Raw genomic sequence first — 56,416 nt, forward strand, 5'->3', positions numbered from 1 at the left:
CTGGCCAACGAGCTGGAACACGCCGGCGCGCTCTGCGACCGGCTGGAGATGCTGGTCACCCAGCTCGTCCGGTTCAGCCGCGGCGAGACCCTGGAGATCGCCCTGCACGAGGCTCAGACTGTCGACGTGCTGACCCAACACCTGGCAGCCCTGGCCACCTTCACCCGCAGGCTCTCAAACCAGGCCCAGACTGGAGGCGCATACGACCTGTCGGACGCCATCTCCGGCGTGACCCTGGGGGACCTCGCCATGCGCCTGGCCCAGGTGACGCGCGACACAGAAGCCCTGACCTCCGCCGAATCCGGCGACCTAGACCTCTTCTAAGCGAAGCGAAACCCCCGACCCCCATGGCCCTAGACCCCAACATTCGGATCAACCTCGACCGCTCGGTCGTGCTGCTTGTGGATGACAATCCCCAAGCGCTCGAGGCCCTGAGCGCGATGGTCCGTGGGTTCGGCGTGCGCAAGCAGTTCAAGTGCGGCTCGGGCGCTGAGGCCATGCACTACGTGAAGAATCAGGAACTCGACCTGGTCATCACCGACGCCCAGATGCCCGACATGGACGGCTACGACTTCGTCCGCTGGCTGCGCCGGGATGCGCCGCCGGAGCTGATCTTCACCCCTGTCATCATGCTCACCGGTCACGCCCCGCGCAGCATGGTCGAGAAGAGCCGCGACTCCGGCGCCAACTTCATCCTTACCCGGCCGTTCACGCCTGAGATCCTGCTGCAGCGGATTTTCTGGGTCGCCCGGGACGAACGTCAGATGGTCAAGGCCGAGAACTATGTTGGTCCTGACCGGCGCTTCAAGAACCTCGGCCCACCCCTCGGGATCAAGGGTCGCCGCAAGGACGATCTGTCCACCCACGTCGGCGCCGCCACCGATCCCAACATGGATCAGAACGAAGTCGATATGCTTATGAAGCCTGCACGGGTGCAAATTTGAGCAAGACCGAGTTCATCAAGGTCCAGAACCGCCTGTCGCAGCAGCTGGCCAAGCCCGGCGGCATGACCGCCGACATCGCCACCCAGCGCGCGCGCCGCGAGCTCGCGGCCCAGGCCGGTGACGCCAAGAAGTCGCTGGGCGTCACCATCGGCCGCATGGAGATCATGTGCTCCGAGAAGACCGCCTCGGCCGACGACATCTATGTGGAAAGCGCCGTCGTCCTCGACATCGCCGGCATGTTCGACATGCGTACGCTGTGCGATGCCTCTTACAGCCTGTGCGAACTGACCGACCGCTTGAGGACCAAAAGCCGCCAGGACTGGGGCTCGATCGGCGTCCACGTGAACGCCCTTCGCCTGATCTGGAGCAAGGACGACAAGGACGCCGACCAGCTGAAGTCCGTGGTCGACGGCCTGTGGGCCATCACCGATCGCCTCGACGCCAGCTAGGACGCCGCGCGCGCGCACGGGACACGCTATTTCGTCACATCGTGACGGCTTAGGAACCTTTGGCCCTTGGCCACCGTCGGCTATACTGGCTGAAGGGGACCAGGCGGAGGGTGCCGGCCATGATTTCGCTCTTGCTCGCCCTTGCGGCCGCTCCACCCGTCGAGGGGGAACACGCGACGCTGCAAGCCTGCGAGATGACCGGCGGCGGTTGGGTCTGCCACTACACCATTCCGGCGGTCACCCTGGTAGGTGCGGCCAATGCGCCGCCACCGCGGATCACCCTGGCTCCAGCGCCGGCATCGGCGTCACCACAAGTCCCACAGCCCCGCGCCGAGGACGCGGCAGAGGCCGCCCGGCAGGTCAAGCTGATCGCCGATTGCGCAGACGCGGGCTGGATGTCGCTATGCCTGCCGAAGGACCGTCGCGAAGCCCGCCGACTGCGGGATGCGGCCACGGCGCGAAAGGCCCTGCGCACCCAGGTCACCCAGCTGCTGAGCGAGAACAAGTGCTCCGAGGCGGTGAAGTCCGCCCTTAAGGCCGGCGACCTGACCCTCGCGCGGGAGGCCCAGGCGTTCTGCGCGCCCTAGAGCGGGATGACTCCTCTGGAAGACTGAATTCGGCACTGAACATCTGTGACTACAGCACAAGTCAGCGTTCAGTCGGTTCCACCTGATCGCATCGCCCCTAGGTCGGGCGACAACCGGTTCGCCGTCTTTCGGGGCCAGGCGGCTCCGACCCGATGATCCATGCATGAAGGCAGGCCCGACGTGGGCCGGCCTGGTCCATTTCGAGGTGACTGGAGTAGGGCTGCGGGTCAGAAGGAATCATCCGACCCGCAGCTTTAGACTCAAGGCAAACGCGCGCATCCTGGAGGACAGCCGGCTTCGGCTAACCCTTGGACGGCCCTAGTGACCGCCGCTCGGAGGCGGGCAGGTCGCGCCGTCCTCGCAACCCGAATAGTGGATTTGCGGCGGCTCGACCGTCACATCCGACGGGCGGACATAGACCTGGGGCCGATGCAGATAGATCTGCGGCGCGGCGATGCGCACCGGCGGCGCGTCCACATAGACCGGCGGACCCTGGATATCGATCCGGCCCGAGGCGACATAGACCGGACGGCCATGAACGCGGACGCCAGGGCTTTGAACGCGGATGTTGGCCCACGGCGCGGTCGGCCGGTAGAAGACCGCTTCCTTGTCGCAGAGACACCCATCCTCAGGACGGTGATAGGACTCGTTCGGACAGTCCCGCACCATCTGCGGCCGGTCGTAGCCATAGCGATCCTGGGCGCCGGCGCCGCCAGCGGACATCAGGAGCGCCGCTCCAGCGATAAGTATGTATTTCATGCAACCCCCACATCGAAACGTGCCGCGCCTCGGCTCTGGATGAAAACCCAGGCCGACGGAGGGCAGAGCTTCACCCTAACGGTCCCGTTAACCATCTGGCAAGGTAATGCAGCCCTGGGCGCCTTGTTCCATCCAGCCTGCACACCAGGGTAGACGCGCCTCCCGCGCGCGGCCGACGGGACCCGATAATAGTCGCAGGCCGAACCGACTCCCCGTGGCGAGCGCAGAGCGCCGCAGCGCTGCGCGATCGTCAGAGACCGGAAGCTCCTAGCCGCTGAGGCCGCGGCGACGGCGCTCTTGCCGTCCATTGAATATAATGACACGATCCATGCCAATAACTGTTGCCGCCTGGAGGAAGACTATGAGGAAGCGCATCTGGCTCGGCGCTACAGCCCTCGTCCTGGCGGCGGGTGTTGGCGTGGCCGCAATGAACAAGCCGGCCATCCTTGGCATGATCGCCCATGCCCGCCTGCCCCATGTCGAAGCCAATCAACCGGTGACCTGGTCCCAGGGGCCCGCGGCGCCGGCCCCTGGCGAGCGGCCGCCGAACGTAGTCTTCATCCTGGCCGACGACCTGGGGTTCAACGACATCACCTTCAACGGCGGCGGCGTCGCCGGCGGCGTGGTCCCGACGCCGAACATCGATTCCATCGGTCGTGACGGCGTCGACTTCGTGAACGGCTATGCGGGCAACGCCACCTGCGCCCCGTCGCGGGCCGCCATCTTGACCGGGCGCTACCCCACGCGCTTCGGCTTCGAATTCACTCCCGCCCCCGTCGCCTTCGCCAAGCTGGTGGGCACCGAGGCGGAGCCGGACTCCATCGTAGAACCGAAGTTCTTCCCGGACCGGGTCAAGGACATGCCGGCCGGCAGCACCTCGCCGACACCCACCGCGATGAACACATTGAGCGTGCCGGCCAGCGAGCTCACCATCGCAGAAGTGCTGAAGACCAGAGGTTACCAGACGATCCACCTGGGCAAATGGCACCTGGGCGGCGCTGACGGCTCCCGGCCGGAGGCCCAGGGCTTCGACGAGAGCCTGGGCTTCATCGCCGGCGGTTCGATGTACCTGCCGGAAAAAGCGCCCGACGTCGTCAACGCCAAGCAACCCTGGGACCCTATCGACCGCTTCCTGTGGCCCAACCTGCCCTACCAGGTGCAGCATAACGGCTCGAAGATGTTCGCGCCAAAGGGCTACATGACCGACTACCTCACCGATGAGGCAGTCAGTGCGATCAAGGCCAACAAGAACCGGCCATTCTTCATGTACTACGCGCCCAACGCCATCCACACGCCGCTGCAGGCCACCAAGGCCGACTACGACGCCCTGCCGCAGATCAAGGATCATCGCCTGCGGGTCTACGCCGCCATGGTGCGCAATCTGGATCGCAATGTCGGGCGCGTGCTGCAGGCGCTGAAGGATGAGGGCCTGGACGACAACACCCTGGTGATCTTCACCAGCGACAACGGCGGCGCGGGCTATGTCGGCCTGCCCGAGGTCAACCGCCCTTATCGCGGCTTCAAGTCCACCTTCTTCGAGGGCGGCATCCACGCGCCGTTCTTCATGCGCTGGCCGGGCCAGATCACGCCCGGGTCACGCTATGCCAACCCCGTCAGCCACATCGACATCTTCGCCACCGCCGCGGGCGCGGCCGGGGCGGCGGTTCCCAAGGACCGGGTGATCGACGGTGTCGACCTGATGCCCTACCTGCAGGGCAAGGCCACGGGCCGCCCACACCAGACCCTGTTCTGGCGCTCGGGCCAGTACAGCACCGTACTGGACGGCGACTGGAAGCTGCAGGTCAACGGCGCGCGCGAGAAGGTCTGGCTCTACGACCTGGCTACCGACCCCACCGAACAGCACGATCTCTCCAAGGCGAAGCCTGACAAGGTCATCGCCCTTAAGGCCCTGCTCCGCGACCAGGACACCCAGACGGCCAAGCCCATGTGGCCCTCCCTGCTCCAAGGCCCGGTCTTCATCGACCACCCGAGCGGCCAGCCGCAGAAGGCCGGCGAGGAATACATCCTCTGGGACAACTGACGGATCGCCAGACCCGTCATCCCGAACGCAGATCGGCGCTCCGGGATCCCGGTGCGAAAGCCTAGCCCCGCGCCTTGGTCTTGAGGTTGAGCTGACCGGCCAAGCCCGCCTTGCGGTGGTGTTCGATGGCGGCCATCTCCGGAGACATCGCCATGTCGCGGAAGGCGGCAAGAGATGGATACTCGACCAGCGCCACCACGTCCCAGAGGTCCTCCACCTCGCCGATCATCAGTCCGGTGACCTCGCCGCTGTAGCGCATGGCGCCACCCTGGGCCTCCACCAGTTTCGTCACGCCTTCGCCATAGCGGGCATAGGCTTCGCGGCCCGTCAGATGAGCGTCCGAGCCGTCGGCGTACTCGGCCGTAGACCTGAACTTAAGCAGGTTGACCATCACGAAGGGCCCGTCTTCCGGCGCGCCGAAGAACTCCATCGCCTGGGCCATCGGCGGCAGGACGGCGTTTTCAACCTTCATGGTTCAGCTCCGGGCGCGGATCATGGTGTCGAGGATGGCGGCGAGATCGTCGGGGCAGTCCTCCTGCAGGAAGTGGCCGCCCTTTGTCGTGACGTGGGGCTGCCCCTTGGCGCCCGGGATGCGAGTCTGGAAGGTGACGTCCCCGCCGCGGCTGACGGCGTCGCCATCGCTGAAGGCGGTGATCACCGGCCTGTCGAACCGTTCCAGCACCTCCCAGGCGACCTTGTTCTCCGCCACCTGCCCATGCTCGGGCGTCACCGGAACCAAGGTCGGAAACTGACGCGCGCCCTCCTTGTAGGTTTCGTCCGGGAAGGGCGCGTCATAGGCGGCGACTTCCTCTGGCGAGAGGTCGCGGCCGGTCCCCATGTTGACGATCATGCCGATCGGCATTTCCGGAACCGACTGACTGAACTCCAGCCAGGCCTTGAATCCGTCGGTCATGCCTGAACCTGTCGGCAGGCCGGTGTTGGCGATCACCAGGCCCGCGAACCTGTCGGGGAAGGCCGCCACGAGGCGCAGGCCGATCAGCCCGCCCCAGTCCTGGCAAAACAAGGTGACCCGGTTCAACGCCATCGCCGCGAACCACTGGCTCATCCAGTCGACGTGGCGGGCGTAGGTGTAGTCGGTGCGCAGGGTCGGTTTGTCCGACCGTCCAAAACCGATCAGGTCAGGGGCGACCACCCGATGGCCCTTGGCCACAAGGGCGGCGATGATCCTGCGGTAGAGATAGGCCCAGGATGGCTCCCCGTGCATCAGCACCACGACAGCCCCGTCGCGGGGGCCTTCATCCACGTAGGCCAGACGCATGACCGTGCCGTCGGCGTCCGTGACCTGGGCGTAGTGGGGGCCGAAGGGCCACTCGGCAAGGCCGGCGAAGCGTTCGTCCGGGGTTCTCAGAACCTGCATGCCATCCCTCTCGCCAGTTCTCTCTGGCTCTTCATCGAAACTAGTGGCAATATGAATGTCAATATATTGCCGGGTCAAGCCGGAGCGGGGGCAAGACATGTCGAAGTGGCGGACAGCGGTCCTGATTCTGATCAGTGTGGCGACTGTGGTTCTTGCGGGCGCCTGGCTGATGCGAGGCAGGCTGGCGACCGCGGCGATGGAGAAGGTCTATCTCCAGGCCATGGCCCGCGATCCCTATGCCGGCCTGCCGGACGGTCTGCACGTTGGCCTGTGTGGCTCGGGCTCGCCGATGCCCGATCCCACCCGCGCCGGCCCATGCACCGTAGTCCTGGCCGGCAAGAAGTTGTTCGTCGTCGACGCCGGCGCCGGCGGCACGAAGAACCTTTCCCTGATGAACCTGCCGCCGGCGCGGGTGGACGCGGTCTTCCTGACCCATTTCCACTCAGACCATATCGACGGCCTGGGCGAGCTGATGCTGCAGCGCTGGGCCAGCGGCGCCAATACCAGCCCCCTGCCCGTCTACGGACCCACCGGGGTCGAGCAGGTGGTGGCCGGGTTCCAGTCGGCCTACGTGCTCGACAGCGGCTACCGGGTCGCCCATCACGGCGCGGCCGTGGCGCCGCCCTCGGGTTTCGGCGGCGCGGCCCATTCGTTCGAGGCCCGACCCAGCCTGCCTGACGTGACGCTGATCGACGAGCCTGACCTGAAAGTCATCGCCTTCCCCGTGCCTCACAATCCGGTGGAACCGGCCGTGGGCTACCTCTTCGTCTACAAGGGCCGCCGGGTGGTGATCAGCGGCGACACCGCGGCCTCTCCGCGTCTGGAGGCGGCCGCCAAGGGCGCCGACCTCCTGGTGCACGAGGGACTGTCGCCGGAGTTGGTGGGCCTGCAGCGGAAGTCGGCGCTGACGGACGGTCGCGCCAATCTGGCGGCCATCTTCCATGACATCCTCAGCTACCACACGACCCCGGAGCAAGCCGCTGGTATCGCCCAGCGGGCCGGCGTGAAATCCCTGCTCTTTACCCACATCATCCCGCCTCTGCCGAGCCGGGCTCTGGAGGGGCCGTTCCTCGGCAAGTCGCGGGACATCTTCAAGGGACCGATCCGGGTGGGCCACGACGGCGACCTGGTAAGCTTGCCCGCCGGTTCGGCGAAGATCACCCATTCCAACCGGCTCATGACCTTCCGCTGAGGAGACCCCGGCATGACGGATCCTATCGCCCTCTCCGGCGCGCCTGGCTCGCCCTATACCCGCAAGATGCTGGCGGTTCTGCGCTACCGGCGCATCCCCTACCGCTTCCTGCCGCCCAGCGGCCCGGCCCTGTCGGGCCTGCCCCAGCCCAAGGTCGCCCTGCTGCCCACCTTCTACCTGCCCGATGAGGCGGGAGACCTTCAGGCGGTCACCGACTCCACCCCGATCATCCGGCGGCTGGAGCGGGAGCATGAGGGCCGCAGCTTGGTCCCGTCGGACCCGGCGCTCGCCTTCCTGAACGAGTTGATCGAGGATTATGCGGACGAGTGGCTGACCAAGGCCATGTTCCACTACCGCTGGGCCTACGAGGCCGACATCGCCAAGGCCGCCGCCATCCTGCCCTGCTGGCGCGGATTCTGCGTCCCGGACGACGTACTGGAGGCCCGCGGCGCGATGTTCGCGGAGCGGCAGATCGGACGCCTACGCTATGTCGGCTCCAACCCCACCACCGGCCCGGTGATCGAGGCGGCCTATGTACGTTTCCTGAAGGCCTTCGACGCCCATCTGACCGGGCAGCCCTATGTGCTGGGGCAGCGGCCTTCCTCCGCCGACTTCGCGATCTTCGGCCAGATGACCCAACTGGCCGAGTTCGACCCGACCCCCATGGCGCTGACCCTGAAGATCGCGCCGCGCGTCACCGCCTGGGTCGGCATGATGGAGGATCAGTCCGGGGTCGAGCCCACGCAGGACGGCTGGAACGACATCGACGCCTTGCCGCAGACGCTCATCGCCCTGCTCACCGAGATCGGCCGGGTCTATCCGCCGGTCATGCTGGCCAATGCGCGAGCCGTGATGGAGCGCGCGCCGGATGTCGCTGCGGTGGTGGACGGCCAGGCCTGGAGCCAGCAGCCCTTCCCCTATCAGGCCAAGTGCCTGCAATGGCTGCGATCGTCGCGGGCGGAGCTGGACGCCGGCGCCCTCGCGCGGGTCGATTCCGTCCTTGCGGCAACCGGATGCATGGCGCTCTTCGTCTGAGTACTGGCGCGAGCGCCCGAGCGGCCTTAATCACCGGTTGTAGGCTGGATGAGTGAGATCGCGTGGCGGACCTTGCGGACGTGAAGACTGTCGAGCCTGGGGGCTCGTCCGACGGCCGGCGCAAGCGGGGCGAGGACAATCGCGCCCGTATCGTCGCGGCCATGTTGCAGATCGTGCAGTCGGGCGAGATCGCCCCCAGCGCGGAACAGGTGGCGGCCCGCGCAGATGTCGGCCTGCGCACCGTCTTCCGGCATTTCAGCGACATGGACAGCCTCTACCGCGAGATGTCCGAGGCCATCGAGGCCGAGGTTCAGGCTGTGGCCGACCAGCCCTTCAAGGCCTCCGACTGGCGCGGCCGGGTGGTGGAGCTGGTGGGCCGGCGTGGCGTGGCCTTCGAGAAGATCGGGCCCTTCCGCAAGGCTTCCGACGCCTTCCGCCACCGCTCGCGGTTCCTGGGCGACGACGCCAACCGCCTGTCCCAAAGACTACGGGAGATCCTCGAACGCGTGGTGGGGGACGCGGTCGATCCCCAGACCCTTGAAGTCCTCGACCTGCTGCTGAGCTTCGAGGCCTGGTCACGGCTGCGGGAGGAACAGGGCCTTTCCGTGGATCAGACGCAGGACGTGCTCGAGGCCGCCGCCCGGCGCCTCATCCCCTAGCGACGGGTCGCCAGGCGCCGATTTCCCGTGGGGCGGCGTTGCCGTGGCCCGGACCAGACCCTAGCGTCGCGGCATGCACATGCTCCTGCGCGCCCTCGCCCTCGTCGCCCTGTTCGCCTTCGCCGCCCCGGCCGCCGCTGCGACCGCGACCGACAGCGCCCGGTGGGAGAAACTGGCGGCCGGAATCAGCATCGTCCGCGACGACTGGGGCATCGCCCACGTGCGCGGCAAGACCGACGCCGATGCGGTGTTCGGCATGGTCTATGCCCAGGCCGAGGACGACTTCAACCGTGTGGAGACCAACTACATCAACGCCATGGGCCGGCTGGCCGAGGCTGAGGGCGAGAAGGCTGTCTGGCAGGACCTGCGGATGAAGATGTTCATCGATCCCGCCGACCTGAAGGCCGACTACGCCAAGAGCCCGGCCTGGCTGCAGACCCTGATGACCGCCTGGGCCGACGGCCTGAACTACTACCTCGCCACCCATCCCAAGGTGACGCCCCGGGTGATCAAGCGCTTCGAGCCTTGGATGGCGCTCTCCTTCACCGAGGGCAGTATCGGCGGCGATATCGAGAGCATCTCCCTCGCCCAACTCGAAGCCTTCTACGGCGGCCGCCAGACCTCGATGGGCGAGGAACAGGTCGCCCTGGCCCGGTTCAAGGAGCCCTCGGGCTCCAACGGTTTCGCCATCGCGCCGGACGCCACCGCCGCCGGTCACGCCCTATTGTTGATCAACCCGCACACCAGCTTCTTCTTCCGCTCCGAACAGCAGGTGACCAGCGACGAGGGGCTGAACGTCTACGGCGCGGCGACCTGGGGGCAGTTCTTCATCTACCAGGGCTTCAACGCCAAGGCCGGCTGGATGCACACCACCAGCGGCCTGGATTCCATCGACGAGTTCGCCGAGACGATCAGCGGCGACAAGTTGACCTATCGCTACGGGCGCGAGAACCGGCCGGTCATCACCAGGCTCATCTCCGTACCCTACCGCGCCACCGACGGGTCGATGAAGGCCAAGACCTTCACCGTCTACCGCACCCACCACGGCCCCATCGTCCGTGAGGCCGGCGGCAAGTGGATCGCCGTGGCCCTGATGCACAAGCCCATCGCCACGCTCAGCCAGTCGTTCCTGCGCACCAAGGCGACCGACTACGCCAGCTACATGAAGGTCATGGCCCTGCAGGCGAACTCGTCGAACAATACTCTGTTCGCCGACTCAAAGGGCGCGGTCGCCTATCTGCACCCGCAGTTCATTCCCAGGCGCGACGACCGGTTCGACTACACCAGGCCTGTGGATGGCGCCGACCCGGCCACGGACTGGAAGGGGCTGCATGCGCTGGATGAGGCGCCTCACCTGCTGAACCCGTCCAACGGCTGGATCGCCAACACCAACAACTGGCCCTATTCGGCGGCCGGCGCGGAAAGCCCACGGAAGGCCGACTACCCTCGCTACATGGATTCCGCCGGCGAGAACCCTCGCGGCATCCACGCGGCCCTGGTGCTGAAAAACCGCAAGGATTTCACCCTGCCGACCCTGATCGCGGCGGCGTATGACCCGCGCCTCACCGCCTTCGACCCACTGATCCCGCCACTGATCGCCGCCTATGACGAGACCCCCGGGACGAAGCCGCTCAAGGTGAAGCTGGCCGACCAGATCGCCGTGCTGCGGGGCTGGGACCGCCGATCCTCGGCGGAGTCGCAGGCCACCTCCCTGGCGGTGTTCTGGGGCGAGCAGCTATGGAGCGAGGTGGCCGTCGCCGCCCGCGCCGAGCGGCGCTCGGTCTATGAGGACATGGTCAGCCGCACCACGGCCGAGCAGAAGCTGACAGCCCTTGCCGTGGCCTCGGACCGGTTGGCGGCGGACTTCGGGACCTGGCGCACGCCCTGGGGCCAGATCAATCGCTTCCAGCGCCTGACCGGCGACCTCGTGCAGCCCTTCAGTGACGCTGGCCCCAGCATCCCCGTACCCTTCGCCTCGGCCCAATGGGGCTCGCTCGCCTCCTTCGGCGCCGGGCGCAAGCCCGGGACCAAGAAGTACTATGGGACCAGCGGCAATAGCTTCGTCGCCGTGGTGGAGTTCGGCGAGAGGGTCCGCGCGCGGGCGGTGACGGCCGGCGGCGAGAGCGGCGATCCGGCCTCAAAGCACTTCAACGACCAGGCGGACCGCTACGCGGCGGGCGACCTGCGGGAGGTCTACTTCTACCCGGAGCAACTGATGGGCCACACGGAACAGAGCTATCGGCCGGGTCCTTAGGTATTGTCGCCAAGTGAAGTGGCTTTGGTGGGTTGCGAGCCCGTTGACACCGGTGTCATAAGTCAAGTCCCGGTCTGCTGAGATGCTTGATACCGAGACCCTCGCCATCTTCGGAAGGTCGTCCATGCCCCATTCCCTGCCCGTTCAGCTCCGCGCCACGGTGCGTTTCCTGGGTCGCATTCTCGGGGACGTCATCCGTTCGGAAGACGGATTGGCCGTCTATGACGAGATCGAACAGATCCGCCAGGCCTCCGTCGCCCTGCACAGACATGGCCCCGGCGTGGACGACCGAGCCGTCGAAACTCGGCTGCGTGAGCTTTCCCTGCCGGATGCGGTGCGTTTCGCCCATTCGTTCGCCTGTTTCCTGCAGATCACAAACATCGCCGAGGACCAGATCCAGCGGCGGCGTGGCCGCGAGAACGAGGGCCGCCCCGACACCCTGGCCGGCGCCATGCGCAGCCTCGCTGACGCGGGAGTCGGACCCGACAAGGTGGCGGCGCTGCTGGCCAACGCGGTGATCGCCCCGGTGATCACCGCCCACCCCAGCGAGGTGCGCCGCAAGAGCCTGCTGGACCGCGCCGGCGCCATCATCCGCGCTCTGGACGCCCACGATACACCTGACGAGGACGCCCGCACGGGTCACGAGCGGGACCTGGTCCGGCAGATCTCCATCATCTGGCGCACGCGGTTGCTGCGCGGCGTTAAGCTGGGGGTCACCGACGAGATCGAGAACGCCGTCTCGTATTTCGAACGCAGCTTCCTCACCGAACTGCCCAAGCTCTATGCCCACTGGGAACACCTGACGCCGGACACCACCCTGCCCAGCTTCCTGAAGGTGGGATCGTGGGTCGGGGGTGACCGCGACGGCAACCCCTTTGTCACCGCCGACATCATGCGGCACACCTTCGCCCGGCAGTCGCGGGCGGCCCTGGACAGCCACCTGGCGCGGATCAACGCCCTGGGCGCCGAACTCTCCATCTCATCAAGCCTGGCCCAGACCACGCCGGAACTGCGGGCCCTGGCCGACCGATCGCCCGACACCTCGCTGAACCGGGCCGACGAGCCCTATCGCCGGGCGCTCACCGGCATCTACGCGCGGCTGGCGGCGGCCTACCCCGGGCTGACCGGCGGCTGGGCGCGCCCGACGCCCCTCCGCAGCCCGCCCTATACGAGCCCCGGCGAACTGCAGGCGGACCTTCAGGTTCTCCAGGACTGCCTGATCGCCCAGCACGGCGAAGTGTTCTCCGAGGGCGCCCTGCCCGATCTGATCCGCGCCGTGGACTGTTTCGGCTTCCATCTGGCGACCCTGGACATGCGCCAGAACTCGGCGGTCCACGCCCGGGTGGCCGCCGAACTGCTGAAGGTCGCCGGGGTCTGCCCCGACTACGAGGGCCTATCCGAAGCCGAGCGTTGCGACCTGCTGGTCAAGGAGCTTTCGCACGGCCGTCTCCTGCACTCGCCCTACGCCGCCTACAGCGAGGAGACGGTCAAGGAGCATGGTGTGCTGCAGGCCGCCGCCGAGGCTGTCCGGCTCTACGGTCCCGAGGCGATCAAGGCCTACATCGTCTCCAACACCACCTCGGTCTCCGACCTGCTGGAGGTCTATCTGCTGCTCAAGGAGGTGGGCCTGTACATGCCGGGCGACCCCGCCGGCACGCGGATCTTCGCCGAGCCGCTATTTGAGACCATCGCCGACCTGCGCGACGCGCCGGTCACCATGAGCCGCTACCTCGCCATCCCCTTGGTGCGCCGGCTGCTGGCCGGCAAGCGCCGGCAGGAGGTGATGATCGGCTATTCGGACAGCAACAAGGACGGCAGCTACCTCACCTCCACCTGGACCCTGCACCAGACCTCGACCGCCCTGGTGGCGGCCACGAAAGCCGCCGGCCTTTCCCTCCAGCTGTTCCACGGTCGCGGCGGCACCGTGGGGCGTGGCGGCGGATCGAGCTTCGACGCCATCCTGGCCCAGCCGGCCGGCACCGTGAACGGTCATATCCGCATCACCGAGCAGGGCGAGGTGGTGGCCAACAAGTACGCCGATCCGCAACTGGCGCGCCAAAGCCTGGAAACCCTGACCGCGGGGGTCGTGCTGGCGTCCCTGCGCAAGCGCGACGTGTCCACGCGAGAGGCCTATGGCACTATCATGGGGCGGCTGTCGGACGAGAGTTTCGGCGCCTATCGAGCTCTGGTCTACGAGACCAAGGGGTTCGCTGACTACTTCTTCGCCGCCACGCCGATCGCCGAGATCGCCGACCTGAACATCGGCAGCCGTCCGACCTCGCGCCAGGCCACCCGCACCATCGAGGGCCTGCGCGCCATTCCCTGGGTGTTCTCCTGGTCCCAGGCTCGGGTGATGCTGCCGGGCTGGTACGGCTTCGGCTCGGCGGTGGAGGCGGCGGGCCTACCGCCCGAGCAGCTTCAGGAGTTGCACCACAACTGGCCGTTCTTCTCCACGACCTTGGCCAACATGGAGATGGTGCTGGCGAAGGCCGACATCGCCATCGCCCGGCGCTATTCGAGCCTGGTGGAGGACCGCGCCCTGGCCGACGCCATCTTCGGCCCGATCAGCGCCGAGTGGGAGCGCACCACCAACGCCCTGCTCTCCATCACCGGCCAGTCGGTGCTGCTGGAGAACAATCCCGACCTGTCGGCGATCATTCGCTCGCGCCTGCCATATATCGACCCGCTCAACCATCTGCAGATCGAGCTGATCCGCCGCCGGCGCTCCGGCGACGACACCGCCGAGGTGCGCGAAGGCATCCACCTGACCATCAACGGCGTGGCGGCGGGACTACGAAACAGTGGGTAAGGGAGGTCCGCCATGGAGGATAGCTGGCGCTCGGCGCAGACCACGTCAGCGGTCGTTACAGACAGACCGCGTCAATCTCGTCTGGCCGGCCAAGGACACGGCGCAAGCTCTCGATCTGGATGGGGTGCGCCGACCAGGCCAGGTCGCCGGCGCTCTGATCCCGCTCTGAGACGGCATCGTCCAGAATCCACGACTTGATCCCCCAGTCGCGCTTCAAGGTCTGGGCCAGCTCCACCGCGCCTCGGCGGCCAGTGGGCGGGTTGGCGATGATCGCCAGGGTGGGCTGGGTGTGGGTCGCGATCGCCAGCGCCATTCGCGCATCCGCGACAGGACCAACAGCATTCACGCCCTCCCGGAACAAGCATTGAAGCAACTCATCAGCAACTGCCGGGTCACTACAAACTACAAGTACAGTTTCTCTTTGAATATCATGCATACGACCCCCAAATCCAATTGATGCTCAGCCCAATTATATCAGATTGGGGTCGCATTTGTCGCCCCGCACAACCTTAACAATGGCGTGATGGAGACAAGATGTTGAAAATTCAGCCGCTTAGTGTGCTCAGAACGGGAAGAACAACGGAATGGTCGCCGCCCCGACCGCCCAGGTCAGAAGGTTGAGCGGCACGCCGATCCGCACGAAGTCCATGTAGGAATAGCGGCCCAGCTGGAAGACCAGAACGTTGGTCTGGTAGCCGAAGGGCGTGGCGAAAGCCGCGCTGGCCGCCATCATGATTCCAATCAGGAAGGGACGCGGACTGACCCCCAGGCTCTCGGCGAGCGCCACGGCGACGGGGGTGAGCAGCACGGCGACCGCGGCGTTGGAGAGGATTTCGGTCAGGAACAAGGTCGCGCCGTAGAGCAGGACAAGGGCCAGACCTGGGCCCAGCACCTTGACCCATCCCACCAGAGCGTTTGTGGCCAGCGAGGCCAGGCCGGTGACCTCCAGCGAGAGGCCCACCACCACCATGCCGGCGATCAGCAGCAGAATGTCCGGGCGGAGCCCCTTGTAGGCGTCATCAACACTGATCACCCGCAGAAGCACCAGCAAGACCGCCCCAGCGAAGGCCGAGGCGGCGATCGGTGCGAGTCCGAAGGCCGCGGCCGCCACCACGCCGACAAAAACCGTGAGGGAGACGATGGCCTCGTAAGGTCGGAAGTCACGGTTCACCGGCACCAGATTCGGATCGTCCCCGGTCGCCTGAGCAGCCTTGGCCGGCAGCGGCTCGGGCGGGTCTTCCTCCTCGGCTCCGCTCAGCAGGCGACCGCCGAACAGGAAGAGGTAGACGCCCCCAGCCAGGGCGACAATCAGCGCAACCGGCGTGATTTCGAACAGGCCGAACCCAGGTTGCCCGGCATTCCGGGCCATGTCGTTGACCAGCAGGTTGGTGGAGGTGCCGATGAGGGTGCAGGCGCCCCCGAGGATGGATGCGTAGGACAGCGGAATCAGGAAACGCTTGGGTGGCAGATTCATGGACTGCGCCACGTCGCGAACCACGGGCGCCGACAACACCACGATGGGCGTATTGTTCAGGAAGGCGGAGGCCGCGCCGCAGGCGGTGATGACAAGCCAGATTCCCAGAACACCCATGCGTGAGCAGAGGCGGATCGCATGTCGGATGATCAGGCCAAGAAGGCCCGACAACTCCATGGCGTAGGCGATGACGAAAAGGCTGGCCAGGGCGATGATCGCGGGGCTCGCAAAGGCGCCCTGGACCTCGACCGGACGGATCGTGCGGGTGGCGAGCAGGACCGCCGCGCCCGCCAGGGCGACGACGTCCGAGCGCAAACGACCCCAAATCAGGGCCACGATCACGGCGATCAGAACCGCCAGCGCGATCAGCTGATGGGCGGTCATTGCGCCGCCAGGACGCCGACTCGCTGCGGCGCCCGCCCCTCATTCCCGGGCCTGCCGCCCAGAAAGCTCTGAGGAACTGTCAAAATGTCGTCGCCATCTGCTAAGGTTGGTGAATGTCCGATCATAGGCCGGTGGCGACCCGCCGCAATCTCTCACTGATAGCTCCCTTGATCATCGGCGGCGTCCTGGCAGCCATTCTGCTGTTCGCGGTCCTGCGTCGTCCCGACACTCCGCCACCTGAGCCCTTGCCGCCGCCGGCGGTGAACCGGACCGAGCTGGTCGAGGCCGCCAATCTGGCCGCTGCGGCCTTCGCCACGGGCGGCAAGCCGGCGACCGAAAAATCGCCGCTGGTGGGTCGGACCTTCAGCCTCGAGATACCCTTCGGTTGCAATGGCCCTCGCACCGGGGCCGACGGCGCCCAGGCCTTCGCCGAATACGACCTCGACAAAGGCGCGTTGCGTCTGGTGGCGCGACCGGTTGATCTGTCCACCTTGCCCCTGGTGAAAGGCCTCAGCGAGGCCGCCAAGGTGGAAGCGGTCGAAGGCTTCTGGGTGCCTCGCCCGTGGGTCAAGTCCGAAGCCTGCCCGCCAAAGCGCAAGACCGAGTTACCGGCCACGCCGACCCCGCCGGCCGCCCAGACCCTGGCCCTCGCCCAGGTGTTCGACTCGACCAGTTCCCGGCTGGCCCAAAGGGGGGGGCGGCCCTACGAGTTCGTGCGGAAGGTCGCCAAGACCGACACCTCCGTGCTGTCCCACACCTACCGACTTCGACTGGAAGGTCGCCTCGTAGGCTTCCAGAACGGACAGGCCAGCCAATGCTGGAGCGAGTCGCCGGACCACCGGCCGATCTGCCTCTATGCGGTGACCTATGACCGCGTCGCCTTCCTTGACGGCGACACGGGCGAGACCTTGAGCGAGTGGCGAGACTAGGCTCTAGGCACCCCGTTTCTGATTTTACCCGGAGCATCCTCAATGCCCGATGTTCTCGCCTGCATCGATCGCTCCGCCTATTCCAATAGCGTGTGCGATCACGCCGCTTGGTTCGCGGGGCGGCTGGGGGCGACGATTCGGGCGATCCATGTCAATGAGGGCCAGGCCTCGGTCGCGCCGGCCGACGGTTCTCCCCGGGCCGAAGCGCGCCTGCAGCATGCCCTCGACCGACTGCACGGGGAAGGCGCCCTTGAGGCCACGGCCGAAGAGGCGCGAGGGCAGTTCATCGACTATGTCTCGGGCCAGGCCACCAATCTCATCGTGATGGGCAAGCGCGGCGAGCTCAGCCACGGTCAGCGCACGACCCTCGGCGCCAGCGTGGAGAAGGTCATTCGCGCCACCGCCACGCCCGTCTGCCTGACCTCCAAGATATTCCTGCCGATCACCCGCGCTCTGGTGTTGTTGGACGCAGACATGGACCATCGCCGATCGGTGGAATTCCTTGCCAGCCACCCCGGCCTCGCGGACCTGGATATGGACCTTGTCGTGGTGCAGGGGCCCGACCAGGACGCATCCGAGAAGCTGAGCTGGGCGCGGGCCAGTCTGCTGTCCAAGGAGGCGGAGGCCTTCGTCCTCGAGGCCACGGATCTCGACGACGCGACGGCCCGTTATATCGAGCGCGCCGCCGTCGACCTGGTGATTGTCTCGCGCGCGGTCCTGCTGTCGGATGTCCAGACCCAGCTTCAGCGCATCGAGGCGCGCGGGGTCTGGGGCATCCGCACCCCGGTCCTCGTCTGCTGAGCGGCTATTTGTAGACGAAGGCCTTGTCGTCGAGGTCGATCAGCGGGAACTCGTCCTTCTCCGTCAGATAGTCCTGGCTGTGGCGCCATTCGGCCTTGTCGCCACTCTTGGGCAGCAGGTGCATGCCGCGCATCAGGTAGCCGGGGTTGAAGTTCTCCGGGTCGATCCAGGGCAGGATGGCCATGTCCTTGTCCTGATCGCGCAGGGCGACCTCCACCTTCTTGGCGCCCTTCTCGTCCATGTGCTCCAACAGGCGCAGGACGAACTCCGCCACCATGTCGGCCCGCAAGGTCCAGGAGGCGCGGAAGTAGCCGAACACCCAGGCCATGTTGGGCACGCCGGTGAACATCATGCCGCGGTAGGTGACGGTCTCGCCGAAGTCCAAGGTCTTGCCGTCGATGGAGAAGTCGATGTCGCCCAGAACCGCCAGATCAAAGCCGGTGGCGGTGACGACGATGTCGGCCTCAAGGGTCTCGCCCGACTTCAGCAGCAGGCCACCTTCGGTAAAGCGGTCGATCTCGTCGGTGACCACCGAGGCCTTGCCCGAGCGGACGCTCATGAACAGATCGCCGCCGGGGATGAAGGCGATACGCTGGCGCCAAGGGCGATAGCGCGGCGTGAAGTGCTTGCCGACATCGAAGTCGTCGCCGAGGAAGGCGCGGACACCAGCCAGCAGCTCGGCGGTCACCGCCTCCGGTTCCTCCTCGGCGCGGCGGGCGAAGGCCGCCCCGTCGTGGACGATCTTGCGGCGGACGATCTCGTGGATCCAGGTCTCGTCGATCTTCAGCTCGCGCAGGGTGTCCGCCAGCTCGTTGGCGTTCCGGCCCGGGATGAAATAGGTCGGCGAGCGCTGCAGCAGGGTCACGTGGGCGCAGTCGTCGGCGATATTGGGGACCAGGGTCGCAGCCGTGGCGCCGGAGCCGATCACCACCACCTTCTTGCCCTTGTAGGCAAGGTCCTGCGGCCAGGTCTGGGGATGTATGATCTGGCCCTTGAAGTCGGCCATGCCGGGCCATTGCGGCGTGTAGCCTTCGGAATGGCGGAAGTAGCCCTGGCACATCCACAGGAAGTTGGTGGTGAAACGCAGCGCCTCGCCAGTGTCGGTGCGGATGGCGTCCAGGGTCCAGAGGTTCGCCTGGCTGGACCAGGAAGCCTTGGTGATCTTGTGCTTGTAGCGGATGTGGCGGGCCAGATCGTTGTCGTCGATCACCTCGCCCATATAGCGCAGGATTTCGTCGGCGGTGGCGATGGGGGCGCCGACCCAGGGCTTGAAACTGTAGCCGAACGTGTAGAGGTCGCTGTCGGAGCGGATGCCCGGATACTTGTGGGTGGCCCAGGTGCCGCCGAAGGTGTCCTGCACATCCAGCACCACGAAGCTGGAGCCCGGCCGTTCCTTGGCCATGTGATAGGCGCCGCCGACGCCAGCGATGCCCGCGCCGACGATCAGGACATCGAAATGTTCGGTCTTCTGGGCGGAACGGGTCAGGGTGGCGGCTTCGGACATGTGATCAGTCTCTCGTGCGGCAGCTAACTGAACGCTGATAACAAATCTTTCGGGGGCGTGTCGACGGGCGTGTGCGAAGCGCGCAATTCGCAGTCATCTCATCAAGCCTCTCGGGGGCTTCAGGGTAGATCGGTTAGGCGGTCTCCGCTCGCGCAGTGACCCGCGCCTCAGCCCAATAGCAGCATCGCCAGCACCCAGCCCAACACCACCACAGTCTCGGCGACGATCAGTAGAACCGGCTTCCACCCGACATGGACCAGTTCGCCGAGCGACGTCTTGGCGCCCAGGGCGGCGATGGCGGTGACCAGGCACCAGCGGGAGGCGTCGCTGGTCTGTTCCATGACGCCCGTGGCCACGACGCCCGACGAATTGACCGCCACCAGGGCGACGAAGCCGAGCAGGAACATCGGTACTAGCGGCGGTCGCTTCCCCGATGGGCCGGCGGTCACCTTCGAGCGGAACAACAGAGCGACGATCACGATCGTGGGCAGCAGGAGGGCGACGCGGAACAGCTTGACGATGGTGGCCGTGTCGCCGGCCTCCTGGGAGACCCCGTAGCCGGCGCCCACCACCTGCGCCACGTCATGGATAGTGGCGCCCAGGAAGACCCCGGCCTGGGTATGGGTCAGGTCCAGGCCGGCGGCGATCAGCGGATAGAGCACCATGGCGATGGTGGACAGCGTGGTGACCCCCACCACGGTGAGGGTCGTGTCCCGCTCCCGCGTCGGCGAGGGCGGCAGGACGGAGGACAGGGCCAGGGCCGCCGAAGCGCCGCAGATGGCCACGGCGCCGCCGGTGAGGATGCCGAAGTCCGGCTTCAGCTTGAAGGCGCGCGACAGGGCCCAGCCAGCCAGGATGGTGAGGATCACCCCACCCGCGGCGATCACCAGCACCTTGCCGCCCAGCGAGCTGACCTGATCCAGGGTGATCCGCGCGCCCAGCAGGGCGACGCCCAGCCGCAGCACCGTGCGGCCCATGAAATCGATCCCCGGCCGGCAGCGGGCGTCCTGGCCGACGAAATTCACCGCCATGCCCAGCAGCAGGGCGAACAGCATGACCGGCGCGCCGTAATGGTCGGCCAGCCAGGAGGCTGCCAGCGCCACGACGATGGCGATAAGGCCACCTGGCATGATCCTCTGGGCGGCGCGATAGAGTCTCAGATAGGCCGGCGTTCCGGCGGGGGCCGGCGCGATGACCGGCACCCCTTCAAGCGAATCGAAGGAGGCGAAGGCGAACTCGTGCTGTTCGGGCTCGCCCGGCTCCCGTGTCATGACGCGCCCCTACGCCGTTCGGCCTGGCGGCGGAGGCCCACAGACCGGCTGTCCAGGGACTTGGCGCGGATGGCGTCGCCGACCGTGGCGTGAAGGTGCGACAGCCGCCGGTCGGCGGCGGCGCGAACCTCGGATCCAGTCTCGCGGACCACCATGTGGAGGCGGCAACCGAGCTTCAGCTTGCGGCCGTGCCGGGTGGCGCGCGCGGTCATGTCGGAGACGATCTGCTGCACGACTTCCTGCTTGTCTGGCCACATCAGATAGACGTCGCAATCCTTGGCGGCGGCCTCCGACACGCCGCCGAAAAAACTGAGGCGACTTGCCTAAGACCGCGCGGATGCGTGGGGCTTCACCTTCAGCTTGTAGAACTCGCCATCGAAATCGAGCGTCTCACCATTCAGCAGGGTGTGCAGGATGTCCATGGTCTCGACGGCGCGGGCATAGCGCGGCGCGCTGGCCAAGGTTTCGCCAGGCATGTCGCCGGAGATTATGTTCACCGTCAGACGGCCGTTCAGAATCTGATGGTGGCGGCGGCGACCTGCCGATGTTCGCCGTCGTGGCCGCCGCCTTCCTGCTGGCCCTGCTCTGGATTCACCTTCGGGCGCCGAGGATCACGCCGGCCGAATGGGTCCTAGCCGAGTTTGAACACCGTCGTGGTCTTCAGCACCACGCCGGGCCGCAGCAGGGTGGGCAGGAAGTTCGCCTGGTTGGGCGCGTCCGGCGCATGCTGAGTCTCCAGCGCCACGCCGCCCCAGCCGGTATAGGCCGTCAGGCAGGGCTCGGTGGTGTCGATCTGCAGGCTGCGGCCCGACCCCTCGTGGATCAGCCGGGCGGCCGGCGTCAGGGCGCCGCGCTTCTTGGCCTCGAGCACGAAGGTGTTGTCGAGGTCGGCGGTGAGCGCGCGGGGCTGGCGGTAGTCCAGATCGCTCCCGGCCAGGGCTTGGACCTCGCCGGTGGGCAGCAGGGCCTCGTCGGTGACCAGCACCCCGTCGGCCAGGATCTGCAGCTCGTGGTCGCGGACGTGGCGCGCGTTCAGCCCGCCGAGATTCCAGTAGGTGTGGTTGGTGAGGTTCACCACCGTGGGCGCCGTCGTCGTGGCCGACAGCTCCAGGCGAAGTTCGTCGCCCCGGGTCAGTTCGTAGACCGCCTGCACCGACAGCTCGCCAGGGAAGCCCATGTCCCCGTCGGGGCTGACGAGGGTGAGGGTCAACTTCGCCCCCATCCGGGTCTCCTGAGCCTTGGCGGCCCAGACCGTCTTGTCGAAACCGACGCCGCCGCCGTGCAGGCAGTTGGCGCCCTCATTGCGGTCGAGGTCATAGTCGCGACCGTCGATGGAGAACTGGCCGCCGGCGATCCGCCCGGCATAGCGCCCCACCAGGCAGCCGAAGTAGCGCGGGCTCTCCAGGTAGCGCTCCAGATGGTCGTAGCCGAGGACGATGTCGTCCAGTTCGCCGTCGCGGTCCGGAGCGCGGATCGACTGAATGGCGCCTCCATAGGTGAGGATGCGCACCGACACCCCGTGGACATTGGTCAGGGTATAGGCGTCCACCATCCGGCCATCGGGGAGATGGCTCAGCGGCTTCATGGTGATGGGGGCGTTCATGTCAGGTCCCGCAGACGCGCCGCGGCCTCCTCGGGCGTCAGGTCGCGTTGGGGCATGGCCAGCATCTCGTAGCCCACCATGAACTTGCGCACCGAGGCCGAGCGCAGAAGTGGCGGATAGAAGTGGGCGTGCAACGTCACGTGGCGATGGTCCGCTCCATCCGTGGGCCGCTGATGGAAGCCCATCGTGTAAGGGAAGGACACCTCGAACAGCCGGTCATAGGCCTTGGTCAGACGCGAGAGGATGTCGGCCAGCCCCGCACGCTCGGCGGCGGTCAGTTCGTCCAGGCCGCTGACCGACCGGCGCGGCAGGACCAGAGCCTCGAAGGGCCAGGCCGCCCAGAAGGGGACCAGGGCCACGAAGGCTTCGTTGGCGCAGATAATCCGCTCATCAGCGTCCAGTTCGCGGGCGAGATAGGCGGCCAACAGGGTCTCGCCGCGGGCCTCGAACCACTCTCGCTGGCGGTCGCCTTCGCGGGCCTGTTCGTTGGGGAGGTGCTGCTGAGCCCAGACCTGGCCGTGAGGATGGGGGTTGCTCGCCCCCATCATCTCGCCGCGGTTCTCAAAGATCGTCACCGCGCCAATGTCGGGGCGGGCGGCGAGCTCGGTGAACTGGGCCGTCCAGACCTCTACCACCTCTTCGATATCGCGCGGGGTCATGCCCGCCATGGTGAGGCTGTGATCTGGGCCGTAGCAGATCACCCGGCAAAGTCCTGCCTCGGGCTCGCGGACCAGCAGCGGGTCATCGCCCCCGCCCTCGGTCAGGCCGGGCAGCAGGGCCGGATAGTCGTTGTCGAAGACATAGACGCCCTCGTAGTCCGGGTTTCGCACCCCGCCAGCCCGCATCACCCCGGCGCAGAGATAGCAGGCGGGGTCATGGGTCAGACGTCCGCCCGGCGCGGCCTGACTGGCCGCGCCCTGCCAGGGCCGGCTGACCCGTTGCGGCGAGACCAGCACCCAGTCGCCGGTCAGCAGGTTGAGGCGCCGTTCAGGCCGGCTCACTGGAAAACCTCCGACGCGCCAGCCACCGCGCGACAGGCGAAGGCGTCGGGGCTTTCCCCGATCACCGCGCCATAGGCCGCGACGATGGCGGCCTGCACCGCATCGACCGCCGCGGTGTCCACCAGGGCGATCACACAGCCACCGAAGCCGCCGCCCATGAGCCGCGCCCCGTGCACGCCGGGGGTGGCCTGGGCGATGGCGGCGAGTTGATCGACCACCGGCAGGCTGACCTCCATGTCGTCGCGCAGGGAGGCGTGCGACTGGTTCATCAGCTCACCCAGGGCCGCGAGGTCGCCCGCGCCCATCGCGCTCACCGCCTGACCCACACGGGCGTTCTCGGTCACCACGTGGCGGCAGCGTTTCACAAGGTCACCATCGAGCTGTTGCAGAGCGACGGAGAGGTCGACCACATCACGCAGGGCCGGGACGCCGAGAGTCCGGGCGGCCGCCTCGCAGTCCTCTCGCCGCTGGCGGTACTCGCCGCCCACCAGCCGGTGGCTGACCATGGAGTTCACCAGCAGAAAACTTGCATCTCGCGGCAGGGCGGCCGGCGTCGCCCGCAGGCTGCGGCAGTCCAGCATCAAGGCCCCGCCCTCAATGCCGTTGGCCGAGGCGAAGCTGTCCATGATCCCGCACGGCATGCCCACGAACTGGTTCTCCGAGGCCCGCGTCCAGCGGGCGACCTGTACGCCGTCGGCCTCGATTCCCGAGAGCGCCAGCAGGGCGCGAGTCACCGCAACCTGCAGCGCCGCCGACGAGCTGACCCCGGCGCCGACCGGCACATCCGAGACGATCAGGAGGTCGGCGCCCAGCACCGCCACGCCCGCCTCCAGCAGGGTCTTGGCCGGACCCGCCACATAGTCGGCCCAGTCGCCTCGCGGGACGAGGTGGGCGAGGTCGGCCTCCATCTCCTGGCCAAAGGTCTGCGAAACCACGCGCAGCCGCCCCAGGCCGTTTGGCGCGGCGGCCACGGCGCACCAGCGGTCGATTGCGGCAGGCAGGACGAAGCCCTCGGAATAGTCGGTGTGCTCGCCGATGATGTTGATCCGGCCGGGCGCGCGGAACAGGCGCGGCGCGGACCCGAAACGCGCGCGGAAATCGACGGCCAGGGCGGCAAGGTTCACGGCGCGATCCGTGTCAGGCGGAAGACCGCGATCTCGCCGGCCCGCATCACCGGCAGGGGGATGCCGGTCTGGGCCAGCATCGCGCCGCTGGCCGTCAGGGTGTCGCCCTTCACCAGAGGGATACGCCGCTTCATCACCGCGAAGGGTCGCTCGGGCGGGTTGATCATGACGATCTCATAGTCCGCCCGCGGCTCCAGGCCCACCACTCGAAGCGGCGCCAGGGCTGCGGCGCTGGAGGTTTCCACCTGCGCGGCGGAGACCAGAACGCTGCCGGCCCCCACATTGGCGAAGGCCAGGCAGTCGGGATGTTCGAGGCGCAGGGTGCGACCGGCGTGCAGGTCGGCGCGCAGAGTCTTGTGCAGAGCAATGGCGGCGGCCAGTCGCCCCCGCTCGTCCGCCGTGAAGGCTCTCAGGTCCGCCTCGATTCCCATGTGGCCGCCGAGCGCGGTCATGGCCCGCAGATCCAGGCTCGCCGTCCGCGCCGTGGTGTGGCTGGCGGCGGCGCCGACATGGGCGCCCATGACCTCGGGGGGAAAGAAGATCGAGAAGCCGCGCTGGATCGCCTGGCGCTCGATGGGGTCGTTGCAGTCGGAGGTCCAGATGCGGTCGGTGCGCTTCAGGATCTCGTAGTCGGCCCGGCCGCCGCCCGAAGAGCAGCTCTCGATCTCGACGCCGGGATGGGCGGCGCGCAGGCGGTCCATGAGGGCATAGACCGCCAAGGTCTGGTTGTGGGTCGCCGCCCGTCCGCCGCTCAGCGCATGGGTCAGGTCGCGGTTCATGTCCCACTTCAGGTAACCGATGGCGTTCTCTGACAGCAGGGCGTCGAGCTGGCCGTAGATGTTCTGCGCCACCTCGGCTCGGGTGAGGTCCAGCACGTACTGGCCCCGTCCCAGGGGCTGCTCGCGGCCAGGATCGCCGAGAATCCAGTCGGGATGGGCGCGCAGCAGGTCGGAATCGGCGTTGGCCATCTCCGGCTCCACCCAGAGTCCGAATTCCATGCCGAGGCCGCGGACATGGTCAATCAGTGGGGTGAGACCCTCGGGATACTTGGCCGGGTCGACGGTCCAGTCGCCGAGTCCCGAGCGATCGTCCGGTCGGCCCTTGAACCAGCCGTCGTCCAGGACATAGCGCTCGGCGCCCGCCTCGGCGGCCAGATCGGCCAGGCCCTTCAGGGTGGTCAGGTCGTGGTCGAAATAGATGGCCTCCCAGCCGTTGTAGTGCACCGGCCGGGTCTTGGCGCGCAGGCGCCCGTCCAGGATCACGTCGCGGACGAAGGGATGCAGCCGATCGGAAATCCCGTTCAGGCCGCTCTCGGAGCGTGCCAGGTAGAGGGCCGGGGTCTGGTAGGTTTCGCCCTGCCCCAGGATCACCTCGCCCGGATGCAGCAACTCGCCGGCCTGCAGCTGGATGCGGCCGTCACGCAGGCGTTCGGCGAAGATGCGGTGGTCGCCGCTCCAGGCCAGGTGAAGGGCGAAGGCCTCGCCCCGGGTCTCGCTGAAATCGGCTTCCCCCACCACCGCGAAGGGCGGTGCGTAGTGAGAGGTGCGGCCGCTGCGGTTCTCCTTGGCGATCAGGCCGGTGGAGATGGTCTGGCGGACGGGCGCGAATTCGCGGGTCCAGCGGCCGTCGAACAGCAGCAGGTCGGCGTGCGGGCTGTCGAAGGCGCCGGCCGCCAGCCAGTCCAGGGTCAGGGGCTGGGGGTCCAGATTGCGAAGCTGGGCGCGGCTGGTGAGCACGCCGGTGGCGGCCTCCAGGGTCAGAGTCCGGGTCACTTCACTCCCTTAGGCGACGTCCTCCAGCACCAGGGTCGCGGCGCCCGGCGTCAGGTCAGCCTGGCGCAGGGTCATCTGGCTGACCAGCTCGGCGCCGTTGCGATGGGCCAGCAGGGCCGGATGACCGGTGAACCCCTGCCCCGCCTCCGGCAGCCAGGTCAGCCGTTCGCCGCCGTCCAGCATGCCGTGAGGTATGGCGCGGATCGAGAGCCGCGCCAGGTGCGGGATGGGGTCGGCGGGACCCAGGTCCGGACCCCAATAGACCAAGCGCGGCGCGGCGACCTCGGTGGTGAGGAAGACCAGGCTCTCAGCCCCGCCGTCCAGCCGGAAACCCTGAGCCATCAGGCGGCGGCCTTCGGAGTCATGACCAGCCAAGGCGTTGGGCGAATGCGCCACTCCCACACCGCGATCAGGTGGTCGAGATGACCCTGCGCGGCCAGCCATTCGGGCAGCGGTACGCTCTTGCCCTGCTGATCCAGACGCTGGATGTCGTGGGTGGCGGCGAACCGATCACGCAGGCGTTCCAGCACGCCGGGCCTGTAGACGTCGTGGGTCTCCACGATCAGGCTCATCCGGGCCAGGGCGGGCGAAAGATCGGGGCGCAGCAGGTCGTCCTCAGCCCCCTCCACATCCATCATCACCAGGCACTTGCGGTCGGCGAAGGCCTCGAAGCCGGTGGGGGTGAAGAGTTCGCCGATGATCACCCGGTCGCCCACCTCGTTCTTGGCGGCGAGTTCGGCGCAGGCCTGCCGGGCCTTCTCGACGATGTCATAGGCATGGACGGTGACGCCTGGCATCAGGCGCGCCAGGCCCACGGCGTAGTAACCCTCGGCGCAGCCCACATCGATGACGCAGTCGAACCCCTCGGCGGCGAACCGGGCGATGGCGGGATGAAGTTCTGATTCGTAGGAGCCCAGCAGGCGCGGGGCCAGCGCCCCCTCAGTGGCCTCGCCCACATACTCCATGCCGGCGAAGGGGCCGTTGAGAATCCTGGCCCCCTCGCGACGCAGCAGAGCCTCGGCGATCAGCCGCGAACGCCAGATGGCCAGCACCCGCAGGACCGTGCCGAGTTCGGGCTCGCTCGCCAGGGGCGGATCGCGGGCCACCCGGGCCTTGATCCAGGCCGCCACGGTTTCGAAGTTGCTCATCGCCCGACCATAGCCGGGCGCCCCGGGCGCAGGCCAGACGCTCAATGCAAGCTCAGGGGCGCAGGCCCGCGATGGCGGCCAGGGTCTCGATGTCGAACGCCTGCTCCAAGGCCGTCGCCAGGTCGTCCAGAGCGCCGTCCACCAGAACGCCGTGGTCACCGCCTTGCGATGCCGCGCCAAGCTGCGCCAGCAGGGCGGCCCGCGCCGGCGCGGCGTTGAAGAGGCCGTGGACATAGGCCCCGGCGATCTTGCCGTCCGCGGAGACCGCACCGCCAGGGACGCCGTCATCACCCCTCAGGAACGGCCGCGCGAGGCCAGGCCCCGTGGTGCGCCCCAGGTGGATCTCGTAACCCTCGAACCTGGCCCCGCCGGTGAGCCGGCCGGCTGTCGGGCGCAGCACCTTGTCGCCCGCCAGTACGGTCTCGACCTCCAGCAGGCCAAGGCCCACCGCGCATCCGGCCGGCCCCTCCAGGCCTGACGGATCGGCCACCTCCCGCCCCAGCATCTGGAAGCCGCCGCAGATCCCCAGCACCGCGCCGCCGCGCCGGACGTGGGCGGCGATGTCGATGTCCCAGCCCTCCCCCCGCAGGAAGGCGAGATCGGCCAGGGTGGACTTGGTCCCGGGCAGGATCACCAGGTCGGCGTCGCCCGGCAGGGCGGTCCCAGGGGGCACGAACACCAGGTCCACATCCGGCTCGGCGCGCAGGGGATCGAGGTCGTCGAAATTGGCGATCCGCGACAGCAGGGGCACGGCGATCTTCGTCTTCGCGCCGGTGGGCCGGTCGAAGACCAGGGCGTCCTCGGCGGGCAGCCGACGGGCCGCCGCCAGCCAGGGCGCCATGCCGCAATCGCGCCAGCCGGTGCGGGCCGCGATCTCCGCGCGGCCGGCGTCGAACAGGGCCGGGTCGCCGCGGAACTTGTTGATCAGGAAGCCTTTGATCATCGCCGCGTCGTCCGCATCGAGCACCGCGTGGGCGCCCACGAGGGCTGCGATCACGTGGCCCCGGTCGATGTCGCCCACCAGGACGACGGGGACGCGCGCCGCGCGGGCGAAGCCCATATTGGCGATGTCGCCGGCCCGCAGATTGGTCTCGGCGGGGCTGCCGGCGCCCTCCACCAGGACCAGGTCATGGGCGGCCTCCAGGCGGGCGAAGCTGTCCAGCACGACCTCCAGCCATTCCCCTTTGCGGGCCTGGTAGGCGGCGGCTTCGAAGGTCCCGGCCACCTGGCCCCGGATCACAACCTGGGCGCCGGTATCGCTCTGGGGCTTGAGCAGGACGGGGTTCATGTCGACGGTGGGGGGCACGCGGCAGGCCAGGGCCTGGAGGGCCTGGGCGCGGCCGATCTCGCCGCCGTCAGCGGTCACCGCGGCGTTGTTGGACATGTTCTGCGGCTTGAAGGGGGCCACCCTCAGACCCCGGTTGGCGAACAGCCGGCAGAGGCCGGCCACCAGCACCGACTTGCCCACATCGGACCCGCAGCCCTGGATCATCAGCGCGGCCAAACCGTCCTCCAGACGAGCTGCGGCGAGGGCCCTCCCCCGCCGCAAACCCTTACGCCATCAGAACTTGGCGCGCACGCCCAGGGTGGCGGTGCGCCCCACGGTCCCGTAGTTGCGGACCGTTTCGTAGCTGTCGTCGAAGACGTTATCGACCCGGCCATAGACCTCGAAGGTGTCGTTCACCGGGTAGGCCGCGCGCAGGTCCAGCAGGGTGTAGCTCTGCAGGACGTAGCTGTTGGCGGCATTGTCGAAGCTGGCCCCGACGTGGCGAATGGCGGCCGTCGTGGATGGACCAGATGGCCACCTGTAGGTCGCCGCCAGGTTGGCCTGGTGCTGCGGCCGCCGCGCCAGTTCGCGGCCGGAATTGGGGCCCGCCGAGCGGTTCTCCGTATGGGTCCAGGTGTAGTTGGCGTCGAGCTCCAGGGGGCCCAGATCGGCGGCGGCCACCAGCTCAACCCCATGCGCAGCAGTCTTTGCGGTGTTGTCGTAGTAGCCGAAGCGGGCCACGCCGCCGGGGTTGCAGACCGGCGCCGGCGACCCGAAGGTGCAGGAGACGAAGTCGATCTGGTTCTCCGTTTCGCGGCCGAAACCGGTGGCCGCCACCCTCAGCCATCCATCGCCGACGGTGTGCTCGATCCCGAGGTCCCAGGCGTCGGCCTGTTCGGCGGCCAGCCCCAGATTCCCGTACGCGCTATAGAGCTGATAGAGGGTCGGGGCCTTGAATCCTTGGCCAAAACTGGCGCGCAAGATGGTCGCCTCGCCAAGAGACCAGGCGGCCGCCACCTGTCCCAGGGTGTGATCGCCGAAGGTGTCGTGGCTGTCGCGCCGCAGGCCGACGGTGACCGACAAGTGATCGCTGAGGTCCCCGCGAACCTGGCCATAGAGGCTGTCGATGGCGACCTTGGCCGTCGCCGCCGCCGGGTTGGGATCAAAGGCCGAGGGCGCGCGGGTGCGGAACGAGGCGGTCTCCCGCTCGGCGCCGAAGGTGGCGGTCCAGGCCGGCGCGATTTCGAAGCTCCCCTGGTGCTCCCAGCGCCGGTTGCGGCCGGTGGAGTCGAAGGTGAGCGGTGTCACCGCCTGGGCCGGGTCATAGTTCAGGCTGTCGGAATTGGTGTAGCCGAAGGCCAGGCGGTTCTTCAGCCGCCCGTCGAGCAGCGCCACGTTCAACCCGGCATAGGCCACCAGCTCCTCGATCTGCGCATACTGGCCGCTGTCGGCGAACGCATAGGCCGGCGGCGGGAAGCCGTCGAAGTCGTTGCGGCTCTTGGTATAGACCGCCCGCAGGTCCAGGGAGAGGGCGTCGGTGGCGATCACCCGGGCCCGCCCGCTGACCGCCGTGGTCCGCGCCCCGTCGTCCTCCGCCCCGCCGGCGAAGGACGAGACCCCGTCGGTGGTGTTGTGGCTGGCCGACAGCCGCCAGACCAGGTGGTCGCTGATCCCGCCCGCCGCGCCGCGCAGATAGTAGCTGTTCTGGGTCCCGGCCTCGGCCTGCAGCGCGGCCTCGAACGGCGCGGTCGGCTCGGCGGTGACGATGTTGACCACCCCGCCGATGGCCTGGCTGCCCCACAGGGTCGACTGGGCGCCGCGCAGGATCTCGATGCGCGCCACGTCGCCGGTCAGCAGGCCCGCGAAATTATAGCCGCCGCCGGGCGCCGAGGGGTCGTTGATCTTCACCCCGTCCACCACGGCCACGGTCTGGTCGCCCTCCGCCCCGCGGATGCGGATGGTGGTGATGCCGCCCGGCCCGCCGTTGCGGGAATAGGCCACGCCGACCGTGCGCGAGATCAGGTCGGAGACCAGCACCTGCTGGCTGGCCGCGATGGCGGCCTGGTTCAGCACGGTGACCGATTGGCCGACCTTGGCGGCGTCCTGCGGCCCGCGGGCGGCGGTGACGATCAGCTCGCTGACCGGGTTGGCGGCCTCGGCCCCGGCGGCGTCGGGGGTGGGTGTCACCGACACAGGCGCGCGGTCATCGGCGAACGCGGCGGTGGCGATGAGAACGGCCACGGCGAGCGTCACGGACGCCCGCGCGGCGGCGGTGGAGTAGAGATAGGTCTTCATGGGTCTTGCCCCTTCATCTGACGACGAGCCGCCACACGGCGACAGGACGTCACGACCCCGGGGTGGGGGCGCGGGCGCACGATCGCCGGGCCACGGCCCAACAAACGTCGCCTCTCGGGACTGATCCCCGTTCGCTCGGCGCACCCCGGCCGGTCGAAGGACGACTGCGTCAGGCAGGTCTCCTGGCTCACGGGTCAACGCCCATTGCGCGCCGCCTTCCCAGACCCCGAAGGACCCAGTGGCTGATGGCGCGCGGACTCGCCGCTTACAGTTGCGGGGGCAGCCCAGGTGTCTCACCTGAGTTCCCTTTTCATCTCCTCGCGGAGAACCTGTCGCAGGGGGGGTTTATGGCGAAGGTCGGGGTGAGGTCAATGTGGGGGTGCGCCAACGGACGTGGGGGCGCGCGAACGGGCATTTATGGCCGTGAGGTCGTGCGCGCCACGACGCTCAGCCTTCCGTCCAAGTCATCCGCCCCCTACGCACCCGAACGAGTCTCCGGCACGGCGAGCGCGGTCGAAATCGAAGGATCGGATCGCGGCCCCAACTCTCTCGCGATCCAACGATCTCACGCGCAGACACGAACAGCGCCACGCAGGCGCCACTATCCTGCCGGGTGCTAGGGTAAAGCACCCCATCGAGCCACTCTCCGTCTGCCGTGCGGAACACCCGGCGTATGTATTCGGTGACGATCTGCGATGGCACGTAGTCGATATGCTCACGTCCGTCTCGTGTGACCGGCCGAGAAATCTCCTCTCGAAACGCCTCCACAAACCCGGGGAGGCCCCGCGCGAGCCGAGGAACACCGTCGAAGATCGACGCGTGCGGCACCGGCCGGTCGGAGCGGAGATCGAGCAACCGCAGGGGACGGACAGGAGAGAAGGCTCCGAGGGCAACACGACCGCTGCGGTCCGTACTTTCACGAAGCGCCGTGGCTTCGTCCAGCGCAGCATAGAAATGCGCGATGCCGGCGGGACTCATACGGTTGGCCGGCGGGCCCGTGTCGGTCTCCGGGGGGGGGCCGAGATCGTCGGCCGTGGCGAACCAAGGCTCACCGGGCTTAAGGGCCCGCGCGCGAAAGAGCTTGGTCCGCACGCCCAGCGTAGTAATCAGCCCGCAAGTTTCGGCCGCGTCTCCGAAGAGGTCGAGCATGTCCGTCGAGCTGACCAGGGTCGAGTCCTGCGTATCGAACAGCCGCCGCCCCTGCTCGTCCGGGCGCAGGAACATGAAGCGAGAGGTGTGCTTCACGTAACTGCAGAAGCTGGTCCAGCTGACCTCGAGATGCTGTTCCGGGAGGAAGCGGGCCTGATCACTTTCGCACCAGCGCAAGTCTGGATCGAAGGCGTCCACGATCGCGTCGAACAGGTTCTGCTCGACCACCAACCAGTCGGCCAGAAGCTCCTCATTGTCGTAGACGGTCCCAGCGAAACCGGACTCGCTTTCGGGATCCAGGAACAGCACGTTCTCGGGCTGGTCGTAGTCTTGGCGAAGGCAGCCTTCGATGTAAGGTACCAACTCAGCGAAGGGCGCGGCCCGCGGCGTCCGATAGCGGCGCCCGCAGAAATCGCAGCGAAGGGCCTCGGCAAAGTAGGTGATGAAGCGTGCGAGCCCGGCATCGCTGACGCAAGCGTCGCAGACCTGTCGTAAATCGTCGGGACGACTTCTTGATTTCCAGGCCACCACCTCCGCCCAGTCGCCGAACGGCAGATCGTCTTCGAACCAGCGGCGTCGAGGCTCCGGCTCTGGTGCCAGTTCCCCCCAGTGGCCGAGACCTAGGCCAAACGCATCAGCCTCTGGAAGGTCAAGTTGGTCGTCGGCCACGGGCCTCACAACCGACTCAAGGTCGAACAGCTCCTCGGTCGGCCTGCTGGCCGCCAAGAGAGCAGTGGAGTCGACGGCGTGCCCCGCTGGCGGAACTGCGGGCGCCGCCAAAACTGCGCGATTTCGCCGAGGACGGCCGAGAAACGTTGCATCGCCCACCTTCTGTCCCTGCGCTACGGAACTTAACGCCTTGCGTTAAGTTGGCTTGACGATTAGATTGCAACGGAATAATCGCGGTGCATGGATTTGGTCTTCGAAGATGAACGCTTGGCTCTAATCGAAACGGACCAAGCGGCGCAGACGAAGTTGCCGGTGGCGGTTATCCAGTCCGCACGCCGGAAGCTAAACGCGATTCGTGCCGCTACGGACGAACGGACGTTGCGAAGCTGGAAGAGCCTCCACTACGAAAAACTGAATGGTAGCCGCCGCGATCAGCGGTCGATCCGTTTAAACGACCAGTGGAGGCTTGTCTTTCTCCTCGATGATCAGTGCTCGCCACAACGAGTAATTGTAATCGGCGTTGAAGACTACCACTGAGGCGCGGGGAGCCTGAGTATGAACATGAAGTACGTATCACTTGACCCACCAGGGTCATACATCAAGGAAGAATTGGAGGCTCGGGGCTGGCAACAGCGCGACCTTTGTTTCGTTTTGGGGATGGGCGAGCAGCAGCTGAGCCGAATTCTCTCCGGTCGACAGTCAATTACGCCGGATTTGGCTCGTCAGCTGGGGGACGCCTTTGACGTGCCTGCCGAGTTCTTTGCCAACCTTCAGAAGCAATACGATCTTTCCAACGCGAAGGAGCCTGATCCGGGCATCAAGACCCGTGCGGCGCTTCAGGCGCTTTATCCGATCCGGGAAATGATCAAGCGCGGTTGGATCGAGGACGCCGAACCTTCCCTTCTGCAGTTGCAGATCGCGCGGTTCATCGAGGCTGACGATCTGAACGAAGCGCCGAGGTACGCTATGGCCGCCAAGAAGGCGGACTACAGTAACGACCCACCAGCGCAGATAGCCTGGCTCTTCCGCGTTCGTCAGCTTTCTCGTCAACTGAAGGCACCTGCCTATTCGGTCGACAAGTTGCGGGAGCTTATCCCGCAATTGCGGCCAATGATGATCGACCCAGAGTCGGTCAAGGATGTTCCGCGCCTGCTGCTGGAGTGCGGTGTTCGCGTGGTCATCGTCGAGTGGCTGCCGGGATCAAAGATCCACGGAGTCTGTACATGGCTGGATGACGACAGTCCGGTAATTGGGCTCTCGACACTTCGCGACACGCTCGACAACTTCTGGTTCGTACTTCGTCATGAGATTGAGCATGTGCTGAATGGCGAGGGCAAAGAGCGGGCGATATTCGATAGCGATGAGGAACTGACGACCAGCGTCGCCGCAGAAGAGCGCCGAGCGAATGATGCGGCGAGTGAGTTCTGTGTTCCACGGGATCGAGTGCGGTCCTTCCACCAGCGGAAGTATCCCTACATTGCCGAGCGGGATGTCGTGAATTTCGCGGCGGTCCAAGAGGTACACCCGGCAATTGTTGTCGGACAACTCCAGCACCTCATGAACCGCCATAACTGGCTGAGAAAGTTCCAAGTGCCGGTTAGAAAATACCTCGTTGAGACACCCTTCAGCGATGGCTGGGGTCAGATTGCGCCAGCAAACCTATAGGTGATTCATGGCTAATTTCACTCAACAGATGATTGACGTCTTTGACCGCTACGCTGCGGAAGTAGATGCGACCCCGACGCCCTTAGAAGACGTGGCGCATTGGGCTGTCATGAACGGGCTATATCGCCCCAACCTCAAGACCGTCGTGCAACTCTGCCGTGACGACATGGCGAATGCGCTCCGTCAGGACAAGCGCGTTGACGAGGAAGGGCGCACGTACCGCGCCAAGCTCTCGGTGCGCACCTCCATTGGTGGAACACAACTCAGTCTGTGGGCCGATGCCGACTTGGCGCCACGGTCTTTCATTGAACGGTCCGTCCACCAGCAACGCCGCCAGATCGCTGGTGACTGCTACCAGCTGAAACAAAACGTGGATCACTTCAATTTCGCGCGCGGAGGCGACACCCCAATTCAGCTGGTCTTGGACTTCACCGACGACGTGGCCGAACTTGAGGCGGCCCACGGGGGGACCAGGGACGAGGACGACGAAGCGGCGGCTTGAGCGCGCACGGCTCCGGCGCACGAAGGTTCATTCCAACCTAAACGGCGACGCAACGAAGGTTTCTACAGGGCCTCGGCCCTTGGACCCACTGGGAGGAGCCCCTCATGCCCACCCTCGCCACCTGCCACTGCGCCGCCGTCCGCCTCACCTGTGAGGCCGCGCCGGTCGAGGTGACCGAGTGCACCTGCTCCATCTGCCGGCGGTATGGGGTGCTGTGGGCCGAGCCGGGGCAGGTGCGGATCGAGGGTGGAGGTCTATGAGGGGGCGGGTTTCATCGCCGTGTCGCCTGCGGCGGCGTCACTCCCTGGAGCGCCGGCCGTGAACCGGATGGGGGCGGTTGTGGCCGCCGCGCGGCAGCGGGCGCCTGGATGGGACCGAGCGGTACATCGACTGAGGGGGGCCGCATGAGGTTCTTTCGACCCACTCTGCTGATCGTCCTGGCGGCGGTGCTGGGCACGACGGCGCTGTCGGCGCTGGCGTTCCATGAGGTGTCGCGGGTGAGCTTCATCGCCCTGCCCTTCGCGATCCTGGGAACCGTCGTGGTGGCGACGGCCTGCGGGTGGCTGGTGGAGGCCGGTTGGGTGCGGTGGTTCGCCTATGTCCTGACGGTGGTCCTGGGCGCCGGGCTGGGGGCGGTGCTGAGCCTGATGAGCGGGACCCCGATGCTGTTCGGGGTGAGCTATGGCAGCGCCTGCGCGGTCGCCTGGGTCGTGCTCGACGTCGTCGCGCCGGGGCGGGGGCGCGCCGCCCTCTGATCCGGGGCGGAGATCATGGGTCCTCGGGCGAGGATGACGGGCTGAGTTTGGGCGTAGATGGGTTTGAATATATCCGGGCGTGGATGTCGTGTTTTCAGTAACAGCGACATTCTGCATTTTCGGAGGTAGAATTGTTGAACATCTCTCTTGAGATATGCTGCATCTTCGCCAAATTTGACATTTTTACACCTATGGCCTACTATGGGTCATGCTTATTGAACAGAGACAGTATCCGCTTACGAACTCCTTCCGCGAACGTAAACTCTCCGTCATCTCACGTGACGTTCTGGCCGACCTGGGCATGACCCCGGGTCAGATCCGCGCCTATGGCGCCTTTGGCGCCGGGCCGGTCCGGCGATCGACCGACGAAGACCGGCGTGTCGGGGCCTTGAGCCTGGCCTGACGACGCCCGACCGCTTCGACGCTCCGATCTTCGCCACCCGAGAGGCCCCTTGATGACCAAGCCCAATATTCACCCCACCCTGCACACCGGCGAACTGCTGCTGAACCTGCCGCGGGCCGAGTACCGGCCCGCCCTGGTGATGGTGGCCGAACAGCTGCGCAGCTTCAGCGCGCACCCGCGCCTGGCGCGCGACGAGGCCGACGCCGCCGAGACCCTGCTGGAGCGGGTGGAGACCCGGCTGGCCTGAGCGCCCGCCCGCGCCGAGGAGAGACCTGGAGGTTGTGGCCGGCGCGCGGCTGCGGCATCTGGAAGGGCGCGGAACCGGCGCGAGGGGGGTAGGCGATGATGAGCACCGATCCGGAGGGGGCGTTGGCGCGGGTGCGGGGGTTGGCCCTGGGCCATCCCGAGACCGACGAGGTGATCTCGCACGGCATCCCGGCGTTCCGGGTGGCGGGCAAGATGTTCGCCTATTGGCGTCACGACCATCATGGGGACGGCAGGACCGTGGTCTGCGTGAAGACCCGCGGCCGCGATGAGCAGGAGATGCTGATCGAAGCCGACCCGGAGCTGTTCAGCCGGCCGGCCTATCTGTGGCCGTCGGGCTGGGTGGCGATGAGCGTGGTCGGCGGCGACTGGGACCATGTGGCGGGGCGGCTGGCGGCGAGCTGGCGGCTGGCGGCGCCGAAGCGGCTCTTGAAGGTCTGAGCCTTCTCCCCTTGCGGGAGAAGGTGGCCCTGCGGAGCAGGGTCGGATGAGGGGTCACGCTCCGCTGTCCGTGCGAGCCGCAACGATTCAACCCGACAGGCTTGTGTGACCCCTCATCCGACCGGTCTCCGACCGGCCACCTTCTCCCGCAAGGGGAGAAGGACGCTTGGTTGTCGAGGCCTTGCTGGGTTACGATCCCGGCCAACGAGATCAAAGGGAGAGCACCATGTTCACCGACATGCGCCAGGGGACCCAGGAGCACTGGAAGGTGATCGGCGGGGAGCACCGCGTGCACCAGCAGACCACCGCGCCGATGCAGATCATGGACACCCTGCGCCGGCTGGAGCCGATGGTGCTGGGCTTCTCCGCCAACCAGCTGACCCACAGCCTGATGGCCGGCACCCTGGCCCGTCGTGACGGGGCCACCGACGAGGAGGTCGTGGCCGCCCTGTGCCACGACATCGGCAAGGTGCTGTCGATCCCCAACCACGGGCCGATCGCCGCCGAGATGCTGAAGCCCTATGTCAGCGACGACATCTATCACGCCATCTACTGGCACCAGGATTTCCAGGGCGCCTATTATTACGAGTTCATGGGCAAGTCGGGCCAGTTGCGGCAGAACTTCCGCGAGGAGAGCTGGTTTGCGATCGCCGAGAAGCTGGTGGACCGCTGGGACGCCCCGGCCTTTGACCCCGGCTTCGACGTCGATCCCCTGGAGAGCTTCGAGGACCAGGTGGTGAAGGTGTTTTCGTCGCCCAGGCGGTAGGGGCGGCCCCCTCTCATCCTCGGGCTTGTCCTGAGGATGACGGTCGAGGGGCGCATGCGCCGTGGACGGAGCAATTCGGGGAACCGGCGGTCGCGGCGGCGACTACAGCCCGGGCGACACCGCCTTTCCAGCAGAGAGTAGGTATAGGCCTGCGTCGAGCCTGTTCTCGCCGATGTAATTTCGCCTATTCGCGCGCGCCGACGCGGCAATACACTCCATGCCGACCAATTGTTCGGCGGGGTGGTCAAATTTTGCGCAATCCATCGCGCCTGTATTGAATATTCGTGCTTTTGTAGTTGAGATTGATATTTCTGCCCTTCTGTGGCAGAATATCGCTAATGACGGCAAATACTGAATTCTTCGATGAGATGCATGGCTTTGGCGGCGATACGCGGGAGCCCTATGCGGACTACGGAGGGTGGCTGACCCAGCAGGACGCCGCCCGGTTGCGGCGCAAGGGGCGTGACGCGGAGGATTTCTTCCGGCGCTCGGGCATCACCTTCAACGTCTATGGAGACGAGGACGCCGCCGAGCGGCTGATCCCCTTCGACATCGTGCCGCGGATCATCTCGGCGCGGGAATGGGCGCGGCTGACCCGGGGCATCGAGCAGCGGGTGCGGGCGATCAACGCCTTCCTGCACGACATCTATCATCGCCAGGAAATCCTGCGGGCCGGCCGGGTTCCCGTCGCCCTGATCGCCCAGAACGAGGCCTTCCTGCCGCAGATGATCGGGGTGAAGCCCCCCGGCGGGATCTATACCCACGTGGTGGGGGTCGACCTGGTGCGGACCGGCGAGGACGAGTTCTTCGTGCTGGAGGACAATGCGCGCACGCCCTCGGGGGTCTCGTACATGCTCGAGAACCGCGAATCGATGATGCAGATGTTCCCCGAGCTGTTCGCCAAGATCGCGGTGCGCGAGGTCAGCGACTATCCCAAGATGCTGCGCCGCAGCCTGGCGGCCTGCGCGCCGCAGGGAACCCAGGACACCCCGGTGGTGGCGGTGCTGACGCCGGGCATCCACAACTCGGCCTATTTCGAGCACTCGTTCCTGGCCGACCAGATGGGGGTGGAGCTGGTGGAGGGCCACGACCTGCGCATCGTGGGCGGCCGCGTCGCCATGCGCACGACCCAGGGCTATACCCCCATCGACGTGCTCTATCGCCGGATCGACGACGAGTTCCTCGACCCCCTGAACTTCAATCCGGACTCCATGCTGGGGGTCCCTGGGCTGTTCGACGCCTATCGCGCCGGGGCCATCACCATCGCCAATGCGCCGGGCACCGGCATCGCCGACGACAAGGCGATCTATTCCTACATGCCCGACATCATCGAGTTCTACACCGGCGAGAAGGCGATCCTGAAGAACGTCACCACCTGGCGCTGTTCGGAACCGCAGAGCCTGGCCTACGTGCTGGAGCATCTGGCCGAACTGGTGGTCAAGGAGGTGCACGGATCGGGGGGCTACGGCATGCTGGTGGGGCCTGCGGCCAGCCGCCGCGAGATCGCCGCCTTCGCCGCCAAGCTGAAGGCCAGGCCCGCCGCCTATATCGCCCAGCCCACCCTGGCGCTGTCCACCACCCCGGTGATGACCCGCAAGGGCCTGGCGCCGCGGCACGTCGACCTGCGCCCCTTCGTCCTGGTGTCCCCCAACCGGATCGACATCACCCCTGGCGGCCTGACGCGGGTGGCCCTGAAGGCGGGCTCCCTGGTGGTCAATTCCAGCCAGGGCGGCGGCACCAAGGACACCTGGGTGCTGGATGAATAGGCGCCGGATCGGGGAGGCCACCCATGCTTGGTAAGACCGCCGGCGGCCTCTACTGGATGTTCCGTTTCCTGGAGCGCAGCGAGAATATCGCCCGCCTGGTGGAGGCCGGATTCCGCATCGCCCTGACCCGTTCGGCCGCCGCCGAGGACGAGTGGGCCTCCGTCATCGCCACGGCCGGGGTGCGCCAGGCCTATCTGGCGCGCAACGACCAGTTCACCGCCGCCGGGGTGGTGGATTTCCTGCTGCGCGACCGCACCAATCCCTCCAGCGTGATGTCGGTGATCGACGCGGCCCGCAACAACGCCAAGCTGGTGCGCACCGCCCTGACCCGCGAGGTCTGGGAGGCCACCAACGAGTGCTGGATGACCATCAACGCGGTGCTGAAAAGCCCCGTGTCCCAGACCGACCTGCCCGACATCCTGGCGACCATCCGTCGGCAGAACGCCCTGGTGCGCGGCGCGCTGAGCGGCACCATGCTGCGCAACGACATCTTCAACTTCGCCCACATCGGCACCTATGTGGAACGGGCCGACAGCACCGCGCGCATCCTGGACGTGAAGTACTATGTCCTGCTGCCCTCGGTGTCCTTCATCGGCTCGTCCCTGGACAATGTGCAGTGGGAGACGATCCTGAGGTCGGTCTCGGCCCAGCGGGCCTATCGCTGGCTCAGCGACGGCGTCACCGATCCGCGGCAGATCGCCAGCCTGCTGATCTTCGACCAGCGCCTGCCCCGCTCCCTGGCCTTCTGCAGCTCGCGGATCAGCGAAAATCTCGACGCCCTGGCCCAGACCTACGGGACGCGGCTGGACTGCCACCGGCTCACCGACGAGCAGTGCGGCCTGTTCACCCGCAACTCCATCGAGACGATCTTCGAGTCGGGCCTGCACCAGTTCCTGGAGAACTTCATCACCTGCAACAACCTGCTCGGCGCCCAGATCGAGCGCGACTACCGGTTCAACGGATAGCTCCATGCGCCTGAAGATCACCCATCTGACCGAGTACGTGTACGACGCCCCGGTGGCCTACGCCCTGCAGCAGCTGCGGCTGACCCCCAAGGTCTCGGCGGGACAATCCATTCTCTCGTGGTCGACCCAGGTGGAGGGGGCCTCCAGGGAGGCGGCCTTCACCGACCAGCACAACAACCACGTCGAGCTGCTCTGTTACGAACCGCAGCGCCAGACCGTGAGCATCCTGTCCCAGGGCGAGGTGGAGACCGCCACCACCCACGGGGTGATCGGCCAGCACGGCGGCTACGCGCCCCTGTGGTACTTCCAGCGCCCCACCCGCCAGACCAAGGCCGGGCCGCTGATCCGGGGGCTGGTCAAGGCCCTGGGCAAGGGGTTCGACAACGATCCGGCCCGCCTGCACGGCCTGTCGGCGGCCATCCTGCAGGCTGTGACCTATGAGACCGGCAAGACCGATTTCACCACCTCGGCCGAACAGGCCCTGGAGGCCGGGCACGGGGTCTGCCAGGACCACGCCCACATCTTCGTCAGCGCCGCGCGGCTGCTGGGCTATCCGGCCCGCTATGTCGGCGGCTACCTGCTGATGGACGACCGGATCGAGCAGCAGGCCGGGCACGCCTGGGCCGAGGCCCACATCGAAGGCCTAGGTTGGGTGGGCTTCGACGTCTCCAACGGGGTCTCCCCCGACGAGCGCTATGTCCGGGTCTCCACCGGCCTGGACTATGGCGAGGCCGCGCCGATCTCCGGAATGATCTTCGGACAGACCCACGAGACCATGTCGGTCAGCCTGCGCGTCGAAGCGGCCTGATCCCCCCAAAACCAGACTGCGGTGACCCTCTATGACCTATTGCGTTGGCCTGCTGGTGAAGGCCGGCCTCGTCTTCATGTCCGACACCCGCACCAATTCCGGCGTCGACAACATCTCGGTCTATCGCAAGATGTTCAGCTGGACCCGGCCGGGCGAGCGGATGCTGACCCTGATGGCGGCCGGCAACCTGGCCACCACCCAGGCGGTGATCAGCCGCCTGGACGAACGGGCCAAGCTGCCGGAGGACCGCAACCCCTCCCTGCTGCAGGCGCCCACCATGTTCCAGGCCGCGGGTCTGGTGGGGGAAACCCTGAAGGAGGTTGTCCGCGCCCAGAAGGTCGAGGGCGAACCGCTGGCCTCGATGTTCAACGCCACCCTGATCCTCGGCGGTCAGATCCGCGGCTCGGCGCCGCGCCTGTTCCTGATCTATCCGGAGGGCAACTTCATCGAGGCGACGGTGGACACCCCCTTCCTGCAGATCGGCGAGGCCAAGTACGGCCGCCCGATCCTGGTGCGCGCGCACCGGCCCGACATGACCCTGCAGGAGGCCGCCAAGCTGCTGATGGTGTCCTTCGACTCCACCCTCAAGGCCAATCTGTCAGTGGGGATGCCCCTGGACGTGCAGATCTATGAGACCGACAGCTTCACCGCCGGCGCCGAACGGCGGATCGAAACCGGCGACGCCTATTTCAACACCATCTCCCGATCCTGGGGCACGTCCCTGAACGCCGCCTTCTCCGCCCTGCCCGATCCGGATTTTCCCTGACCCATTGAGCCCCACCTCGTCGGGCCGTTCCGGGTGACCGGACTTTCCCCCTGTCCGGCTGTTTCCGACATCTCTGAGGCTCAGCCGCTGAAGGTCCCGGCATAGGTCTGGCGCAACAGATTCTTCTGGACCTTGCCCATGGCGTTGCGGGGTAGGTCATCGACGAAGAAGATGCGTTTCGGCGCCTTGAATGCGGCCAGCTTCTCGCGGAGTCCGGCGATCATGGCCGCCTCGTCGCCCGACCCGATCACCACCGCCGCAACCGCCTCGCCGAAGTCGGGATGCGGCAGGCCGATGACGGCGCTCTCCGTGACGCCGGGGAGTTCATCGAGGATCAGCTCGATCTCCTTGGGATAGACGTTGTAGCCGCCGCAGATGATCAGGTCCTTGGCGCGGCCCGAGATCCAGACGCGGCCGTCGCGATCCTGGCGGCCCACGTCGCCGGTCATGAAGTAGCCGTCGGCGGTGAAGTCCTCGGCGGTCTTGTCGGGCATGCGCCAGTAGCCGGAGAAGACGCTGGGACCCTTGATCTCGATGACGCCGGTGGCCTCCCCGCCGCCGATCCGCAGAGCCACGCCCGGAAGGGGATAGCCGACGCTGCCGGCGATGCGCTCGCCCACCAGGGGGTTGGTGGTGATGATCACCGCCTCGCTCATGCCGTAGCGCTCGAGGATTCGCTGGCCGGTGCGGGCCTCGAACTCGCCGAAGGTCGATTCCAGCAGAGGCGCGGAGCCACAGATGAACAGCCGCATGTGGGCGGCGGCGTCCTTTGTGAATCCGGGGTTGTTGAGCAGCCGGGTGTAGAAGGTCGGCACCCCCATCATCACCGTGGACGGCGCCAGGCCCGCCAGGACGGGTGCGTCCTCGTACTTGGCCAGCCAGACCATGGGGGCGCCCGACAGGAAGGCGCAGTGCAGGGCCACGAACAGGCCGTGGACATGGAAGATCGGCAGGGCGTGCAGCAGGACGTCCCGCTCGGTGAACCCCCAAGCCTGGTGCAGGGCCGTGGCGTTGGCGTAGAGGGCGCCGTGGGTCAGCATCGCCCCCTTGGACCGCCCCGTCGTGCCGCTGGTGTAGATGATCGAGGCGAGGTCCTCGTCGGCGCGCGGGACGCTGGCGGGCAGCGGCGTGAGGGGTGAGGCCTCGGCGGCCAGGGCCACGGCGTCGGCCACGAACAGGGCCGGCTCGGCGTCAGTGAGGAAGTACTCCACCTCGCTGGCGGTATAGGCGGTGTTGAGCGGCAGGAAGACAGCGCCGGCCTTCAGCGTGGCCAGGTACAGCATGACGGCTTGCGGCGTCTTGTCGGTCTGCACCGCCACCCGGTCGCCGGGGACAACGCCCTTGGAGATCAGCAGGGCGGCGATCCGGCCCGCGCCGGCCTCCAGCTCGCCATAGCTGATCTGGCCGCCCTCCAGCAGGAAACAGGGCCGGGCGCGGTCGGCGGGGAACTGGGCGGCGAGGCGGTCATAGAGGTTCATGGGCGCAGCCTACCGCGAGCGGCGCGTGCTCGTTAAGGTGCTCAAATGATCTTGGGCATCATTCAGGCGCGGATGTCGTCGAGCCGGCTGCCGGGCAAGGTGCTGGCCGATGTGGCGGGCATGCCGATGCTGGGCCGCCAGGTGGAGCGGCTGCGGCGTTCTCGGCGAATGGACGAGCTGGTCGTGGCCACCAGCGACCAGGCCAGCGACGACGCCGTCGCCGACTACGCGTCGCGGCTGGACCTCACCGTGGTGCGCGGTGATCTCGACGACGTGCTGGCGCGGTTCGGCCTGGCGCTCGACGCCTTCCCCGAGGCGGCCACGGTCGTGCGGATGACCGCCGATTGTCCGCTCACGGACTGGCGGGTGCTGGACGCGGTGATCGACCACCGGGCCTCGACCCGCGCCGACTATGCCAGCAACACCCCTCAGGTCCGCACCTATCCCCACGGCCTGGACGTCGAGGTGATGGCGGCCACCGCCCTGCGCACCGCCGTGCGCGAGGCGACCGACCCCTATGACCGCGAGCACGTGACGCCCTTCCTCTACCGCAATCCCCGGCGGTTCCGGATCGAGAGCCTGTCGCAGTCCCCGTCCCTGGCCCACCTGCGTTGGACCGTGGACCACCCGGAGGACCTGGACTTCGTGCGCCAGGTCTACGGCGCGCTCTATGAGGCGAACCCCGACTTCGCGATGGCGGAGATCGCGGCCCTGGCGTGCAACAGTTCGAAGGCCGGCTAGCGGATAACAAACCCCCGCGCCCGCAGGCGTTCGACACTGGTCTCTCGAGCCTTGGCCCAGTCAGCGGCGAGCAGGCCAAGGCCCACCACGTCGTGGGCTTGGCCGCCCTTCCAGATGTGGTCGCGCCACAGGGCCTCGCGCTGGAAGCCGAAGGATTCGTGCATCTTCCAGACCGCCTCGTTCTCCAGCAGCACTTCGCAGCAGAGCTTGTTGAGGCCAAGGTCGCGGAACACGTGGTCGAGGACGAAGACCTCGACGAAGGCGCCCACCCCCTTGCCGCGCACCGAGGGGCTGGCGAGGTAATATGCCCAGGAGGCCTTGCGGTTCTGATTGGAGATGTCGGCGAGATTGGCCAGGCCGACCGGCTCGCCGTCCAGTTCGATGAGCCAGTACTTTCGGGTGGGATCGCCGGCGATGCCCGCAAACCAACGGTCGTGTTCAGGCCGCGCGATCTCGTGGTCGGAGTACATCCAGCGCGCCACCTCTGGCAGGTTGCGCCAGGCCAGCAGGCGGTCGCTGTCGTCCGGGGTCAGGTCGCGCAGCTCGACGGTCATGGCGCCTCCGGGGGATCGGCGTCTAAGATCGCGCAAAACGCCCAGGGAGCAAACCATGGTTGCTGCGCATATCGAGCGCGTGAAGCGCGACGGCTACACCATCGTCGAGAACGCCATTCCGCCCGACCTGATCGCGGCGCTGGACGACACCCTGCGGCGGCTCGAGCGAGAGCTGGACGCCAAGCCGGCGATGAACGGCTTCGAGGGTCATCGGACGGTGCGGATCTACAATCTGCTGGTCCACGATCTCGTCTTCGCCCAGGTCCCGGTGCATGGCGCCGTCCTGCCCATCATCGAGGGGGTGCTGGACGAGGGCTGCCTGATCTCCTCGCTCTCCTCCATCGCGATCGACCCCGGCGAGAGCGCGCAACCGATCCACGCCGACGACCAGGTGATCCCCCTGGCCAAGCCGCACGCCCCGCTGGTGTGCAATTCCATGTGGGCCCTGACCGACTTCACCGAGGCCAACGGGGCGACCCGCCTGGTTCCCGGCAGCCACCTGAAATCCAACCCTGAATACGGCGGGACCTACGAGACCATCGCCGCCGAGATGCCCAGGGGCTCGGTGCTGATCTGGGACGGGGCGCTGTGGCACGGTGGCGGGGCGAACCAGACCGACACTCGGCGCACCGGCATCGCCATGAACTATTGCGCCGGCTTCGTGCGCCAGCAGGAGAACCAGCAGCTGGGCATTCCGCCCGACATGGTGCGGGGGTTCTCGCCCCGTCTGCAGGAGCTGGTGGGCTACGGCGTCTATCGGGGCCTGATCGGTCACATCGACAAGCAGAGCCCCGCCCAGCGTCTGACGGGTGGCGGCGCCTTCAGGTCGATCTGGGACCGCACGTGATGGCACTTCGACACTTGGCGATCGCCGGGCTCGCAATGAGCCTGCTGGCGGGGTGCGCCGCGCCGCGCTTGCCGAAGATGACCGCCGACCAGGACTGCCACATCGGGGTCTATCGGCTGACTGACGGTCGGCTGCTGGACATTGGACCCGCGGACGGCTCCGACCTGCGCTGGCGGCTGCAGGACGGACAGGTGGGGCGGCTGCATGCCGACCGGGCCTGGGCCTCCACCGTGGGCTGGACCGATCGTCCCGACACCACCGCCGTGCGCTGGGGCGACAGTTGCGAGGGCGTGACCCTGGTGACCCCGCAAGGGTCGGTGGAAGGGCGGAGGGTGGCGCTGCAGGTCCGCGACACCAGCTTTAAGAGCGGCGACCAGACGCTGTTTGGCCGCCTAGTCCTGCCGCCGGGTGATCAGCCGGTTCCGATCATCGTCCAGGTCCATGGGTCGGAAAAGACCGCCGCCAGCCTTTACAACCACACCCAGCGCCTGCTCCCGGCCCAGGGCGTCGGGGTCTTTGTCTATGACAAGCGCGGCACGGGACGCTCGACGGGCGACTACACCCAGGACTTCCAGGTGTTGGGCCGGGACGCCGCCGCCGCCGCTGTGACCGCACGCCACCTGGCGGGGCCCCGCGCTGGCCGCGTTGGGTTGGAGGGCGGCAGCCAGGGTGGTTGGGTCGCCCCCATTGCGGCGAACCTCATACCGGTGGATTTTGTCATCGTCGGCTATGGCCTGGCCGACACCCCCTTCGCAGAGAACCGCGACGAGGCCTTGCAGGACATCGCGTCCTACGGCCCCGGCGCCCGCGCTGACGCTCTGGAGGTCATCACCGCGACGGAGGGTGTGATGGCCTCGAACTTCACGTCGGGCTTCGAGCGGCTTGAGGCGGCCAAGGCCCAATTCGGAAAGCAGCCCTGGTTCAAGGACCTGAAGGGTGAGTTCACCGGCGACCTTGCGAAATATCCAAGCTGGATCCTGCGTATCGTAGGCCCGACCTTCAACCAGCAGACCCCCTGGACCTACGACCCCCTGCCGGCCCTTCGGCGGCTGGAGGCCCCGACGCTCTGGGTACTGGCCGGCGAGGACACGGCAGCCCCGGTTGCCGAGACTCGGCGCAGGCTGCTGGCGCTACACGCCCAGGGCCGTCCGATCACCGTGCTGGAGTTCCCGAAAACCGAGCACGGCATGTTCACCTTCGAGACGGACGCCAAAGGTCAGCGGCGCAAGGTCCGCTATGCCGAGGGCTATTTCCAGACCAGCCTGGACTGGGCCCGGACCGGCGCCCTGGCCGGCCCTTATGGCGACGCGCTGCTGTTGACGCCGGAGCCAAGATCACGATGATTTCGGATCGAACCGATCCAAAATCATAAACGTGATCGATCCCTTGTGTTTAGAGCGGGATTGACGCGCGGCTTCCGTTTTTCGCATGCAGCTCTAGCGCAGGCTGGCGTTCAGGCTTTCCAGCACCTTTGACCCTGGGATCAGTTCGGCGTCCGTCAGGGCGTTGAGCGGCGTCTCCACCGTCTCCAGGCTCTCGTGCAGGTCCGGGGCCTTGGGGTCGACATAGAGTAGACCGGTGACCACCTCGCCACGGGCCTGGCGGCGGGCCAGGAAGGACATGGCGCCGATGCGGTCCGTAGGATCGTACTGGTCCGACAACTTGTGCAGGTTGATCACCGAGCCGTCATGCTGGGTCACCAGGGTGGTCGTCCCCGGCTCATAGATCACGTTGATGGCCTCGCGCGGGACGATGAGGTCCAGGCTGTTCACCGCCTCGTTGTGCTCACGCACATAGTCGAAGCTCTTGGTGGAGCCGGCGTGATTGTTGAACTGCACGCACGGGCTGATGCAGTCGATGAAGGCCGCGCCCTGGTGGCTCAGCGCCGCCTTGATCAGCGGCACAAGTTGGGCCTTGTCGCCGGAGAAGGAGCGGGCGACGAAGGTGGCGCCCAGCTGCAGGGCGACGCTCACCAGGTCGATGGCGCTGTCGTGGTTGACCACGCCCTTCTTGGACTTCGAACCCTTGTCGGAGGTGGCGGAGAACTGGCCCTTGGTCAGGCCGTACACCCCGTTGTTCTCGACGATATAGGTCATGTTCACCCCGCGCCGGATGGCGTGGGCGAACTGGCCAAAGCCGATGGAGGCGCTATCCCCGTCGCCCGACACCCCCAGATAGATCAGGTCGCGGTTGGCGAGATTGGCGCCGGTGAGCACCGAGGGCATGCGGCCGTGCACGGTGTTGAAGCCGTGGGAGGCGCCCAGGAAATAGTCCGGGGTCTTGGACGAACAGCCGATGCCCGAGAGCTTGGCGACGCGATGGGGCGGCAGGTCCAGCTCGTAGGCCGCCTGGATGATGGCCGCCGAGATCGAGTCGTGGCCGCAGCCGGCGCACAGGGTCGAGACCGAACCCTCGTAGTCGCGCCGGGTCTTGCCCAGCGCGTTCTCCAGCAGCTTGGGATGATGCAGCTGGGGCTTGGTGATGTAGGTCATTCGGCGGCCTCCGGAACCGATTGGCGTTCCGGCGTCGGCTCGGCGGGGCTGAGCCGCCCCGCGATCTGTCCGGCGATGAAGCGGGCGGTGATGGGGGTCCCGTCATAGTGCAGGACGGGAGTGAGCTTGGCCGGATCGACCCCGCCCTCGTTCATGATCAGGGTTCGGAGCTGGCCATCGCGGTTCTGCTCCACCACGAAGACCTCGTCATGGGCGGCGATGAAATCAAACACCGCGTCGGCGAAGGGGAAGCCGCGGACGCGCAGGGCGTCGACGTGGCGGCCCTGCGCCTCCATCACTTGCAGGGCCTCGTCCATGGCCGCGCCGGTGGAGCCGTAATAGATCACCCCGGTGCGGGTGGGCTTGGGCGCGTCGCGACGGACCGGAGCCGGCGCCAGGCCCTTGGCGGTCTCGAATTTCTTCAGCAGGCGCTGGACGTTGTCGACATAGACGCTGCCCTCCTCGCTGTAGCGGGCATAGGGGTTGCGCGAGGTGCCGCGGGTGAAATAGCCGCCCTTGGTGGGGTGGGTTCCCGGATAGGTGCGGAAGGGAATGCCGTCGCCGTCGACGTCGAGATAGCGGCCGAAGTCGGCGCCGGCCTCCAGCTCGTCATGGGTCATGACCTTGCCGCGATCGAGCGTGCGGCTGTCGTCCCAGGCGAAGGGCTGCGTCAGCCACTCATTCATGCCGATATCGAGATCCAGCATGACGAAGATGGTGGTCTGCAGGCGGTCGGCGAGATCGAAGGCCAGGGCGCCGAACTCGAAACACTCGCCCGGGTCCTGGGGCAGCAGCAGGACGTGCTTGGTGTCGCCGTGGCTGGCGTAGGCCGCCGACAGGATGTCCGACTGCTGGGTGCGGGTGGGCATGCCGGTGGACGGCCCGCCGCGCTGGACGTCGAAGATCACCGCCGGAATTTCGGCGAAGTAGGAGAGGCCCACGAACTCCTGCATCAGCGAGATGCCGGGCCCGGAGGTGGCGGTGAAGGCGCGCGCGCCGTTCCATCCGGCGCCCACCACCATGCCGATGGAGGCGATCTCGTCCTCCGCCTGGACGATGGCGTAGCGCGCCTTGCCGGTCTCTGGGTCCACGCGGTATTCGCCGCAGAACTCCGTGAAGGCCTCGGCCAGGGAGGTGGAGGGCGTGATGGGATACCAGGCGCAGACCGTGGCCCCGCCATAGACGGCGCCTAACCCTGCCGCCATGTTGCCCTCGACATAGATGCGGTCGCCCACCGCGTCGGCGCGGCGCGCTCGAAGACCCAGGGGCGCGAGATTGGCCTTCACATAGTCGGCGCCCATGTGGAGCGCGGCGACATTGGCGGAGATCAGCCGATCCTTGCCGGCGAACTGCTCGGACAGCAGTTGCTCGATGACCCCGATCTCGATGTCCAGCAGGGCGGCCAGGGCCCCGACATAGATGGTGTTCTTGAACAGCTGGCGTTCGCGCGGGACCGAATAGGCCTCGTTGCACATCCGCGTCAGGGGCACGCCGACCACCGTGATGTCGTCACGGAATTTCGACGGCGGCAGGGGCTTGGTGGAGTCGTAGAACAGGTAGCCGCCGGGCTCGATCTCGGCGAGATCGCGGTCCCAGGTCTGGGGGTTCATGGCCACCATCATGTCCACCCCGCCGCGGCGACCCTGGTGGCCGGCCTCGGTGACGCGGACCTCGTACCAGGTGGGCAGGCCCTGGATGTTGGAGGGGAAGATGTTGCGGGCCGCCACCGGCACGCCCATCCGCAGGAAGGACTTGGCGAACATGGCGTTGGCGCTGGCCGAGCCCGAGCCGTTGACGTTGGCGAACTTGACGACGAAGTCGTTGACGGCCTCTAGCGGGCGCATGGCTTTTCCCCCGCGTGGGTCATCTCAAGGGTGAACTGCTGCATGTCCCAGGCGCCGGTGGGACAGCGCTCGGCGCACAGCCCGCAGTGCAGGCAGACGTCCTCGTCCTTGACCATCACCCGGCCGGTCTTGAGGTCGCCTGAGACGTATAGATCCTGGGTGAGGTTCAGCGCCGGGGCGCTGAGCCGCAGGCGCAGGTCGTCCTCATCGCCATTGGCGGTGAAGGTGATGGCGTCCACCGGGCAGATGTCGACGCAGGCGTCGCACTCGATGCAGATCGGCTCGGCGAACACCGTCTGGACGTCGCAGTTCAGGCAGCGCTGGGCCTCGGCGAGGCCGAGCTGGAGGTCAAAGCCCAACTCCACCTCCAGCTTCACGTTCTTCAGCGACTCACCCTTCTCCCGCAACGGCACGCGGTGGCGCAGGTCGTTGGAGATGTCGTTGTCGTAGCTCCACTCGTGGATGCCCATCTTCTGGCTGACCATCGAGGTGCCCGGCGGCGGGCGGTCGCGGACGTCCAGGCCCTGGCAGAACTGGTCGATGGAGACCGCCGCATCGTGGCCGTGGGCCACGGCCCAGATGATGTTCTTGGGTCCGAAGGCGGAGTCGCCGCCGAAGAACACCCTGGGCAGGGTGGACTGGAAGGTGACCTCGTCGACCTTGGGCATGCCCCACTCGTCGAAGTCGAGGCCGAGGTCGCGCTCGATCCAGGGGAAGGCGTTCTCCTGTCCGACGGCCACCAGGACGTCGTCGCATTCGAAGTGCTGGTCGGGTTCGCCGGACGGAACCAGCTTGCGGCGGCCCTTGTCGTCGAACTGGGCCACAACCTTCTCGAAGATCACGCCGGTGAGCTTGCCGCCCACGTGGGTGAATTCCTTGGGGACCAGGAAGTTGAGGATCGGGATGTCCTCGTGCAGCGCGTCTTCCTTTTCCCAGGGGGAGGCCTTCATCTCGTCGAAGCCGGAGCGGACGATGACCTTGACGTCCTCGCCCCCCAGACGCCGCGAGGTGCGGCAGCAGTCCATGGCGGTGTTGCCGCCGCCCAGCACGATGACCCGGCGGCCGATCTTCTCGACATGCTCGAAGGCGACGCTGGAGAGCCAGTCGATGCCGATATGGATATTGGCGGCGGCCTCCCTGCAGCCGGGCAGATCGAGGTCACGGCCGCGCGGCGCGCCGGTGCCGACAAAGATCGCGTCATAGTCCTCGGTAAGCAGCTCTTTCAGGCTGTCGATCCGCTGGCCCAGGCGCATGTCGATGCCCAGGCCCGTGATGTAACCGACCTCCTCGTCGATCACCTCTTCCGGCAGACGGAACCGGGGGATCTGGCGGCGGATCATGCCGCCGGCCTTGGCGTCGCCGTCATAGACCACGACGTGGTAGCCGAGCGGGGCCAGGTCGCGCGCCACCGTCAGCGCCGCCGGGCCCGCGCCCACCAGGGCCACGGTCTTGCCGTTGCGCGGCGCGACATCGGGCAGGAAAGCGGTGATGTCGGACTTGTTGTCGGCGGCGACCCGTTTGAGCCGGCAGATGGCGACGGGCTCGTCCTCGACCCGGCCACGGCGGCAGGCCGGTTCGCAGGGGCGGTCGCAGGTGCGGCCCAGAATCCCCGGGAAAACGTTGGACCGCCAATTCACCATGTAGGCGTCGGAGTAGCGGCCGTCGGCGATCAGGCGAATGTATTCGGGCACTGGCGTGTGGGCCGGACAGGCCCACTGGCAATCGACAACCTTGTGAAAGTAGTCAGGCCCCTCGGTAATGGTGCGCTGCAAAACAAAATCCTTCCCGCGACGCTCTACTCTCGCGGTTGCGAAGACGCTCCCCTGCTTGCGGAAGCGCCCTCGCCGACCCCGACGCGGCGTTCGATTTCATCTAAATACCGTTCCGCGCCGACGCCAATACGCTTTCTGATCAGCGATCACTGAAAACGACTCCTCGCGGCGCCGCATAGCCCAAGGTCAACAGTGCGTGAGAGTCCGCGAAGGCGGCTATCCTTAACCAGGGATGAACGGCAACCTGATCCTCCCGCGACAGGCGAGCGCTAAATTTGGAGAAGCGTCCGATGCCGAACGAAATGGAATTGCTGCCCGACGCCATCATCTCGCCGTTCGAGGACGAGGTGTCCTACGACGACTCCCTGGACGCCGACGTGGTGATCAACGACCGCCGCGCCCGTGCCGAGAACGCCGAGGCGTTGCGGCTGGCGAGGGCTCTGTAGCCACCACCGCTCATCCCCGGCGAAGGCCGGGACCCAGGTTCATCACCGGCGCCTGCCGTCAGCGATGAAGACTTGAGCGTTTCCTGAAATCAAAGTGGGTTTTCACCTGGGTCCCGGCATGCGCCGGGACGAGCGGGGTTGGGCGCTGCGCGCGAAGGCGCCATCATCCCGGCCTGCACGGGGCGCGCCATGGGTTATCGACAGGTCGTGGGCACGACCACCTGGACCTTTCCGGACCTGAAGGACCTGCTGGCCAAGGCCTCGCCGCTGCGGTCAGGCGATGCGCTGGCGGGGCTGGCCGCCTCCTGCGCCCAGGAGAATGTGGCGGCCAAGATCGCCCTGGCCGACCTGCCTCTGAAGACCTTGCTGAGCGAACCCCTGATCCCCTACGAGACCGACGAGGTCACGCGGCTGATCTGCGACAGTCATGACGCTGCGGCCTTCGCCCCGATCGCGTCGCTGACGGTCGGCGAGTTCCGCGACTTCCTGCTGGCCGAGACCACCACGTCCGCGGTCCTGACCCGCCTGGCGCCCGGGATCACCCCGGAGATGGCGGCGGCGGTGAGCAAGCTGATGCGCAATCAGGACCTGATCCTGGCGGCGTCGAAATGCCGGGTGACGACGCGGTTCCGCAACACCATAGGCCTGCCCGGAACGCTGGCCGTGCGGCTGCAACCCAACCATCCCACCGACGATCGCGCGGGTGTCACCGCTAGCGTGCTGGACGGCCTGATGTACGGCTGCGGCGACGCGGTGATCGGGATCAATCCCGCGTCCGACAGCCTGGCGGCGACGGGCGAGCTGCTGCGGCTGCTGGATGGGCTGATCGGGCGGTTCGCGATCCCCACCCAGGCCTGCGTCCTGGCCCACGTCACCACGTCGATCGAGTTAATAGAGCGCGGGGCGCCGGTGGATCTGGTGTTCCAGTCGGTGGCGGGGACGGAAGGCGCCAACGCCAGCTTCGGGGTGAACCTGGCCTTGCTGAAGGAAGGCCGCGAGGCGGCGCTGTCGCTGAAGCGCGGCACGGTCGGCGACAATGTCATGTACTTCGAGACCGGCCAAGGCTCGGCCCTCTCGGCGGGCGCCCACCATGGAGTCGACCAGCAGACCCTGGAGGCCCGCGCCTATGCCGTCGCCCGCGCCTTCGATCCGCTGCTGGTCAACACCGTCGTCGGCTTCATTGGGCCGGAGTACCTCTATGACGGCAAACAGATCATCCGGGCGGGGCTGGAGGACCACTTCTGCGGCAAGCTGATGGGGGCGCCCTTGGGCTGCGACGTCTGCTACACCAACCACGCCGAAGCCGACCAGGACGACATCGACACCCTGCTGACCCTGCTGGCCACGGCGGGGGTGACCTTCGTCATGGGGGTGCCGGGGGGCGACGACGTGATGCTGAACTACCAGTCCACATCCTTCCACGACGCCCTCTACATCCGCGAACTGCTGGGCCTGAAGCGGGCGCCAGAGTTCGAGGCCTGGCTGGAAGGGCTGAAGATCACCGGCGGCGACGGGCGGCTGCTGCCGCGCACGCCCACCCATTCCCTGCTGACCGGCGTCTGATGGGCCAGCCCCCTGCCCGCGATCCCTGGACCCACCTTATCGGCCTGACCTCCGCACGGATCGCACTGGGCCGCGCCGGACCCGCCCTGCCCACGCGCGAGGTGCTGGCCCTGTCGCTGGCCCACGCCCAGGCGCGCGACGCGGTGCACACCGCCTTCGACGGCGAGGCCGTGGCGCGGGGGCTGGAGGCGCTAGGTCACGCCACGCTGCAGGTCGCCAGCGCCGCGCCGGACCGGGCCACCTATCTGCGACGGCCGGACCTCGGCCGGAAGCTGTCGAGCGACAGCCGCGAGACCCTGGCGCGCGCCAAGGCGCGTGGGACCGACCTCGTGCTTGTAGTGGCCGACGGCCTCTCCAGCGCCGCCGTCCACACCCATGCGGTTCCCCTGGTGGCGGCGCTCGCCCCCTACCTGGATCGCGCCGGCTGGCGCCTCGGCCCCATGGTGATCGCCACCCAGGCCCGCGTCGCCCTGGGGGATGAGATCGGGGAACTGATGGGGGCGGCCATGGTCGCCCTGCTGGTGGGGGAGCGGCCGGGGCTCTCCAGTCCCGACAGCCTGGGGGTCTATCTGACCCACGGGCCGCGCGTCGGCCGTACCGACGCCGAGCGCAACTGCATCTCCAACATCCGCGCCGAGGGGCTGTCCTATGACGAGGCCGCCTTCAAGCTGGCCTGGCACATCGCCGAGGCCCGACGGTTGGGCCTGACCGGGGTTGGGCTGAAGGACGAGAGCGACCTGATCTCCCTGACCGCCGAAAGCCGGGACCAGCTGCCGTCGGGGTCTACGGAAAGGCCCGCCTGCGGCTAATTTCCACCCGGCTTTCCCCTTTGTTCATTCCCGGCGTAACAGAGTTGGGCATGGGGAGGGTTTCGCATGTCCGGGCTTGAGGGAGTGACGCCGCGTACCGAGGCCGACCTCGACAACCGGCTGGCGCGGATCGCCCGGGCGACCTCCAGCGGCACGATCCTGCTGGATACCGCAGGCCGCATCGAATGGCTCAATGAGGGCTTCTCGGCCATCAGCGGCTTCTCCCTGGACGAGTGCCGCGGGCTGACGCCCTGCGCCCTGCTGGAATCCCCCCACACCGATCCCGAGACCCTGGCCCGGTTGCGGGCCCACATCACCGCCTGCGAGGGCTTCCGGTTGGAGGTTCAGCTCCAGGCCAAGGACCAGCGGCAGTTCTGGATCGACCTGGACGTCCGGCCGACCTACGACGCGGACGGCGTCCATGACGGCTTCGTCTCGGTCCAGACCGAGGTCACCTCCGCCAAGCAGCTCGAGGCCCGGTTGAAGGCCACCTCGACCTCCCTGCGCTCCGCCGGCCATCTGGCCCGCCTGGGGGGATGGGAAGTGGACCGGCGGAACGGCGTCGTGCGCTGGAGCCGCGAAGTTCAGGAGATGTTGGGCCGCCCGGCGGGGGTCGAGAACTCCAGCAGCATCCTGGAAATCTTTCCGGAGACCGAACGCGAGCGGGTGCGGCTCTACATCAGCAAGGCCATGCAGGCCGGCGAGCGGATCGAGTTCGAATCCCCGATGGTTGTCGCGAACGGCGAGCGCCTCTGGTTCCGCTTCGTCGGTGAGCCCGAGATGGTGGACGAGAACTGCGTGGCCATCCACGGCGCCATGCAGGACATCACCGCCCAACGCCATGCCCAGGCCGAATTGCTGGAGTCCGAGCGTTTCGGGCGCGGCGTGATCGACGGGGTGGCGGCCATGTTGACCGTCATCGACGAGACGGGCGCCATCGTGGCCGCCAACCAGGCCTTCCGGGCGCGGGGCGCGGAACTGACGAAGAGCGCCACCTATCCGATGGGCCGCAATCTGTTCGATGTGTTGTCGCACCTGCCCGGAGATCATGGAAAGGCCTTGGAAAGAGGCCTGCGCGGCATCCTTTCCGGCAAGGCCAAGTCCTTCATCCGCGCCTATCAGGCGGTCAGCGGAGAGTGGTTCCGGATGACCGCGGCGCGCTTCGCCGGGGAAGGTCCCGTCCGGTGCGTGGTGATCACCCAGTCTGTCCAGGACCTAAAGGAATCCGAGGAGCAGCTTCGCGAGCTGAACGTCACCCTGGAACGCGCCCGCGACGACGCCAATGCGGCCAACGACGCCAAGTCCGCCTTCCTGGCCACCATGAGCCACGAGATTCGCACGCCGCTGAACGGGGTGCTGGGCATGGCCCAGGCCATGGCCCGCGACGAGCTGCCGACGATCCAGCGCGAGCGGCTGACGGTGATCCGTCAGGCCGGCGAGACCCTGCTGGCCCTGCTCAACGACCTGCTGGACCTGTCGCGCATCGAGGCCGGCCGGCTGGAGCTGGAGGACTCAACGATCGACATCGAGAAGTTGGTCCAGGGCGCGCACGCCACCTTCACCACCCTGGCCACCGAGAAGGACGTCAGCTTCGCCGTCACCTTGACCCCGGGGGCGCGGGGCGTCTGGGCGGGCGACCCAACCCGGGTGCGCCAGATCATCTACAATCTGGTCTCCAACGCCGTGAAGTTCACCGATCGGGGTGAAGTCAGCGTCGACGTTTCGGTCGCTCACCCTCATCTGGTGTTCAAGGTCTCCGACACCGGGCCCGGCATCGCCGCCGAGCGGCTGGGCGCGCTGTTCCAGAAGTTCGTCCAGGAGGACACCTCCACCACCCGGCGGTTCGGTGGTTCAGGCCTTGGCCTGGCCATCTGCCGCGAGCTGGCCACCCTGATGGGCGGCGACATCGAGGCCGCCAGCGTTCCTGGACAGGGGTCGGTCTTCACCGTGCGCCTGCCGCTCAGCCGCATCGGCGACGCTGACGGCCAAGGCGTGCGTGACGAGGCCTTCGAGGCTCCGCCGCTGCGCGACGGCTCGGCCCTGCGCATCCTGGCGGCGGAAGACAATCCGATGAACCAGCTGGTGCTGCGCACCCTGCTGGCCCAGGTCGGCGTCGAGGTCACCTGCGTGGACAATGGCGAGCTGGCGGTCGCCGCCGCGGCCACCGGCGACTGGGACGCCATCCTGATGGACGTCCAGATGCCGGTCATGGACGGCCCCACCGCCACCCGCCTGATCCGCGAGTGGGAGCTGGCCGAGGGCCACCGCCGC

General features: G+C 67.2%; 53 protein-coding genes, 1 pseudogene and 1 riboswitch (1 of these 55 cut by a window edge). Of the genes and pseudogenes, 32 read left to right on the forward strand and 22 right to left on the reverse strand.

All coding sequences use genetic code 11. The features are described from left to right. From AAC997_RS09545 to AAC997_RS09560, 4 genes are all read left to right on the forward strand, one after another. The coding region (locus tag AAC997_RS09545; protein ID WP_340645464.1) for a hypothetical protein at positions 1-324 on the forward strand (324 nt) is incomplete at its 5' end. Between the two features lie 23 nt (positions 325-347). After that, positions 348-944: a response regulator gene (locus tag AAC997_RS09550; protein WP_340645465.1), complete on the forward strand. Its 597-nt coding sequence runs from the start codon at positions 348-350 to the stop codon at positions 942-944. Next, positions 941-1,393, forward strand: coding sequence for a hypothetical protein (locus AAC997_RS09555; protein ID WP_340645466.1), 453 nt, complete (start codon positions 941-943; stop codon positions 1,391-1,393). Before AAC997_RS09550 ends, AAC997_RS09555 begins: the two co-directional genes overlap by 4 nt. A 119-nt stretch (positions 1,394-1,512) precedes the next feature. Beyond that, positions 1,513-1,980, forward strand: a complete 468-nt coding sequence (locus AAC997_RS09560) for a hypothetical protein (RefSeq protein WP_340645467.1) — start codon at positions 1,513-1,515, stop codon at positions 1,978-1,980. 318 nt (positions 1,981-2,298) lie between these two features. Here the strand turns inward: AAC997_RS09560 and AAC997_RS09565 are convergent, their stop codons facing one another. Next, positions 2,299-2,739: a hypothetical protein gene (locus AAC997_RS09565; RefSeq protein WP_340645468.1), complete on the reverse strand. Its 441-nt coding sequence runs from the start codon at positions 2,737-2,739 to the stop codon at positions 2,299-2,301. Between the two features lie 361 nt (positions 2,740-3,100). Between AAC997_RS09565 and AAC997_RS09570 the strand changes: the two genes are divergently transcribed. Then, positions 3,101-4,780, forward strand: coding sequence for a sulfatase-like hydrolase/transferase (locus AAC997_RS09570; RefSeq protein WP_340645469.1), 1,680 nt, complete (start codon positions 3,101-3,103; stop codon positions 4,778-4,780). A gap of 61 nt (positions 4,781-4,841) precedes the next feature. On the opposite strand, the gene AAC997_RS09575 is transcribed toward AAC997_RS09570, so the two are convergent. Further along, positions 4,842-5,252 carry a DUF1330 domain-containing protein gene (locus AAC997_RS09575; RefSeq protein ID WP_340645470.1) on the reverse strand — a complete coding sequence of 137 codons (411 nt, stop codon included), beginning with the start codon at positions 5,250-5,252 and terminating at the stop codon, positions 4,842-4,844. A gap of 3 nt (positions 5,253-5,255) precedes the next feature. Further along, positions 5,256-6,158, reverse strand: a complete 903-nt coding sequence (locus AAC997_RS09580; protein ID WP_340645471.1) for a haloalkane dehalogenase — start codon at positions 6,156-6,158, stop codon at positions 5,256-5,258. Positions 6,159-6,255: 97 nt separating this feature from the next. On the opposite strand from AAC997_RS09580, the gene AAC997_RS09585 reads away from it, so the two are divergent. From AAC997_RS09585 to ppc, 5 genes are all read left to right on the forward strand, one after another. Further along, entirely contained in the window at positions 6,256-7,350 is a 1,095-nt protein-coding gene (locus tag AAC997_RS09585) for a ribonuclease Z (RefSeq protein ID WP_340645472.1), read from the forward strand. Positions 7,351-7,362: 12 nt separating this feature from the next. Then, a complete protein-coding gene (locus AAC997_RS09590) occupies positions 7,363-8,385 on the forward strand; it encodes a glutathione S-transferase family protein (protein ID WP_340645473.1) in 1,023 nt (340 codons plus the stop codon). Between the two features lie 62 nt (positions 8,386-8,447). Continuing rightward, the gene (locus AAC997_RS09595) at positions 8,448-9,044 is read left to right on the forward strand and encodes a TetR/AcrR family transcriptional regulator (RefSeq protein ID WP_340645474.1); all 597 of its coding nucleotides are present in this window, start codon (positions 8,448-8,450) and stop codon (positions 9,042-9,044) included. Between the two features lie 73 nt (positions 9,045-9,117). Then, entirely contained in the window at positions 9,118-11,298 is a 2,181-nt protein-coding gene (locus AAC997_RS09600; protein ID WP_340645475.1) for a penicillin acylase family protein, read from the forward strand. Positions 11,299-11,422: 124 nt separating this feature from the next. Continuing rightward, complete coding sequence (gene ppc / locus AAC997_RS09605) at positions 11,423-14,107, forward strand: phosphoenolpyruvate carboxylase (protein WP_340645476.1); 2,685 nt, start codon at positions 11,423-11,425, stop codon at positions 14,105-14,107. A gap of 55 nt (positions 14,108-14,162) precedes the next feature. Here the strand turns inward: ppc and AAC997_RS09610 are convergent, their stop codons facing one another. Together AAC997_RS09610 and AAC997_RS09615 are read right to left on the reverse strand one after the other, a co-directional pair. Then, complete coding sequence (locus tag AAC997_RS09610; RefSeq protein WP_340645477.1) at positions 14,163-14,420, reverse strand: hypothetical protein; 258 nt, start codon at positions 14,418-14,420, stop codon at positions 14,163-14,165. A 249-nt stretch (positions 14,421-14,669) separates the two neighbouring features. Further along, entirely contained in the window at positions 14,670-15,965 is a 1,296-nt protein-coding gene (locus tag AAC997_RS09615) for an SLC13 family permease (RefSeq protein WP_340645478.1), read from the reverse strand. A gap of 113 nt (positions 15,966-16,078) precedes the next feature. Here AAC997_RS09615 and AAC997_RS09620 point away from each other — a divergent pair, with 113 nt between their 5' ends. Further along, positions 16,079-16,894, forward strand: coding sequence for a hypothetical protein (locus AAC997_RS09620; RefSeq protein ID WP_340645479.1), 816 nt, complete (start codon positions 16,079-16,081; stop codon positions 16,892-16,894). Between the two features lie 42 nt (positions 16,895-16,936). Further along, positions 16,937-17,695, forward strand: a complete 759-nt coding sequence (locus tag AAC997_RS09625) for a universal stress protein (protein ID WP_340645480.1) — start codon at positions 16,937-16,939, stop codon at positions 17,693-17,695. Positions 17,696-17,699: 4 nt separating this feature from the next. Here AAC997_RS09625 and AAC997_RS09630 read toward each other — a convergent pair whose 3' ends face one another. From AAC997_RS09630 to AAC997_RS09685, 12 genes and pseudogenes are all read right to left on the reverse strand, one after another. Then, positions 17,700-19,199: an NAD(P)/FAD-dependent oxidoreductase gene (locus AAC997_RS09630; RefSeq protein ID WP_340645481.1), complete on the reverse strand. Its 1,500-nt coding sequence runs from the start codon at positions 19,197-19,199 to the stop codon at positions 17,700-17,702. Positions 19,200-19,366: 167 nt separating this feature from the next. Further along, entirely contained in the window at positions 19,367-20,470 is a 1,104-nt protein-coding gene (locus AAC997_RS09635; protein ID WP_340645482.1) for a putative sulfate exporter family transporter, read from the reverse strand. Continuing rightward, a pseudogene (locus AAC997_RS09640) lies at positions 20,467-20,988 on the reverse strand (LLM class flavin-dependent oxidoreductase). The gene AAC997_RS09635 and the pseudogene AAC997_RS09640 overlap by 4 nt, the downstream one beginning before the upstream one ends. A 113-nt stretch (positions 20,989-21,101) precedes the next feature. After that, complete coding sequence (locus AAC997_RS09645) at positions 21,102-22,073, reverse strand: aldose epimerase family protein (RefSeq protein ID WP_340645483.1); 972 nt, start codon at positions 22,071-22,073, stop codon at positions 21,102-21,104. Beyond that, on the reverse strand, positions 22,070-23,074 hold the full coding sequence (locus AAC997_RS09650) for a UDP-glucose--hexose-1-phosphate uridylyltransferase (RefSeq protein ID WP_340645484.1): 1,005 nt from the start codon (positions 23,072-23,074) through the stop codon (positions 22,070-22,072). Before AAC997_RS09650 ends, AAC997_RS09645 begins: the two co-directional genes overlap by 4 nt. Next, a complete protein-coding gene (gene galK / locus AAC997_RS09655) occupies positions 23,071-24,198 on the reverse strand; it encodes a galactokinase (RefSeq protein ID WP_340645485.1) in 1,128 nt (375 codons plus the stop codon). The genes AAC997_RS09650 and galK overlap by 4 nt, the downstream gene beginning before the upstream one ends. Further along, the gene (locus AAC997_RS09660; RefSeq protein WP_340645486.1) at positions 24,195-25,970 is read right to left on the reverse strand and encodes an alpha-galactosidase; all 1,776 of its coding nucleotides are present in this window, start codon (positions 25,968-25,970) and stop codon (positions 24,195-24,197) included. The genes galK and AAC997_RS09660 overlap by 4 nt, the downstream gene beginning before the upstream one ends. A gap of 9 nt (positions 25,971-25,979) precedes the next feature. Further along, positions 25,980-26,312 (reverse strand): hypothetical protein, encoded by a 333-nt coding sequence (locus tag AAC997_RS09665; RefSeq protein ID WP_340645487.1) that lies wholly within the window; start codon positions 26,310-26,312, stop codon positions 25,980-25,982. Then, the gene (locus AAC997_RS09670) at positions 26,312-27,118 is read right to left on the reverse strand and encodes a hypothetical protein (protein ID WP_340645488.1); all 807 of its coding nucleotides are present in this window, start codon (positions 27,116-27,118) and stop codon (positions 26,312-26,314) included. Before AAC997_RS09670 ends, AAC997_RS09665 begins: the two co-directional genes overlap by 1 nt. A gap of 52 nt (positions 27,119-27,170) precedes the next feature. Next, on the reverse strand, positions 27,171-28,622 hold the full coding sequence (locus tag AAC997_RS09675; RefSeq protein ID WP_340645489.1) for a cobyric acid synthase: 1,452 nt from the start codon (positions 28,620-28,622) through the stop codon (positions 27,171-27,173). Positions 28,623-28,679: 57 nt separating this feature from the next. After that, positions 28,680-30,680 (reverse strand): TonB-dependent receptor, encoded by a 2,001-nt coding sequence (locus AAC997_RS09680; protein WP_340645490.1) that lies wholly within the window; start codon positions 30,678-30,680, stop codon positions 28,680-28,682. A gap of 154 nt (positions 30,681-30,834) precedes the next feature. After that, a riboswitch (cobalamin riboswitch) is annotated at positions 30,835-31,028 on the reverse strand. A 99-nt stretch (positions 31,029-31,127) separates the two neighbouring features. Beyond that, entirely contained in the window at positions 31,128-32,498 is a 1,371-nt protein-coding gene (locus AAC997_RS09685) for a HEPN-associated N-terminal domain-containing protein (RefSeq protein WP_340645491.1), read from the reverse strand. 240 nt (positions 32,499-32,738) lie between these two features. On the opposite strand from AAC997_RS09685, the gene AAC997_RS09690 reads away from it, so the two are divergent. The 13 genes from AAC997_RS09690 to AAC997_RS09750 all read left to right on the forward strand — a co-directional run bounded on the left by AAC997_RS09690 (position 32,739) and on the right by AAC997_RS09750 (position 41,599). Beyond that, complete coding sequence (locus AAC997_RS09690) at positions 32,739-33,035, forward strand: type II toxin-antitoxin system RelE/ParE family toxin (protein ID WP_340645492.1); 297 nt, start codon at positions 32,739-32,741, stop codon at positions 33,033-33,035. Positions 33,036-33,053: 18 nt separating this feature from the next. Further along, positions 33,054-34,163 (forward strand): HigA family addiction module antitoxin, encoded by a 1,110-nt coding sequence (locus AAC997_RS09695; protein ID WP_340645493.1) that lies wholly within the window; start codon positions 33,054-33,056, stop codon positions 34,161-34,163. 7 nt (positions 34,164-34,170) lie between these two features. Beyond that, entirely contained in the window at positions 34,171-34,665 is a 495-nt protein-coding gene (locus tag AAC997_RS09700; RefSeq protein ID WP_340645494.1) for a hypothetical protein, read from the forward strand. Between the two features lie 104 nt (positions 34,666-34,769). Then, a complete protein-coding gene (locus AAC997_RS09705; RefSeq protein ID WP_340645495.1) occupies positions 34,770-34,925 on the forward strand; it encodes a hypothetical protein in 156 nt (51 codons plus the stop codon). Between the two features lie 144 nt (positions 34,926-35,069). After that, positions 35,070-35,420 (forward strand): hypothetical protein, encoded by a 351-nt coding sequence (locus AAC997_RS09710; protein ID WP_340645496.1) that lies wholly within the window; start codon positions 35,070-35,072, stop codon positions 35,418-35,420. A gap of 208 nt (positions 35,421-35,628) precedes the next feature. Continuing rightward, positions 35,629-35,823 (forward strand): hypothetical protein, encoded by a 195-nt coding sequence (locus tag AAC997_RS09715; RefSeq protein ID WP_340645497.1) that lies wholly within the window; start codon positions 35,629-35,631, stop codon positions 35,821-35,823. A gap of 52 nt (positions 35,824-35,875) precedes the next feature. Further along, on the forward strand, positions 35,876-36,070 hold the full coding sequence (locus AAC997_RS09720; RefSeq protein ID WP_340645498.1) for a hypothetical protein: 195 nt from the start codon (positions 35,876-35,878) through the stop codon (positions 36,068-36,070). Positions 36,071-36,165: 95 nt separating this feature from the next. After that, positions 36,166-36,528: an MmcQ/YjbR family DNA-binding protein gene (locus AAC997_RS09725; protein WP_340645499.1), complete on the forward strand. Its 363-nt coding sequence runs from the start codon at positions 36,166-36,168 to the stop codon at positions 36,526-36,528. Positions 36,529-36,754: 226 nt separating this feature from the next. Further along, a complete protein-coding gene (locus tag AAC997_RS09730; protein WP_340645500.1) occupies positions 36,755-37,294 on the forward strand; it encodes an HD domain-containing protein in 540 nt (179 codons plus the stop codon). A gap of 338 nt (positions 37,295-37,632) precedes the next feature. Then, positions 37,633-39,060, forward strand: coding sequence for a circularly permuted type 2 ATP-grasp protein (locus AAC997_RS09735; protein ID WP_340645501.1), 1,428 nt, complete (start codon positions 37,633-37,635; stop codon positions 39,058-39,060). A 23-nt stretch (positions 39,061-39,083) separates the two neighbouring features. Then, complete coding sequence (locus tag AAC997_RS09740) at positions 39,084-40,025, forward strand: alpha-E domain-containing protein (protein WP_340645502.1); 942 nt, start codon at positions 39,084-39,086, stop codon at positions 40,023-40,025. A gap of 4 nt (positions 40,026-40,029) precedes the next feature. Beyond that, complete coding sequence (locus tag AAC997_RS09745) at positions 40,030-40,833, forward strand: transglutaminase family protein (RefSeq protein WP_340645503.1); 804 nt, start codon at positions 40,030-40,032, stop codon at positions 40,831-40,833. 31 nt (positions 40,834-40,864) lie between these two features. Then, positions 40,865-41,599 (forward strand): peptidase, encoded by a 735-nt coding sequence (locus tag AAC997_RS09750; RefSeq protein ID WP_340645504.1) that lies wholly within the window; start codon positions 40,865-40,867, stop codon positions 41,597-41,599. Between the two features lie 80 nt (positions 41,600-41,679). On the opposite strand, the gene AAC997_RS09755 is transcribed toward AAC997_RS09750, so the two are convergent. Beyond that, the gene (locus tag AAC997_RS09755) at positions 41,680-43,077 is read right to left on the reverse strand and encodes an AMP-binding protein (RefSeq protein ID WP_340645505.1); all 1,398 of its coding nucleotides are present in this window, start codon (positions 43,075-43,077) and stop codon (positions 41,680-41,682) included. 45 nt (positions 43,078-43,122) lie between these two features. Here AAC997_RS09755 and AAC997_RS09760 point away from each other — a divergent pair, with 45 nt between their 5' ends. Beyond that, positions 43,123-43,818: a glycosyltransferase family protein gene (locus AAC997_RS09760; protein WP_340645506.1), complete on the forward strand. Its 696-nt coding sequence runs from the start codon at positions 43,123-43,125 to the stop codon at positions 43,816-43,818. On the opposite strand, the gene pseH is transcribed toward AAC997_RS09760, so the two are convergent. Then, complete coding sequence (gene pseH, locus AAC997_RS09765) at positions 43,815-44,372, reverse strand: UDP-4-amino-4,6-dideoxy-N-acetyl-beta-L-altrosamine N-acetyltransferase (RefSeq protein WP_340645507.1); 558 nt, start codon at positions 44,370-44,372, stop codon at positions 43,815-43,817. The genes AAC997_RS09760 and pseH overlap by 4 nt on opposite strands. Before the next feature lie 55 nt (positions 44,373-44,427). Here pseH and AAC997_RS09770 point away from each other — a divergent pair, with 55 nt between their 5' ends. Both AAC997_RS09770 and AAC997_RS09775 read left to right on the forward strand, forming a co-directional pair. Next, positions 44,428-45,219, forward strand: a complete 792-nt coding sequence (locus AAC997_RS09770) for a phytanoyl-CoA dioxygenase family protein (protein ID WP_340645508.1) — start codon at positions 44,428-44,430, stop codon at positions 45,217-45,219. Next, positions 45,219-46,562 carry an alpha/beta hydrolase gene (locus AAC997_RS09775; RefSeq protein ID WP_340645509.1) on the forward strand — a complete coding sequence of 448 codons (1,344 nt, stop codon included), beginning with the start codon at positions 45,219-45,221 and terminating at the stop codon, positions 46,560-46,562. The genes AAC997_RS09770 and AAC997_RS09775 overlap by 1 nt, the downstream gene beginning before the upstream one ends. Before the next feature lie 93 nt (positions 46,563-46,655). Here AAC997_RS09775 and AAC997_RS09780 read toward each other — a convergent pair whose 3' ends face one another. The 3 genes from AAC997_RS09780 to AAC997_RS09790 are packed head-to-tail and all read right to left on the reverse strand — an operon-like array spanning position 46,656 to position 51,327. Further along, positions 46,656-47,711: a 2-oxoacid:ferredoxin oxidoreductase subunit beta gene (locus AAC997_RS09780; protein ID WP_340645510.1), complete on the reverse strand. Its 1,056-nt coding sequence runs from the start codon at positions 47,709-47,711 to the stop codon at positions 46,656-46,658. Next, a complete protein-coding gene (locus tag AAC997_RS09785) occupies positions 47,708-49,555 on the reverse strand; it encodes a 2-oxoacid:acceptor oxidoreductase subunit alpha (RefSeq protein WP_340645511.1) in 1,848 nt (615 codons plus the stop codon). The genes AAC997_RS09780 and AAC997_RS09785 overlap by 4 nt, the downstream gene beginning before the upstream one ends. Then, positions 49,543-51,327 carry an FAD-dependent oxidoreductase gene (locus AAC997_RS09790; RefSeq protein WP_340645512.1) on the reverse strand — a complete coding sequence of 595 codons (1,785 nt, stop codon included), beginning with the start codon at positions 51,325-51,327 and terminating at the stop codon, positions 49,543-49,545. The genes AAC997_RS09785 and AAC997_RS09790 overlap by 13 nt, the downstream gene beginning before the upstream one ends. Positions 51,328-51,617: 290 nt before the next feature. Between AAC997_RS09790 and AAC997_RS09795 the strand changes: the two genes are divergently transcribed. The 4 genes from AAC997_RS09795 to AAC997_RS09810 all read left to right on the forward strand — a co-directional run. After that, positions 51,618-51,773, forward strand: coding sequence for a hypothetical protein (locus AAC997_RS09795; protein WP_340645513.1), 156 nt, complete (start codon positions 51,618-51,620; stop codon positions 51,771-51,773). A gap of 189 nt (positions 51,774-51,962) precedes the next feature. Continuing rightward, complete coding sequence (locus tag AAC997_RS09800; RefSeq protein ID WP_340645514.1) at positions 51,963-53,336, forward strand: ethanolamine ammonia-lyase subunit EutB; 1,374 nt, start codon at positions 51,963-51,965, stop codon at positions 53,334-53,336. Then, entirely contained in the window at positions 53,336-54,145 is an 810-nt protein-coding gene (gene eutC, locus AAC997_RS09805; protein WP_340645515.1) for an ethanolamine ammonia-lyase subunit EutC, read from the forward strand. Before AAC997_RS09800 ends, eutC begins: the two co-directional genes overlap by 1 nt. Before the next feature lie 66 nt (positions 54,146-54,211). Beyond that, a protein-coding gene (locus AAC997_RS09810) for an ATP-binding protein (protein WP_340645516.1) crosses the window boundary here: on the forward strand, positions 54,212-56,416 show its 5' portion. The gene runs 177 nt beyond the window's last position; the window shows 2,205 of its 2,382 coding nt (coding positions 1-2,205); its start codon is at positions 54,212-54,214; the stop codon falls past the right edge of the window.

The organism is Phenylobacterium sp., from assembly GCF_037968635.1.
GTDB lineage: Bacteria > Pseudomonadota > Alphaproteobacteria > Caulobacterales > Caulobacteraceae > Phenylobacterium.

Bases quoted from the DNA above. Each gene is read 5' to 3' on its own strand.
- AAC997_RS09630 (WP_340645481.1), bottom strand. From the start codon at position 19,199: ATGTCCGAAGCCGCCACCCTGACCCGTTCCGCCCAGAAGACCGAACAT.
- AAC997_RS09705 (WP_340645495.1), top strand. From the start codon at position 34,770: ATGCCCACCCTCGCCACCTGCCACTGCGCCGCCGTCCGCCTCACCTGT.
- AAC997_RS09730 (WP_340645500.1), top strand. From the start codon at position 36,755: ATGTTCACCGACATGCGCCAGGGGACCCAGGAGCACTGGAAGGTGATC.
- AAC997_RS09690 (WP_340645492.1), top strand. From the start codon at position 32,739: ATGGATTTGGTCTTCGAAGATGAACGCTTGGCTCTAATCGAAACGGAC.
- AAC997_RS09560 (WP_340645467.1), top strand. From the start codon at position 1,513: ATGATTTCGCTCTTGCTCGCCCTTGCGGCCGCTCCACCCGTCGAGGGG.
- AAC997_RS09725 (WP_340645499.1), top strand. From the start codon at position 36,166: ATGATGAGCACCGATCCGGAGGGGGCGTTGGCGCGGGTGCGGGGGTTG.
- AAC997_RS09680 (WP_340645490.1), bottom strand. From the start codon at position 30,680: ATGAAGACCTATCTCTACTCCACCGCCGCCGCGCGGGCGTCCGTGACG.
- pseH (WP_340645507.1), bottom strand. From the start codon at position 44,372: ATGACCGTCGAGCTGCGCGACCTGACCCCGGACGACAGCGACCGCCTG.
- AAC997_RS09625 (WP_340645480.1), top strand. From the start codon at position 16,937: ATGCCCGATGTTCTCGCCTGCATCGATCGCTCCGCCTATTCCAATAGC.
- AAC997_RS09575 (WP_340645470.1), bottom strand. From the start codon at position 5,252: ATGAAGGTTGAAAACGCCGTCCTGCCGCCGATGGCCCAGGCGATGGAG.
- AAC997_RS09745 (WP_340645503.1), top strand. From the start codon at position 40,030: ATGCGCCTGAAGATCACCCATCTGACCGAGTACGTGTACGACGCCCCG.
- AAC997_RS09770 (WP_340645508.1), top strand. From the start codon at position 44,428: ATGGTTGCTGCGCATATCGAGCGCGTGAAGCGCGACGGCTACACCATC.
- AAC997_RS09775 (WP_340645509.1), top strand. From the start codon at position 45,219: ATGGCACTTCGACACTTGGCGATCGCCGGGCTCGCAATGAGCCTGCTG.
- eutC (WP_340645515.1), top strand. From the start codon at position 53,336: ATGGGCCAGCCCCCTGCCCGCGATCCCTGGACCCACCTTATCGGCCTG.
- ppc (WP_340645476.1), top strand. From the start codon at position 11,423: ATGCCCCATTCCCTGCCCGTTCAGCTCCGCGCCACGGTGCGTTTCCTG.
- AAC997_RS09800 (WP_340645514.1), top strand. From the start codon at position 51,963: ATGGGTTATCGACAGGTCGTGGGCACGACCACCTGGACCTTTCCGGAC.
- AAC997_RS09590 (WP_340645473.1), top strand. From the start codon at position 7,363: ATGACGGATCCTATCGCCCTCTCCGGCGCGCCTGGCTCGCCCTATACC.
- AAC997_RS09635 (WP_340645482.1), bottom strand. From the start codon at position 20,470: ATGACACGGGAGCCGGGCGAGCCCGAACAGCACGAGTTCGCCTTCGCC.
- AAC997_RS09740 (WP_340645502.1), top strand. From the start codon at position 39,084: ATGCTTGGTAAGACCGCCGGCGGCCTCTACTGGATGTTCCGTTTCCTG.
- AAC997_RS09695 (WP_340645493.1), top strand. From the start codon at position 33,054: ATGAACATGAAGTACGTATCACTTGACCCACCAGGGTCATACATCAAG.
- AAC997_RS09585 (WP_340645472.1), top strand. From the start codon at position 6,256: ATGTCGAAGTGGCGGACAGCGGTCCTGATTCTGATCAGTGTGGCGACT.
- AAC997_RS09645 (WP_340645483.1), bottom strand. From the start codon at position 22,073: ATGAACGCCCCCATCACCATGAAGCCGCTGAGCCATCTCCCCGATGGC.
- AAC997_RS09780 (WP_340645510.1), bottom strand. From the start codon at position 47,711: ATGACCTACATCACCAAGCCCCAGCTGCATCATCCCAAGCTGCTGGAG.
- AAC997_RS09760 (WP_340645506.1), top strand. From the start codon at position 43,123: ATGATCTTGGGCATCATTCAGGCGCGGATGTCGTCGAGCCGGCTGCCG.
- AAC997_RS09620 (WP_340645479.1), top strand. From the start codon at position 16,079: ATGTCCGATCATAGGCCGGTGGCGACCCGCCGCAATCTCTCACTGATA.
- AAC997_RS09785 (WP_340645511.1), bottom strand. From the start codon at position 49,555: ATGCGCCCGCTAGAGGCCGTCAACGACTTCGTCGTCAAGTTCGCCAAC.
- AAC997_RS09550 (WP_340645465.1), top strand. From the start codon at position 348: ATGGCCCTAGACCCCAACATTCGGATCAACCTCGACCGCTCGGTCGTG.
- AAC997_RS09565 (WP_340645468.1), bottom strand. From the start codon at position 2,739: ATGAAATACATACTTATCGCTGGAGCGGCGCTCCTGATGTCCGCTGGC.
- AAC997_RS09720 (WP_340645498.1), top strand. From the start codon at position 35,876: ATGACCAAGCCCAATATTCACCCCACCCTGCACACCGGCGAACTGCTG.
- AAC997_RS09670 (WP_340645488.1), bottom strand. From the start codon at position 27,118: ATGAGCAACTTCGAAACCGTGGCGGCCTGGATCAAGGCCCGGGTGGCC.
- AAC997_RS09795 (WP_340645513.1), top strand. From the start codon at position 51,618: ATGCCGAACGAAATGGAATTGCTGCCCGACGCCATCATCTCGCCGTTC.
- AAC997_RS09735 (WP_340645501.1), top strand. From the start codon at position 37,633: ATGACGGCAAATACTGAATTCTTCGATGAGATGCATGGCTTTGGCGGC.
- AAC997_RS09750 (WP_340645504.1), top strand. From the start codon at position 40,865: ATGACCTATTGCGTTGGCCTGCTGGTGAAGGCCGGCCTCGTCTTCATG.
- AAC997_RS09665 (WP_340645487.1), bottom strand. From the start codon at position 26,312: ATGGCTCAGGGTTTCCGGCTGGACGGCGGGGCTGAGAGCCTGGTCTTC.
- AAC997_RS09755 (WP_340645505.1), bottom strand. From the start codon at position 43,077: ATGAACCTCTATGACCGCCTCGCCGCCCAGTTCCCCGCCGACCGCGCC.
- AAC997_RS09570 (WP_340645469.1), top strand. From the start codon at position 3,101: ATGAGGAAGCGCATCTGGCTCGGCGCTACAGCCCTCGTCCTGGCGGCG.
- AAC997_RS09710 (WP_340645496.1), top strand. From the start codon at position 35,070: ATGAGGTTCTTTCGACCCACTCTGCTGATCGTCCTGGCGGCGGTGCTG.
- AAC997_RS09700 (WP_340645494.1), top strand. From the start codon at position 34,171: ATGGCTAATTTCACTCAACAGATGATTGACGTCTTTGACCGCTACGCT.
- AAC997_RS09600 (WP_340645475.1), top strand. From the start codon at position 9,118: ATGCACATGCTCCTGCGCGCCCTCGCCCTCGTCGCCCTGTTCGCCTTC.
- AAC997_RS09580 (WP_340645471.1), bottom strand. From the start codon at position 6,158: ATGCAGGTTCTGAGAACCCCGGACGAACGCTTCGCCGGCCTTGCCGAG.
- AAC997_RS09610 (WP_340645477.1), bottom strand. From the start codon at position 14,420: ATGGCGCTGGCGATCGCGACCCACACCCAGCCCACCCTGGCGATCATC.
- AAC997_RS09615 (WP_340645478.1), bottom strand. From the start codon at position 15,965: ATGACCGCCCATCAGCTGATCGCGCTGGCGGTTCTGATCGCCGTGATC.
- AAC997_RS09715 (WP_340645497.1), top strand. From the start codon at position 35,629: ATGCTTATTGAACAGAGACAGTATCCGCTTACGAACTCCTTCCGCGAA.